The sequence below is a fragment of the Streptomyces sp. NPDC003943 genome (assembly GCF_053605265.1).
Genome location: NZ_JBSGIW010000023.1, coordinates 1 through 54,965 on the forward strand (window position 1 = coordinate 1; position 54,965 = coordinate 54,965).

Consider the following 54,965-nt stretch of genomic DNA (forward strand, 5'->3'; position numbering starts at 1 on the left):
CCGTACGCGCCCGGACCGGGCGGCCCCGGCGGGCCGTACCACCCGGGTCCGGGCGGGCCCGGTGGCCCGGGGGGTCCCTGGGGCCCGCTCCCGCCCGAGCCGCCGAACCGGCGCCGCGGTCTCGTCGCGGGCTGCGCCGTCTGGCTCGGCCTGGCCTGCACCTGCCAGATGTGCTGCGGCACCTTCGAGGACCCGTGGAGCCGGCAGCGCCGCGAGGGCCTGTGCTCCCAGTGCGACTGCTGCGACGCCTGCGAAGGCTGTGGCGAGTGCTGCGACTGCTGCGGCAACTGCTCGTCCTGCTGTGACGGGTGCGACGGCTGTGACGGGTGCGACTGCGGCTGCGACTGCTGACTCACTTCGCCGGCGCCGGGATCTCGGGCGGGGAGATGCGTGACTCGGCGATGCCCGAGGCGGTCACGCCCCATTTCCGCAGGATGCGGTCGTAGCTGCCGTCCGCCTTCAGGCCGTTCACGGCGGCCTGGAAGGCGGGGGCGAGCGGGGTGCCCTTCTTGAAGGCGAAGCCGACGTCGAGACGGCGGTACTCGTTCAGGAACTTCGTGCCCGGCTGCTGCCTCACGGCGTAACGGAGGCCGTTGATGGTGCTCATGACGACGTCGGTGCGGCCCTGCTGGAGGGACATCCAGATCGCGGCCGTGTCGTTGTAGACGTTCACCTCGTACGGCTGCTTGCCGGCCGCCGCGCAGCGGCCCTTGTTCCGTTCCAGGGTCTGCTCGAACGTGGTGCCCGCGCCGGTGCCCACCCGCAGGCCGCAGAGCTGGGTGAGGTCGGTGACGGCGGTCAGCCCGCTGTCGGCGCGGGCGGCGAAGCCCTGGCCGTCGTTGATGTAGGTGACGAAGTCGATGGTCTTGCGGCGCTCCTCCGTGACGCCGAAGTTGCCCGTGCCGACGTCGTACCTGCCGCTGCCGAGCGCCGGCAGGATCGTCTCGAACGCGGCCACCTCGCGCTTCGGCTCCAGGCCGAGCGCCCTGGCGACGGCGCCCGCGATGTCGGCGTCCAGACCGACGACGGTCTTCCCGTCGGGCAGATAGGCGTTGCCGGGCGGGGTGCCGACGGCGGTGGCGAGGGTCAGGGTGCCGCGCTGCCGCACGTCGGCGGGGAGCAGCTTCGCCGCGGCCTCGTTCTTCCGCACGCCCGACACCACGTCCTCGGTCGGCAGCGCGTCCGGAGCGCCGGCCTTCCCGGCGGCGCCGGCCGGGGCGGTCACCGGCTCGCCGGACCCGCAGGCGGTGAGGGCGAGCGCGGCGACGGTGATCAGCGCGAACGCGAGGGAGTTGCGTGAGATGCTCATGGGTTCGGGTTCTCCAGGTGCTTCTCGAACGGCAGCGACCCGAGCGACTCGGGATCGGCGTCGACGTCGAAGAGGGGGCGGTAGCCGGTGGCCAGGTAGAGGGCGCGCGCCTCGGGCTGACGCGGACCGGTGGTCAGATGGATCCGGGTGTAGCCGCGGTCGGCGGCCTCCCTCTCCAGGACGGTCAGGACCCGGCGGGCGAGACCGCGTCTGCGGTGCCCCGAGTCGGTCCAGATCCTCTTGAGTTCGGCGGTGGTGTCGTCGTAACGGCGGTACGCGCCGCCCGCCACCGGCCGTCCCTGCTCCAGGAGCAGCAGGAACGCGCCGCGCGGCGGCACGAACTCCTCGGCCGGATAGCTGTGCAGGTCGTCGGAGGTGCCGTAACGGGTCGTGTACTCGTGCGTCAGCTCGTCGAAGAGCGGACGCGCCAGGGGGTCGGTGGTCGTGGTCCGGTGCACGGACAGCACAGAGCTCATGACGGTCCTTCAGGCGAAGGTGAAAGAAGAGCGCAGGCGGCAGCGAGGGGCTCTGCTCAGGTACTCACGGGTGTGCGCAGGCGAAGGCGCCGCGGAGAAGGGCACGCGGGCAGGGAGGAGCAGGGGGTCGGCTCAACAGGAAGAGGACCACACACGACCGAGGTCGATGTGGGAGCGCGTGACCAGCCACTGCTGCGGATGCATGGCCCAAGTGGAACAGGCATGCGTTTTCCCGTCAACCACGATGAGACGAACGGCTCATCATCCGGACGCACTTGACAGCCCGCCGTCCGCCCGGCGTAGCTTGAGGACGCGGACCGTGCTGAGGGGCTCGGGTCCGCGGCTCACCGTGCACTGAAGGCGCCTCCCGTGTTCGATCCGTCTCTGGAATCCACGGAGCCTTCGCCATGTCCGCGATCCTCGCCAAAGCCCCCGCTCCCGCGCCGGCGCCACCCGAACCGGCGCTCCGCATCGTCCCCGCCCGCCGCGCCGGCCAGTGGACCGCCGCCGGCGCCGTCCTCGTCCTGGCCGCGCTCGCGCTCTGGTCCGTCGCCACCAACCGGGCCTTCCAGTGGGACGTGGTCGGCGACTGGTTCACCTCCACCGCCGTGCTGCGCGGCCTCGGTCTCACCCTGTGGCTGACCGCCCTCGTGATGGCCCTCGGCTTCGTCCTCGGCACCCTGCTCGCCGTCCTCAGACTCTCCGCCAACCCCGTGCTGCGCGCGGTCAGCTGGGCCTACGTCTGGTTCTTCCGCTCCACGCCGATCCTGGTCCAGCTGCTGTTCTGGTTCAACATCGGCGCCCTCTACCCGACCGTCCTCGGCATCCACACGGTCAACCTGCTCGGCCCGGTCTCCGTCGCCGTCATCGGCCTCACCCTCCACGAGGCCGCCTACGCCGCCGAGGTCGTCCGCGGCGGTGTCCTCTCCGTCGACCGCGGCCAGATCGAGGCCGCCCAGTCCCTCGGCCTCGGCCGGTGGCGCCGGCTCACCCGGATCGTGCTGCCGCAGGCCATGAAGTCGATCGTGCCGCCCGCCGGGAACATGCTGATCGGCACCCTCAAGGGCACCTCGATCGTCTCCGTCATCGCCGTCCAGGACCTGCTCTACTCCACCCAGCTCGTCTACCACCGCACCTACCAGGTCATCCCGCTGCTCCTGGTCGCCACCCTCTGGTACGTCCTGGTCACCTCGGTCCTGAGCGTCGGCCAGCACTACGTCGAGAAGCACTACGCACGCGGCACGGGCGGCCCGCGATGAGCGCCGGACGCCGCTCGGTCGTCATCGTCGGCGCCGGCCCCCGCGGCACCGGCTTCCTCGAACGGCTCGCCGCCAACCTGCCCGAGCTGTACGGGGACGAGCCCCTGGACGTCCATCTCGTCGACCCGCACCCGGCCGGCCCCGGCCGGATCTGGCGCACCGCCCAGTCCCCGCTGCTCTGGATGAACTCCCGGGCCGACGACGTCACCATGTTCACCGACGAGACCGTGGAACTCGAAGGCCCGGTACGGCCCGGGCCCACCCTCGCCGACTGGGCCGGCCTCGACGGCGCGACCTTCCCGAGCCGCCCCCAGCAGGGCGCGTATCTGCGCTGGGTCCACGAGCGGGCCCGCGCCGCCCTGCCCGCCACCGTCACCGTGCACGAACACCGCACCACCGCCCAGCGCGTGACCGGGCCGCGCGACGGACGCCAGCGGGTCTGGCTGGCCGGCCGCGCCGCACCGCTCCACGCCGACCTCGTCGTCCTCACCCTCGGCCACCTCGACGCCCGCCCCGACGAACGGCAGCGCGAATTCGCCGCCTTCGCCGCCCGGCACGGCCTGGTCCATCTGCCGCCCGACTTCACCGCCGACGCCGACCTGTCCGCCCTCCCGGCCCGGGAACCGGTCCTGGTCCGCGGCTTCGGACTCGGCTTCGTCGACCTGATGGTGCTGCTCACCGAGGGGCGCGGCGGGCGGTACGAGGAGGCTCCCGGAGACCCGGACCGGCTGGTGTACGTCCCGTCCGGCCAGGAACCCGTGCTGTACGTCGGATCGCGCCGCGGAGTCCCGTACCACTCCAAGATCGGCTACGAGCTCGACGGCGAACGCCCGCCGCTGCCCCGCTTCTTCGGCCCCGCCGAGGTCGACGCGCTCCTGGCGTCCGGCGGACCGCCCGACTTCCGGCGCGACGTGTGGCCGCTCGTCGCCAAGGAGCTGGGCTGGGCCCACTACCACCGGCTCTTCGCCGCCCACCCCGAGCGGACCGCGCTCGCCTGGACCGACTTCGAGGAGAAGTACGCGGCCGCCGCGCCGACCGGCCCGGAACTCGACGCCCTCGTCGTCGCCGCCGTCCCCGACCCGGCCGACCGTCTCGACCTGGACGCCCTCGACCGGCCGCTCGCCGGCGTGCGGTACGCCACGGCCGACGCCCTCCAAGAGGGCCTGCGTCAGTACGTCGCCGACGACCTGGCCCGCCGCCACGACCCCGCGCACAGCACCGACCTGGCCGTCTTCGGCGCCCTGCTCTCCGTCTACGGGCAGCTGGCCCGGCTCGGCGACCTTGGCCCGGGCGGCACCTGGTGGCACGGCTTCTTCAGCTACCTCGCCTCCGGCCCGCCCGGACCCCGGCTGCGGCAGCTCCGCGCGCTCTCCGAAGCCGGGATCGTCCGCTTCCTCGGCGCCGACGTCACCGTCGAGACCGACGAGGAGCGGGGCGTCTTCCGGGCCGCCTCGCCGAGCCTGCCGGGGGAGTGGACCGAGGCCCGCGCCCTCGTCGAGGCCCGGCTCCCCGACCCCACGGTCACCCGGACCGCGAGCCCGCTGCTCCAGGCGCTGCACGAGGACGGGGCCCGGGCCACCGAGGCCGGGCTGCTCGCCGTCGACCCCGACGACGGACGGGTCCTCGGGCGCGACGGACGCCCGCATCCGCGCCGCTTCGCGCTCGGCCCGCACACCACGTCCCGGGCCGGCGCGGCCTTCACCCGGCCCCGTACCGGCGGCCTCGCCTTCCGCCAGAACGACCGGACCGCGCGGACCGCGCTCACGCTCCTGCACGACCTGTCCTCCTGTACGGCGGACGCGTCGGCATACCTCAGCGTCTGAACCCCCTTTCCTCCTCCGCGTCTTCTTGGGGTACCTCCATGTCTCTCACCAGCGATCCACCCGTCGGGCTCGCCCCGGCGAACGTCCCGGCGGCCGACGCGACGGCCGCCCCCGCCCTGCTCAAGGTCGTGCCCGTGCGCCGGCCCTGGCGCTGGCCGGCCGTCGCCGCCACCGCCGTCGTCCTCGCCCAGTTCCTGCACGGACTGGTCACCAACCCCGGCTGGGAATGGGACGTCTTCGCCCGCTACGTCACCGCGGACGCCATCCTCCGGTCCGTGTGGGTCACCCTCCAGCTCACCTTCTACGGCACCGTGCTCGGCTTCGCCCTCGGGATCGTGCTCGCCTTCATGCGCCTGTCGGCCAGCCCGTTCCTGCGGGCCGTCGCCTTCGGCTACATCTGGGCCTTCCGCTCGATCCCGCTCATCGTCCAGCTGCTCTTCTGGTTCAACCTGGCCTATCTCTACAAGGAGCTGAGCCTCGGCGTCCCCTTCGGGCCGCGCCTCTGGTCCTTCGACACGATGGGCCTGGTCGGCGCGATGAGCGCGGCCGTCCTCGGGCTCGCCCTGCACCAGGCGGCGTACGCGGCGGAGATCGTCCGCGGCGGGGTGCTCGCCGTGGACGGCGGCCAGCTGGAGGCGGCGGCCGCGCTCGGCATCCCGCGGCTGCGGCAGCTGCGGCGGATCGTGCTGCCGCAGGCGATGCGCTCGATCCTGCCCAACGCCGCCAACGAGATCATCTCGCTCTTCAAGGGCACCTCGATCGTCTCCGTCATGGCGATCGGCGAGCTCTTCTACCAGGTGCAGGTCGTCTACGGCCGCAACGGGCGGGTCGTCCCGCTCCTGATGGTCGCCACCGCCTGGTACGTCCTCCTGACCACGGCGCTGTCCGTCGTCCAGCACTACGTCGAACGTCACTACGCGAAGGGGAGCACCCGATGAGCACCGCGGTCGCGGACATCACCGAGTCCGACGTCAAGGTCCGCCTCCGGGCCGTGCGCAAGAGCTTCGGCGCCGTCGAGGTGCTGCGCGGCATCGACCTCGACGTGCGCCCCGGCGAGGTCACCGTCGTCCTCGGCCCGTCCGGCTCCGGCAAGTCCACCCTGCTGCGCACCATCAACCATCTGGAGAAGGTCGACAGCGGCACCATCAGCGTCGACGGCACCCTCGTCGGCTACCGGCGTTCCGGCGACAAGCTGTACGAGCTGCGCGAACGGGAGATCCTCCGGCAGCGCACCCGGATCGGCTTCGTCTTCCAGAACTTCCACCTCTTCCCGCACCTCACCGTCCTGGAGAACATCACCGAGGCCCCGGTCTCCGCCCTGAAACGCCCCCGCAAGGAGGCCGAGGCGACCGCCCTCGCCCTGCTCGACCGGGTCGGTCTCGCCGACAAGGCCCGGGCCTATCCGAAGCAGCTGTCCGGCGGGCAGCAGCAGCGGGTGGCCATCGCCCGCGCGCTCGCCCTCGAACCGGGCCTGCTGCTCTTCGACGAACCGACGTCCGCGCTCGACCCGGAGCTGGTCGGCGAGGTCCTCGACGTGATCAAGGACCTGGCCGCCGCCGGCACCACCATGATCGTCGTCACGCACGAGATCGGCTTCGCGCGCGAGGTCGCCGACACGGTCGTCTTCATGGACGGCGGCCTGATCGTCGAGCAGGGCCCGCCCGCCGAGGTGCTGGACAGCCCGCGCCACGAACGCACCCGCGCCTTCCTCTCCAAGGTCCTGTGAACCCTCCCCCTCGAAGGAGTCCCGCCATGCAGACCCGTCGCACCCTCCTCACCGCCCTCGCCTCGCTCACCGCCCTCGGCCTGCTCACCGCATGCGGCGCGAGCGACGCCGCCACCGACGCCGTCGGCGACCAGGTCGCGCCCGACGGGGAGAAGGGCGGCGGCACCACCATCAACCTCGGCCCCGACCAGAAGCGCGTCCACACCGGCAAGGCCGACGCGATCGCCGCCAAGCTGCCGGCGGCCGTCCGCGCCCGCGGCACGCTCCGGATCGGCGTGTCCACCAACAGCTCGCCGCCGCTCTCCTTCTACGCCACCGACGACAGAACCCCGATCGGCGTCGAGCTCGACCTCGCCACGCTGGTCGCCGACACCCTCGGGGTGAAGCCGGAGTTCGACCCGGTCTCCTGGGAGAACCTCTTCGTCGGCCTCGACAGCGGCAAGTTCGACGCCGTCTTCTCCAACGTGACGGTGACGGAGGAGCGCAAGGACAAGTACGACTTCGCCACCTACCGCCTCGACGACCTGGCCTTCGAGGCGAAGAAGGGCTCCGGCTGGAAGGTCGCCGGCCCCGCCGACGTCGCCGGGAGGACCATCGCGGTCGGCTCCGGCACCAACCAGGAGAAGATCCTGGTCGACTGGAGCCGGCAGAACGAGAAGGCCGGCCGCAAGCCCGTGGACATCAAGTACTTCCAGAACCAGACCGACTCCTACTTCGCGATCCAGTCCGGCCGCATCGACGCCTACCTCGGCCCGAACCCGACCGCCGCCTACCACGTCGCCTCCGCCGGCCAGACCGAGGTCGTCGGGAAGTTCTCGGGCGCCGGCGCCCACCTCCAGGGCAAGATCGCCGCCACGACGAAGAAGGACAGCGGCCTCGTCGCCGCCTACCAGGCCGCCCTGAACCACATCATCGAGAACGGCACGTACGCACAGGTCCTGGAGCGGTGGGGGCTCAGCGGCGAGGCGGTGCCCTCGTCCGAGATCAACCCGCCCGGTCTGCCCCGCACCGGGAACTGACCTGTGGAAAGGTGACACACCATGAGTACGGATGCATCCCAGGACTGGCAGCACTGGCACGAACAGCGCGTCGCCGCCGTCGCCTCGTCGTACGGGCCGCTCTCGCTGACCGGCACGTACTGGCTCGCGGACTACCCGGACGGGCGAATTCCGGACGTTCCCGGAGAGTGGCGGGCGGACGGCGCCGAGGTGGTCCTCACGGCGGGCGCGGAGGACGCGGTGACCGTCGACGGCAAGCCGCTGATCGGCACCGTCCGGCTGACCACCGACCATCCGCCGATTCACACGTCACGGGCCGAGTCGGCCGGGCGGCGCCTCGTCGTGCTGCGCCGCGAGGGGGAGTGGGCGGTACGGGACTTCGACCCCGAGTCGGCGGCGCGGCGCGCCTTCCAGGGCATCGAGGCCACCCCGTACGACGAGCAGTGGGTGCGGCCCGGCGTGTTCCGGCCGTACGCGGAGGACCGGCACGTCCGGGTGGAGAACGCGGACGGCAAGGAGCGCGGGCTCGGGCTCGCCGGGGAGCTGGTCTTCGACCTGCACGGCGCCGAGCACAGCCTCCAGGTGGCGGTGGAGGACGACGGCACGCTGTGGGCGGTCTTCGCGGACGCCACCAGCGGACGGGACAGCTACCGCTTCCGCTTCCTGCGGCCGCCGGCGCCGGCCGCGGACGGCACGGTGACGGTGGACTTCAACCGGGCGCTGCTGCCGCCGTGCGCGTTCGTGCCGCACTTCATCTGCCCGTTCCCGCCGCCGGGGAACACGCTGGACACGGCGATCGCGGCGGGGGAGCGGCGGGTCGTCGGGGGCTGATCCGGGGCGGTGCGGGCGGCGCGGCGGTACGGGGGCCGCGCCGCCCGCGCGCGTGCGGCGACGCCGTCGACGGGAGGTGCGGATGGTACAGGCGGTCTTGTGCGCGCCTCCCGGAAGGGCCACTATCACTCGCGGTGCATGTCAGGAACACGTCACCTGACGGTGCCTCATGGGCCCGCCACCCACGGGCCCCTCCGCCGTTTCCCGAAGGAGAACAGTGAGGACCACGCGCATCCGACTGCTCGCCGTCGCCGCCGCCGTCGCGGCCGCCACCGCCCTCGGTCTGCCCGGAGCCCAGGCCGCCCCCACCCCCGGACCGGCGAGCGCCCAGGCGCTCGCCCGCGCCGACGCCGCCGTACTGAAGGCGGACGTCGGCGGCACCGCCTGGTACGTCGACCAGGCCACCGGCAGAGTCGTCGTCACCGCCGACTCCACCGTCTCGCAGGCCGACCTGGCCAAGATCAAGCGCCAGGCCGGCGCCGACGCCGGCGCGCTGCGCATCGAGCGCGCTCCCGGTGTCTTCAAGCCCCTGCTCGGCGCGGGCGACGCCATCTACGGTGGCGGCTACCGCTGTTCGCTCGGCTTCAACGTGGTCAGCGGCAGCACGTACTACTTCCTCACCGCCGGACACTGCGGCAACGTCGCCAAGACCTGGTACACCAACTCGGCCCAGTCCACGCTGATCGGCGCCACCATCGGGTCGAACTTCCCCGGCGACGACTTCGCCCTCGTCCGCTACGACAACACGTCGCTCAGCCACCCCGGCGGCTACAGCGCCGCCGACGCCTACGTCGGCGAGTCCGTCAAGCGCACCGGCTCCACCACCGGTACCCACGGCGGCACGGTCACCGCTCTCAACGCCACCGTCCACTACTCCAGCGGCGGCACCGTGAAGGGCCTCATCCAGACCAACGTCTGCGCCGAGCCCGGCGACTCCGGCGGCCCGCTCTACGACGGCACCAAGGCGCTCGGCATCACCTCGGGCGGCAGCGGCGACTGCCGGACCGGCGGCACCACGTTCTTCCAGCCGGTGCCGGAGGCGCTCGCCAAGTACGGCGTCAGCGTGTACTGAGCGTTCGCACACCTGCCCCACTCGCTTGGCCAACTCGCTTGACTCGCTTGGCAGTTGGAGGGCCGTACGGCCGAAAGGCGCCCTTGCGGCGCGACGCCGTACGGCCCGAGACTCCCCCACAGCGCCGGCCCGGACCGCCCCGGGCTGCGCCTCACGGGCCCGACACCCCACCGCGGGCCCCCGATTCCCCTCTGGAGGAACGAGAAGTGAGGACCACGCGCACCACCCCCACGCGCAACACCCGCAACACCCGGATGCTCGCCATCGCGGCCGGCCTCGCCGCCGCCGCGGCGCTCGCCGTCCCCACCGCGAACGCGACCCCCGCCCCCGTCTTCGGCGCCGAGCAGCTCACCGCCGCCAGCGACGCCGTGCTCACCGCCGACGTGGCCGGCACCGCCTGGCGCGTCGACCCGGCGACGAAGACGGTGATCGTGACCGCCGACGCCACGGTCTCGCAGGCCGACCTCGCCAAGATCAAGCGCCAGGCCGGCGCCAACGCGGGCGCCCTGCGCATCGAGCGCACCGCCGGCAAGTTCAACAAGCTGATCTCCGGCGGCGACGCCATCTACGCCAGCAGCTGGCGCTGCTCGCTCGGCTTCAACGTCAAGGACAGCGCGGGCAACTACTACTTCCTCACCGCAGGTCACTGCACCGACGGCGCGGGCACCTGGTGGGCCGACTCCTCGCACGCCACCGTGCTCGGCAGCACCGCCGGATCGAGCTTCCCGGGCAACGACTACGGCATCGTGCGCTACACCAACAGCTCGGTGACCAAGTCCGGCACGGTCGGCAGCGTCGACATCACCGGCGCCGCCAACGCCACCGTCGGCATGTCCGTCACCCGCCGCGGCTCCACCACCGGCATCCACGGCGGCACGGTCACCGGCCTCAACGCGACCGTGAACTACGGCGGCGGCGACATCGTCTACGGTCTGATCCAGACCAACGTCTGCGCCGAGCCCGGTGACTCCGGCGGCCCGCTCTACTCCGGCTCCAAGGCCATCGGCCTCACCTCGGGCGGCAGCGGCAACTGCAGCTCCGGCGGCACGACGTTCTTCCAGCCGGTGACGGAGGCGCTCAGCGCGTACGGCGTCAGCGTGTACTGACGCTCAGCGGGTACTGACCGCGCACGGCTGAGGCCCCCCGCCGCGGCGGGGGGCCTCAGCCCTGTCCGTACGGGCTACGGGCGGGCCTCGCCGAAGTCGCCTGCCGCGCCCGCCGCGCCGCCCTCTCCGACCTCCCCGGCGATCGGCTCGGCCGCCGTCCTCCGCGTCAGCGAGGACATCACCAGCGTCACGGCCGTGCCGAGGACCGCCCAGGCCGACAGGACCAGCATCGAGGCGGTCATGTCGTTGCCCTTGAAGTACGCGATCGAGCGGGCCGACCAGGTGCCGGCGCCCGGTGGCAGGCCCGGGCCGATCGTCTTCCAGAACGGCGGCAGCATCGGCAGCGGGAAGGCGCCGCCCGCGCTGGGATTGCCGGCGACCACGATGAGCAGGATCGCCAGGCCGATGCCGACGATCCCGAAGACCGACTGCAGGGCCAGGGTGGCCGCGCCGACCGCGAAGACCACGAGCGTGCCGAGCCCCCACAGGGCGGCGACGCTGCCCGGCAGGGCGCCGAGGATCGGGCCGACGATGATCGCGCCGCCGAGGCCGCCGAGCACCGAGTAGAGCGCGAGCACCCCGAGCCGGATGATCGCCCGGTGCGTGTTGGCGGGCCGGGAGCCGGCGCTGATCGCCAGGATCGCGGCGCAGATGTAGCCGCCGACGCACCAGCCGACGACCAGGTAGAAGGCGGAGAGCCCGTCGAAGTCCTGCGGTGAGGCCGGGGCCACGTCGACGGTCCGGACGGCGCGCCGGTTGGCCGCCTCCAGCCGGGTGAACATCTTCTCCAGCGTGGCCGAGAGCACGGTGCCGCCGCCGGAGGCGACGAGCAGGGTGTCGGTGCGGCCCGCCGGGTCGACGATCAGGGCTCCGTCGATGTCCCGGTTCAGGATCTGGTCCCGCGCCGCGTCGGCGCTCGCGACCGGGCGCGGGTCGAGCGGGTCGCCGGGCAGCTTGCTCAGGTCGCCCATGAGGACGGTGGACACCTGATGGGGAGCGACCACGCCGAAGGGCACGTCCGTGGGCTTCGGATTGTGCAGGGCCCCGACGTACGAGGTGATGAACAGGAGCTGGAGGGCGAAGACGCCGACGACCAGCAGGGCTGCTCGGGGGGTGACGGCGCTCTTCAGTTCGTCGACGAGGCTCATGCCCCCCAGGCTCGGGGGAGGCCGGTGCCGACGCAGGCGGGCGGGGGCCGTACGGATGACGTCACACGCTTATCGTACGGGCGTTCGAAAATGAGCTACGCTGGGTGTGAGGGGGTGGGAACGTACGTACGAATTCGAGTGGGACGCGGGAGGTGCGCATGCCGGGGTTCACGCATCTGCACACCGCGTCGGGCTTCTCCATCCGCTACGGCGCCTCCCATCCGGCCCGCCTCGCCGCCCGCGCGGCCGAGCGCGGCATGGACGCCCTCGCCCTGACCGACCGCGACACCCTCGCGGGCGCGGTCCGCTTCGCCAAGGCGTGCGAGAAGGAAGGGGGTCGCCCGCTCTTCGGGGTGGACCTCGGGTACGAGCCGTTCCCGGCCGCCGGCGCGCACGACCCCGACGGTCCGGGCTCCGCGCGGCGCGTGCCCGTGCCCGTGCGCGGCGGCGCCTTCGTCGACGAGTCCGCGCCCCGCGCCGTCTTCCTCGCCCGCTCCCGCACCGGCTGGGCCGAGCTCTGCGCGCTCGTCACCGCCGCCCACGCGCACGCGGGGGAGGGGCGGCCCGTGCTGCCCCGGTCCGCGAACCGCGGCGACGAGCTCTTCGTCCTGCTCGGCCCCGGATCCGACATCGGGCGCGCCCTCGCCGCCGGCCGCCCCGACCGGGCCGCGCGGCTGCTCGCGCCCTGGCGGGAGCGGTACGGGGCCGCGCTGTGCCTGGAGGTCGTGGACCACGGGCGGCCCGGCACCGGGGCCGGTTCGCTGCGGCTCGCCGCCCGCACCCTCGGCTTCGCCGCCGAGCAGGGCGTGCGGCCCGTGCTCGGCAACGAGGTCCGGTACGCCGATCCCGGCCAGGGACCCGTCGCCGACGTCCTCGACGCCGCCCGCCGGCTCGTCCCCGTCGACCCGCGCGGCGGGCTCGACAGCGGGGAGGCGTGGCTCAAGGGCGCCGACGAGATGCTGACCGTCGCCGAGCGGGTCGTGGCGGCCGCGGGCTTCCGGCGGGAGGCCGCGTACCGCCTCCTGGAGCGGACCGCGGAGGTCGCCGCGGCCTGTGTGGTCGACCCCGAGGACGACCTCGGGATGGGCTCCGCGCACTTCCCCGAGCCGTACCTCGTCGGCGCCGCCCACCGCACCGCCCAGCGCGTGCTCGCCTCCCGGGCCGCCGCCGGCATGCTCCTCAAGGGCTACGACCGCCGCCCCGACCGGCGCGTCTACTGGGACCGGATGCACCACGAGCTCGACATCATCGCCCACCACGGATTCGCCAGCTACTTCCTGACGGTCGCTCAAGTCGTCGACGACGTACGGGACATGGGCATCCGGGTGGCCGCCCGCGGCTCCGGCGCCGGCTCCCTCGTCAACCACCTCCTCGGCATCGCCCACGCCGACCCCGTCGAGCACGGCCTGCTGATGGAACGCTTCCTGTCGAAGCGCCGCACCGAACTGCCCGACATCGACATCGACGTCGAGTCCGCCCGCCGCCTGGAGGTCTACCGCGCGATCATCGACCGCTTCGGCACCGAACGGGTCGCCACCGTCGCCATGCCCGAGACCTACCGGGTCCGCCACGCCGTACGGGACGTGGGCGCCGCCCTGTCCATGGACCCGGCCCGGATCGACCGGATCGCCAAGGCGTTCCCGCACATCCGCGCCCGGGACGCCCGCGCCGCCCTCGACGAACTGCCCGAACTGCGCGAGCTCAAGGCCGAACTGGCGGGCGACACCCGCTTCTGGGAGCTGGTCGAGGCCCTCGACGCGCTGCCCCGCGGCACTGCCATGCACCCCTGCGGCGTGCTCCTCTCGGACGCCTCGCTGCTCACCCGTACCCCCGTCGTGCCCACCAGCGGCGAGGGGCTGCCCATGTCGCAGTTCGACAAGGAGGACGTGGAGGACCTCGGCCTGCTCAAGCTCGACGTCCTCGGGGTGCGGATGCAGTCCGCGATGGCGCACGCCGTCGCCGAGGTCGAGCGCGCCACCGGCACCCGGCCGGACGTCGACGCCGTCCCGCCCGGCGACCCCGACACGTACGCGCTCATCCGCTCCACCGAGACCCTCGGCTGCTTCCAGATCGAGTCGCCCGGCCAGCGCGACCTGGTGGGCCGGCTCCAGCCCGAGACCTTCCACGACCTCGTCGTCGACATCTCCCTCTTCCGGCCCGGCCCGGTCGCCGCCGACATGGTCCGCCCGTTCATCGCCGCCCGGCACGGCCGCGCGCCGGTCCGCTACCCGCACCCCGACCTGGCGGACGCCCTGAAGGAGACCTACGGCGTCGTCGTCTTCCACGAGCAGATCATCGAGATCGTCAGCATCATGACCGGCTGCGGCCGCGACGAGGCCGACCAGGTGCGCCGCGGGCTCTCCCACCCCGAGGCGCAGGGCCGGATCAAGGCGTGGTTCGCGCAGCGGGCCGCGGCGCGCGGATACGACGCCGAGACCGCCGCCCGCACCTGGGAGATCGTCGAGGCGTTCGGCTCGTACGGCTTCTGCAAGGCGCACGCGGTGGCCTTCGCCGTGCCGACCTACCAGTCGGCCTGGCTCAAGGCGCACCACCCGGCCGCCTTCTACGCCGGGCTGCTCACCCACGACCCCGGCATGTACCCGAAGCGGCTGCTGCTCGCGGACGCCCGGCGGCGCGGGGTGCCCGTGCTGCCGCTCGACGTGAACCGGTCGGCGGCCGCCCACCGTATCGAACTGGTGTCCGACGGTGGCTCGGAGACCTGGGGCCTCCGGCTCGGCCTCGCCGACGTCCACGGCATCAGCGAGGCCGAGAGCGCCCGGATCGAGGCCGGACAGCCCTACGCCTCCCTGCTCGACTTCTGGGAGCGGGCCCGCCCGCGCAAACCCGTCGCCGAACGCCTCGCCCAGGTCGGCGCGCTCGACGCCTTCGGCGCCAACCGCCGCGACCTGCTCCTGCACCTGACCGAACTCCACCGCGTCCAGCGCGGCGCCGCCTCCTACGGCGGACAGCTCCCGCTCGCCCAGGGCCGCAGGACCGCCCCCGTCGGCCTGCCCGACCTCGACGAGACCGAACGGCTCAGCGCCGAACTCGGCATCCTCGGCATGGACGCCTCCCGCCACCTCATGGGCGACCACCGGGCCTTCCTGCGCGAACTCGGCGTCGTCTCCGCCGAGCGGCTGCGCTCCGCCCGGCACGGCCAGACGGTCCTGGTCGCCGGCGCCAAGGCGGCCACCCAGACCCCGCCCATCCGCTCCGGCAAGCGGGTCATCTTCACCACCCTCGACGACGGCACCGGCCTCGTCGACCTCGCCTTCTTCGACGACTCCCACGAGCGCTGCGCCCACACCGTCTTCCACTCCTGGCTGCTGCTCGTCCGGGGCGTGGTGCAGCGGCGCGGCCCGCGCAGCCTCAGCGTGGTCGGCTCCGCCGCCTGGAACCTCGCCGAGCTGGCCGAACTGCGGGAGAGCGGCGGTCTGACGGCGGTCGGGGAGCGGCTCTCCGAGGAGCCCGTGCCGGACACCTCGCCGGACACCCCCGCCGGGGACGGTGACGGTGGGCGCCGGATCACGATGCCCACCGGTTACGTGATGAACCCCTGGGCCGACCTCCAGCCGGCCGGCGAGGGCGCCGCGACACCGGCGCGGAAGCTCTGGCACAGCAGTCCGGGGAGCGCGGGATGATCCTCTGCGTACGGTTCCGCCTGGAGCCCGCGGGAGAGGTGATGCTCCCGCGACTGCTCGACCTGCTCGGCGAGTTCACGCCGGTCGTCGAGGCCGCGCCGCCCGCCGAGGCGCTCGCCGACGTGCGCGGCGCGCTGCGCTACTTCGGCTGGAGCCCGGCCGAACTCGGCTCGGTGATCCGGGTCCGGGCGCTCGCCCTGTACGGCGTCGACTGCGTCATCGGCGCCGGACCCAACCCGATGCTGGCCCGGATGGCCGCCCGCGAGGCCCGCCCCGGCACCACCCTGGTCGTCGACGACCCGGCGGACTTCCTGCGGGACCGGCCGGTCGTCGCGCTCGACGGCGTCGGCCGCGCCACCGCCCGTACCCTCTGCGGCTACGGCCTCGACTCCGTCGGCCGGGTCGCGGACGCGCCGCTCGCCGTCCTGCAGCGGCTTGTCGGCGCCAAGGTGGGCCGCGAGCTGTGGGAACGGGCCCACGGCATCGACCGCACCCCCGTCGTCCCCGGCGAGGTCTCCCGGTCCCTGGCCGCCGAACGCTCCTTCCCGCACGACGAGTTGTCCCCCGACGCCCACCGCAGGGCGCTGCTCTCGCTCACCGCCGAACTGGGCGCCCGGATGCGGACCGAGCACCAGGTGTGCCGCTCCCTCACGGTGACCGTCCGCTACGCGGACCGCACCACCTCCAGCCGCACCCGCGCCCTGCGCGAACCGACCGCCCACTCCCGCGACCTCACCGCGCTCGCGTACGCGATCCACGACTCCTTCGGCCTCCAGCGCGCCCGCGTCCGCGGCCTCGCCCTGCGCGCCGAGGGCCTCGCCCCCGCCGAACACGCCGCCCACCAGCTGACCTTCGACCCGGTCGACGACAAGGCCCGCCGCATCGAGGCGGTCGCGGACCGGGCCCGGGCCCGGTTCGGCCCGAAGGCGGTGCTGCCGGGCTCGCTGGCGGCCTGAGCGACACGGCTACTTTTTACCGACGCGTAACTTCCCGTCGACGCTACCCGTACGTAACTTGGCTGAAGCGCATCCCCACTTGTGGTCCGGACCGCAGGGCGTAGCACCCCCTCATTCCCTTGAGCCGCAAGGAGATCGCCCGATGCTGCCCAGGACACCCTGGACGAAGCGGGTCGTCAGAGCGCTGTCCGTGCTCGCGCTGACCGCCGCCGCCACCCTCGCCCCCACCGCCGCCGCACAGGCCGACACCGCCCCCAGCCGTGGCTGGAACGACTTCTCCTGCAAGCCCGCCGCCGCCCACCCCCGCCCGGTCGTGCTCGTCCACGGCACCCTGGGCAACTCGATCGACAACTGGCTGGGCCTCGCGCCCTACCTCGTCGAGCGCGGCTACTGCGTCTTCTCCCTCGACTACGGCCAGCTGCCGAACGTGCCGTTCTTCCACGGACTCGGCCCGATCGACAAGTCCGCCGAACAGCTCTCCGCGTACGTCGACCAGGTCCTCGCCGCCACCGGCGCCCCCGAGGCCGACCTCGTCGGCCACTCGCAGGGCGGCATGATGCCGCGCTACTACCTGAAGTTCCTCGGCGGAGCGGCGAAGGTCAACGCGCTCGTCGGCATCGCACCCGACAACCACGGCACCACGCTCAGCGGCCTGACCAAGCTGCTGCCGTACTTCCCCGGCGCCGAGGACCTGCTCACCTCCGCCACTCCCGGGCTCACCGACCAGATGGCCGGCTCCCCGTTCATGACCAGGCTCAACGAGGGCGGCGACACCGTGCCCGGCGTGCGGTACACGGTGATCGCCACCAAGTACGACGAGGTCGTCACGCCCTACCAGTCGGGCTGGCTGACCGGCCCGAACGTCACCAACGTGCTGCTCCAGGACCGGTGCGCGCTCGACCTGTCCGAGCACGTGGCGATCGGCACGGTGGACCGGATCGTCTTCCACGAGGTCGACAACGCCCTCGACCCGGCCCACGCGACGCCGACCACCTGCGCGTCGGTCTTCGGGTGACGCCGACTAACCCTGACGGCGGCGCGCCGTGAGGAAGAGCACGGCCGCGCCGACCGCGAGGACGGCGGCGCCGCCCACCGCCAGATACGGCGTGGCGGCGTCGCCCCCGGTCTCGGCCAGCTCCTCGCCGGAGCCGTCCGGGGCCGGGGCGGGCGCGGGCGGCGCGGTGGCGCTGCCCGGAGCGGCGGGCGCCTGCGTGGGCGAGGACGCGGGCGTGCCGGCGGGCGCCTGCGCCCGCGTGGGCGAGGACGTGGGCGTGTTCGTGTGCGTGTGGGAGGGCGCCTTCGTGGGCGCGCTCGGCGGCGGGACGGAGCCGCTGTCCTGGCCGAACACCACGTCCGAGCAGGTGTAGAAGGCCTCCGGGGAGTCCGACCGCTGCCAGATCGAGTAGATCAGGTGCCGCCCCGACTTCTTCGGCACCGTCCCCGTGAACACGTAGTCGCCGTTCTCCATCCGCGGATCGGTCACCGTCGCGAACGGCTCCGCCTCCAGGTCCGACCACTTCAGCGGCTTCGACGGGTCGTACCCGTCCTTCGTCACGTACAGCTCGAACGACCCCTTGTGCGGCGCCGTCCCCTTGTACCGGAAGGTGTGCGCACCGGAGGCCAGGCGCGTCGCCGGCCAGTCCGGGCGCGCCAGGTCGAGGCCGCGGTACTTGTCGTTCCCGGCGCTGCACAGCTTCCCGTCCGGGATCAGCTCCCGGTGCCGCCCGGCCGCGTTCCCGATGTTCACCCCGTTCCAGTCGTAGAACGCCTGCGTGCCGCTCGCGGCCACCGCCGCCCTGCACGCGTCCGACTTCGGGCTCTCCGGCCCCTCCGCGTAACAGGCCGCGACCCGGCTCACCGGATCGGTCATCGAACCGTGCGCGAGCGCGGGCGCGGCGGCGAGCCCGGACAGCAGCAGGGCGGTGGTGAGGGCGGTGGCGGTACGGCGTGGGGTCATGGGGTGACAACTCCTTCACGAGAGCGGGGTCGCCGAGGAAACTAGCCCCCGGCGGGCGCCGATTCGGCCCTCGAAGCCCCCAACCGCCCATCCTTAGGCTCGCGTTAAGGAGCCTCTAAGCGGCACCACAGACTCGGCCCGTCGTACCGTGTCGGCATGACGAACGCCCTGCCCCGTCCCGCCGTCGCCGCCGACGTGCCCGCCGTGAGAGCCGTCGTCGACGCGGCCTTCCACCACTACATCGAGCGGATCGGCCTCGTGCCGGCCCCCATGGAGGAGGACCACGCGGCGAACGTGGCGGCGGGGCGGATCTTCGTCGTCGGAGAGCCCGTGGCCGGTCTCGTCTTCGTCGTCCCCAAGCCCGGCCATCTCTACCTCGACACCATCGCCGTGCACCCCGACGCGCAGGGCACCGGCCTCGGCCGGATCCTGATGGACTGGGTCGAGCAGCGGGCGCGCGAGCTCGGCCTGCCCGAGGTGCGGCTGTTCACCAACGCGATGATGTGGGAGAACCAGAAGCTGTACGAGCGGTACGGCTACGAGGTCACCGAGCGCCGCCAGGACGGCCCGTACGACCGTATTCATTACCGTAAAGTGCTCAACTCGCCGTCGATGGGGTGAGTTTCGGACGTCCGCTGGCTGGATCCGGTATCCCTTGCGGGCGCGAAGCCCGCGCACTCCCCGCGCGATCCGCGCCCATCCGAAGGGATCCCCTCCAGTCATGCGTGTACGTCTCGCCGTCACCGCCGCAGCCGCCGGCGCCCTGCTCGCCCTCACCGCCACGACCGCCCACGCCGGGCCCGCCGACGGCCTCGCCGTCGACCCGCAGGGGACGGTCGCCGCGGACGGCACGGTCACCCTCTCCGGCTCGTACCGCTGCGACGAGGACGGCGCGGGCCCGGTCTTCGTCGCCTCCACGCTGGTCCAGGGCGACCGCTCCGCCGGCATCGGCGGCACCCAGGCCGTCTGCGACGGCCAGGTGCACACCTGGACCAACAGCGCCGTGGTGAAGGAGCCCGGCTACCACCCGGGCGAGGCGCGCGTCGAGGCCGGCCTGATGCAGCTGGACCCGACCGGGCCGCTGGGACTGCCGCTGCCGGACTTCCGCGTCCAGGAGAGCCAGGACGTGGTGCTGGAGTCCTAGCCGAGCAGGGCCACGAGTCCGTCCCGGCCCAGGGCCGCCAGCTCGTCGAGGGCGCGCACGGCGTGCCCGGCCGCCTCCGGGTCGGAGGCGGCCAGGCCGCTCGCCGCGAACTCGTCCTCGTCGAGCCGCAGCACCTCGCTGCCGTCCGCCGACACCCACAGGTCCAGGTCCAGGTCCTCGACGACCACCTCGGACCCGTCGGCGGCCACGGCGGCCGGCCGGGTCACGTCGCAGTACCAGCCCTTGAGCGTGCCGTCGCCGGAGCGGACCTCCTTCACCGCGTACCACCGGTCGCGCCAGTAGTGCTCGGTGAAGACGTCCCCCGGCTCGAAGCGCACGAAGCCGAAGTCCCGCACCCCGTCGGCCGCCCAGGGCGCGCGGACCGTCAGCCGGGCGCCGTCGTCGGCGAGCAGCTCGGCCGGGTAGCGGATCTTCGTACGCCCCGCCTTGACGAGTGCGATCTCGACCCCGGACGGGGACGGGTGCCGTTCAGCCGAACGTGCGGACATGCCGGACCTCTCTCGCGCAGATCTCGTAGCCGAACCACCGGTTGACGGCCAGCATCGGGTCGTTTCCGGCGTCGTTGCCGGTGAACGCCTCCGTGCAGCCGGCCGCCCGGGCCCGGTGCAGCGAGTCGTTCTTCACCAGCTTGGCGAGCCCCCGGCCCCGGAAGCCGGGCGCGGTGCCGGTCATGCCGGAGCCGTAGCGGCCGAGGCCGTCCGTGCGGGCCGCGGTGAAGGCGACCGGCCGCCCGTCCACCACCGCGACCGTCGACAGCTCGCGGTCGAGCGTCGGGTTCTCCCAGGTGGTGGCCAGCCAGTGCTCGTAGTCGCCGAGTTCGGTCGCCACGTCGCCCGGCTCGTCGGCCGTGGTGAGCGCGTCGAGCTCGAACAGCGGGCGCGGGTCGGCGGCGAAGTCGGCCGCCGTGCGCAGCTCGACGCCGGCCGGGGCCTCCTGGCGCGGCGGCAGCTCGGCCGTGCTCAGGTCGAGCCGCAGGAAGTAGGCGGAGCGGCTGCCGGTGTAACCGCGCCGCTCGGCGAAGGCGCGGTACGCGGGCTCGTCGAGGACCCAGCTGTAGAGCGTGGTCGCCCCGGCCTCGGTCAGGTGCTCCTCGGCGGCGCGCAGCAGCAGCGTCCCGGCGCCGCGCCCGGTGTGGTCCGGGTGGACGAAGACGTTGACGGAGCCGACGCCCGGCTCGGGCGACTCGTGGGCGAGCGACACCTCGGCGGTGCCGACGATCTCCCCGCCGATCTCGGCGACCAGCGGCCGTTCGTGTGCGTCGGGGTGGGCGTGCGCCCAGTCATGGGCCGTCTGGCGGCCGGTGGCGAGCATGTAGGGGAGGGCGGCGCGCCGGACCCGGGCATAGCCGTCGGCGTCCTCGGCGACCCCGGCACGTACATCGCGGACGATCACAGTCATGGTGCCGCACGCTAGGGGGCGGTCGGGGCCGGGCGCCTCCCATTTTCCCGCGGGACGGGTGCAGAATCGGAGGGTGCCGCTTCGAATCAGCGTGGACAACCGTTCCACTACAGCTCCGTACGAACAACTGCGCGCCCAGATCTCGGACCGCGCCCGCTCAGGGGAACTGCCCGTCGGCTTCAAGCTCCCGACGGTGCGCGGCCTCGCGGAGGACCTGGGGCTCGCGGCGAACACGGTCGCCAAGGCGTACAAGGCCCTTGAGGCGGACGGGGTGATCGAGACCCGCGGCCGCAACGGCACCTTCGTCGCCGCCGCCTCCGACGCGGCCTCCCGCCTCGCCGCGACCGCCGCCGCGGGCTATGCGACGGAGGCCCACCGGCTCGGCCTGAGCAGGGAGGAGGCCGAGTCGGCGGTCCGGGACGCGCTGCGGGCGCTGTACGAGGCCTGAGGCCGTAGCGCCCCCGGACGCCGGGGGCGCTACAGGTACAGCCCGGGGCGCGGCGCGCGCTGGTCGGGCAGCTCCGCCGCCGGCGTCCCGCGCCGCAGCGCGAACAGCTCCGCCAGCGTCGCCCCGTCCCGCCCCACGCCCTCCTCGCGGCCGAGCCACGCCACCGCCTCCGGGCGGCTGAGCGGGCCCACCTCGACGCGGGCCAGGCAGCGGCCGGGGCGCACCACGGCCGGGTGGAGGCGCTCCAGGTCCTCGTTGGTGGTGACGGCGACGAGGACGTTGCGGCCCTGGCCGAGCAGACCGTCCGTCAGGTTGAGCAGCCGGGACAGCGCCTGGCCGGCCGAGTGCTTGGCCTCGCCCCGGATCAGCTCGTCGCAGTCCTCCAGGAGCAGCAGCCGCCAGCGGCCCTTCTCCGTGCCCTCGTCCTCGCCGATCGCGATGTCCATGAGGTAGCCGACGTCGCCGAAGAGGCGCTCGGGGTCGAGGACGCAGTCGACCTGGCACCAGTCCCGCCAGGAGCGGGCCAGGGTGCGCAGGGCGGAGGTCTTGCCGGTGCCGGGCGGGCCGTGCAGGAGCAGCAGCCGGCCGGTGATGTCCTCGGGGGTGACGGCCATCAGCCGGTCCATCGCCTGCGCCACGGGAGCCGTGTAGTTGGGCCGGATCTCCTCCCAGGCGCCGGCGCCGATCCGGCGGGTGGTGCGGTGCGGGCCGCGGCGGGGTGACACGTACCAGAAGCCCATGGTCACGTTGTTCGGATGGGGTTCCGGCTCGTCGCGGGCGCCGTCGACGGCCTCCTTGAGGAGGCGTTCGGCGAGCTCCGGGTCGGTCGCGGTGACGGTGACGTCGGCGCCGCGGTTCCAGCGGGAGACGAGCACGGTCCATCCCTCGCCCTCGGCGAGCAGGGCGCTGCGGTCGTCCTCCCGCACCGCCCGCAACACCCGGGCGCCCGCGGGCAGCAGGGTCGCGTCCGGCTTCACCCGGTCCAGGGAGGTGCTGTGGGCGTGCGGCTGCTCGCCGGTGGCGAAGCGGCCGAGGAAGAGGGCGTCGACGGCGTCGGAGAGCGAGTCGTCGCCGCTGAGCCGGAGCCGGACGGGGAGGGAGTTCTCGGGCGGAGTGGCCATGGCGCCATGATCCGCCCCGGAGGCCGTTCGCGCACCGGGATTTGAGCCTCACTCAGGATCGGCTCAACTGGCTTGTTCTCGCCGGTTTCAGAGCGACTGGCGATGTCTGGCCAATCGAGTTTTGACATGGACACTTCCGGCGCGCCGGATCCGCTGCTACCAACTGGTAACGCAGAGATCCTGCTACAGGGAGGTTTCATGAAACCGTCGCGTTTTACGGCCTTTTCGTCCTCGCTCCTCCTCGGCACCGTCCTCGCCCTCACCGGGGCCGGGGCCGCCCAGGCCGCCTCCTCCGCCGCCCTCGACTACGTGGCCCTCGGCGACTCGTACTCCTCCGGCGTCGGAGCCGGCAGCTACGACAGCGCGAGCGGCGACTGCAAGCGCTCGACCAAGGCGTACCCGGTCCTCTGGAAGAACGCCAACGCCCCCTCCTCGTTCGCCTTCACCGCCTGCTCGGGCGCCAAGACCGGCGACGTCACGGCCAATCAGCTCGGACCGCTCTCCACCGCCACCGACCTGGTCTCGATCACCATCGGAGGCAACGACGCCGGATTCTCCGACGTCATGACGACCTGTGTCCTCCAGTCCGAGGCGACCTGTATCAACCGCATCAATCAGGCCAAGGCGTACGTCGACAGCACGCTCCCCGGCAAGCTCGACTCGGTCTACTCGGCGATCCGCTCCAAGGCCCCCAACGCCCACGTCGTCGTGCTCGGCTACCCGCGCTTCTACCAGCTCAACGGCACCTGCATCGCCGGTCTGAGCGAGACCGAGCGCGCCGCCATCAACGACGCCTCCGACTACCTCAACGCGGCCACCGCCAAGCGCGCCGCCAACTTCGGCTACACCTTCGCCAGCGCGGTCCCCGCCTTCACCGGCCACGAGATCTGCTCCAGCTCGTCGTGGCTGCACAGCGTCAACTGGCTCAACATCGGCGAGTCGTACCACCCGACCGCCACCGGACAGGCCAGCGGCTACCTGCCCACCTTCAACGGGGCTGCGTAACGGCGCCCGGGGCGCCACCGGCCGGGGACGCGGTCCCGGGCGCCCCGGAAGTCCCCGCGGTCGTTCCCGCTGTCGTCCCCGTCGTCGGAGTAGTCGGCGGCGGGGACGACGGCGTGACCGTGCCGCTCGCGCTCGCGCAGGTCAGCGAGAACACCACCCAGTCCGACTGCCGCGCCACCGGCTCCCGCACCTCCACCCGGATCCGGTCGTGCACCGTCGCCCCCGGCCCGTACGCCGACTGCTCACGCGTCACCTGCTGCTCGGTGTCCCCGCCCGCCGGGAACTCCAGCGTCCGCCAGACCGTGTCCTGCGCCTCCCCGCTCTCCGTCGTCCAGCGGTACGAGACCGTCGCCGGCGTCCGGTCCACCGTGAACGTCGCCGTGAACTCCGGCCCGGTGCCCTCCGCAGGCGGACAGCTCCCGACGTACGTGTCGCGCACGGCCCGTACCGACACGAGCGCGTTCACCGGGGGAGTCGTCGTCGTGCTCGGCGAGGCGCTCGTGCTCGCCGTGGTCGGCGCGGGCGTCGTCGGCGCCGTCGTCGGCGCGCTCGTCGTCGCCGGCGGCACCGTCGGCGTCCCGTCCTTCCCGGTGTCCCGCAGCACCGCGTACGTCAGCCCGCCCGCCACGAGCAGCAGCGCCACGACCACGGCGATCCACGCCGCCCGGTGGCGGCGCTCCGGCTCCGGCCCGGGCAGCGGCGCCGTCGCACCCACCGGCGCCGGCCCGCCCGTACCGCCGCCGCCCGCGCCCTCCCCGGCGAAGGCCGGATACGGCACCGGTGGCGGCGTCGGCAGCACCCGCGTCGCCTCCGTACGGGGCGTGCCGCCGGCCGCGACCAGCCGCAGCTGCTCCTCGGCGGCCTCCGCCGGGAGCCGCTGCTCCGGGTCCTTGCGCAACAGCCCCTCGATGACCGGCGCCAGCGGCCCCGCGTGCACGGGCGGAGCCGGCTCCTCGTCCACCACCATCCGCAGCGTGTCGAGCGCGGTCTCGCGGCGGAACGGCGACGCGCCCTCGACGGCGGTGTAAAGCAGCACGCCGAGCGACCACAGATCGGCCGCGGGCCCGGGCGTGCGCCCCAGGGCGCGCTCCGGCGCGAGGTACTCGGGGGAGCCGATCAGCTCGCCGGTCATGGTGAGCGGCGAGGTCCCCGCCACGGCCGCGATGCCGAAGTCGGTGAGTACCACCCGGCCGTCGTTGGCCAGCAGCACGTTGGCCGGTTTGACGTCCCGGTGCAGCACCCCGGCCGCGTGCGCGGCGCGCAGCGCGGCGAGCACCCCGGCACCCACCTGCGCGGCCCGCGCGGGCGGCAGCGGGCCCTCGGCCTCCAGGGTCTCGGCCAGGGTGAGCCCGCGGACCAGCTCCATCACGATCCAGGGGCGTTCGTCGTCGATCGCCACGTCGTAGACGGTGACGACATTGCGGTCGGTGATCCGGGCGGCGGAGCGTGCCTCGCGCTCCAGGCGCGCGTACAGCCGCTCGCGGTCCTCGGTGGGCAGGCCGGCCGGGGCGCGGACCTCCTTGACCGCCACCTCCCGCCCCAGAACCTCGTCACGGGCGCGCCAGACGGTGCCCATGCCGCCTTCGCCGAGCACGTCGAGCAGCCGGTAACGACCCGCGATGAGCGTCATCACTCCACGGTAGCCGAGGCCCGCCGGTTTTGGTGGCGGAGATCACACCCGGCCGGGTGCGCGCAGGTGGGGGAGGTGCGTGCAGGATGGTTCGTGACGGTTCGACAGGTGTGCGATCCCTGTCCAACTCTCCCTGGAACCACATGGATTCGGACAGTGATCGTCAACCCCCTTCACTGGACGGTGAATCCTGCGGCCGGAATACACGGGTGTCGTAGTGGAGCGATAGGGTTAACCTGCCCGGGCCGGGTGCCCTTGTTTGGGTGGGGAGTGACATGGAACAGATAGCAATGCGCAGCAGGCCGCGTGTGCCTGCCATCACCTGCGGGAGCAGCGCGACGAGTTCGCGTCTCGACCGCCATCTCGCGGTGCTCGGCGGCCCCGCCATACCGCAGCGCGAGGCGGCCGAGGCGACGCTGCTGATGCGGGAGCTGACGTCGCGTCCGCGCGAGGTGCCGGTGCACGGGCACCGCAGCCGCAGCGCACGGGTCTCGCTCTTCGCCCCGCTGCGCCGACTGCGTCGCTCGCTCTTCGGCAGCCACGGCTGACGGGCCGTCCGGGCCGGGCACCGGCGCACCCCCGACGCGCACCGCTCCCCACACCCGCTCGGCCCGCGGCCCGCTCCTGACCACACGCCGGACGTGTCCCCGCCCGTCCGGCGCTTCTTCCTGTCGGTTTCCCCTGCCCGTGGTCCGTTTCCGGCCACGGCCTCAGGTACGGGCGTAGCGCCTGACCGCCGCCGGCGCGCAGAGCGCGATCAGGGCGAGCGACCACAGCAGCGCCCCGGCCACCGGATGCGCCACCGGCCAGGCCGCGTCCGCCGGCACCTCCGCGTTCCCGAACAGCTCCCGTACGGCCGTCGTCACCGCCGAGATCGGGTTCCACTCCGCGATGGTGCGCAGCCAGCCCGGCATTCCGCCGGTCGGGATGTACGCGTTGGAGATCAGCGGCAGCATGAAGACGGCGCTGCCCAGCTGGCTCGCGGCCTCCTCGCTGCGCGAGGCGAGCCCGAACAGGATCCCCACCCAGGTCATCGCGCAGCGGAAGAGCAGCAGCAGCCCGAAGGCCCCGAGCGCCTCCGGGGCCGTGCCCTCGATCCGCCAGCCCATCGCGAGCCCGACCAGGACCAGCGGGACCATGCCGACCGCGCTGGTGACCAGGTCGGCGAGCGACTGCCCGAGCGGCACCGCCGCCCGGCTCACCGGCATCGCGCGCAGCCGGTCCGTCACGCCCCGGTGGGTGTCCTGGGCGGCCTGGAACATGCCGGTCATCATGCCGTTCGCGGCCGTCGCCACCAGCATTCCCGGTACCAGGTAGGCCCGGTAGTCGGCGCCCGGCATGGCGAGCGCGGAGCCGAAGACGTAACCGAAGAAGAGCAGGAAGACGACCGGCATCGTCTGGGTCATGAGCGGCAGCGCCGGGGCGTGCCGGATCCGCTGGAGGTGCCGGCCGAGGATCGCGGTTCCGTCGTGGACGAGGGCGCTCATGCGGCGGTCTCCTTCTGCTTCTCGTGCCGGTCGTCGTGGGTGGGGGCGGGGCCGGAGACGCGGCCGGTGAGGCGCAGGAACACCTCGTCGAGCGTGGGCGGCCGCAGCGAGGCGTCGACCAGGTGCACGCCGGCCGCGTCGGCCTCGCGCACGATCCGCGGCAGGGTGAGCGTGGTGTCGGTGGTGACCGCGCCCACCGTGCGGGCCTCGGCGTCCAGGGCCGGGGCCGAGCCGGTCAGCCGGTCGAGCACCGCGGCCGCGGCCTCCAGCTGGGCCGGGTCGGCGACGACGACCTCGGCGTAGTGGCCGATCAGCGCCTTGAGTTCGGCCGGGGTGCCCCGGTGCGCGGCCCGGCCCTCGTCGATCACGACGATGTCGTCGGCGAGCCGGTCGGCCTCCTCCAGGTACTGCGTGGTGAGCAGCACGGTCGTGCCCTGGCCCGCCAACCCCCGTACGGCGTCCCAGATCTCGTTCCGGCTGCGCGGGTCGAGCCCGGTGGTGGGCTCGTCGAGGAAGAGCACCCGCGGCCGGACGATCAGGCTCGCGGCCAGGTCGAGCCGGCGGCGCATGCCGCCCGAGTAGGTGCGGGCCGGGCGGTTCGCGGCCTCGGCGAGACCGAAGCGTTCGAGCAGCTCGTCGGCGCGCGAGCGCGGGGCGCGCAGCAGCCGGGCGAAGAGCCGCAGGTTCTCGGCGCCGGTCAGGTCGCCGTCGACGGAGGCGTACTGCCCGGTGACCGCGATCCGCTCGCGCACGCCCGCAGGGTCGCGCACCACGTCGCACCCCGCCACCCGGGCGCTCCCGGAGTCGGGCGAGAGGAGCGTGGTCAGCACCCGCACGGCGGTGGTCTTGCCCGCTCCGTTGGGTCCGAGCACTCCGCAGACCGTGCCTTCGGGCACCGCGAGGTCGAGCCCGCGCAGGGCGCGGACGTCCCCGTACCGCTTCTGCAGACCCTCACTAAGTACAGCGTACGTAGTAGTCATGGCGCGACCATAGCGCACTACGTACGGTGTACGTAACCAGTGTCGTCATTACGATGGGCGCCGAAGGGGCGACAGAGGTGATGAGCGATGGCGGGCCGAGCGGCCGAACCCGAAGTGATCTGGGCGCGGCCCGAGCGCACCGGCCGCGGACCGAAGCCGGCCTACAGCCGGGCCGACATCGTGGCCGCGGCCGTCCGCATCGCCGACGCCGAGGGCATCGACGCCGTCTCCATGCGCCGCATCGCCGCCGACCTCGGCTGCGGCACCATGTCGCTCTACAACTACGTGCCGCGCAAGGAGGACCTGTACGAGCTGATGGTCGACGCGGTCAGCGGCGAGTACGAGCTCGGCGAGCCCAGCGGCGACTGGCGCGCCGACATGACGGGACTCGCCCGGCAGACCCGCGCGATCATGTACCGGCACCCCTGGCTCACCCGGGTCATGACCACCGCCTACGGCTTCAGCCCGAACGCCCTGCGCTATCTGGAGTGGTGCCTGGGCTGCCTGGCACCGCTCGACGTGGCGCCCGGCCTGAAGATGCAGCTCATCGCCCTGGTCAACGGCACCGTCATGGCCACCGTCCGCAACGAGCAGGCCATCGCGGAGCGCGCCCGCGGCCTGCCCTGGAGCGAGGAGGAGGAGCAGGCGGTGCGCGGCGCGTACCTGATGCAGCAGGTGATGACCGGCGCCTACCCGCACCTCGCCGGGCTGCTCGCCGCGTCCCCCGGCCCCATCGACGCCGACGAGATCTTCGAGCAGACCATCGCCCGGCTCCTCGACTCCTTCGAGCCGCGCGACTAGCGGACCGCGGTGCTCAGAGCAGCATGAACTGCCCCTCCGGGCCCTCCTCCTGATGGTCGAGGACGGACGCGGGCCGACGGGCCCCGCCCGGCACGGGCAGCACCCCCGCCGCCCGCAGCGCGCCCTGGCCCACCCCGTCCGCCACCGCGTGCGCCGTGAGCGCCGCGCGCTCCGGCTCGCGCTCCGCGAGCAGCGCGAGCACCGTGATCAGTTCGAGCAGCTCCGAGGTCCACTCCTGCGGCCAGGCCGCCGGCCCGATCGCCTCCAGGCTGCCCGGCTCGGCGGGCGCCGTCCGGTGCGCGAACCACTGCTCGACCATCCGCACCCCGCCGACCTCGAACTCCCACGCCCCGGCCGGCACCGGCGAGATCCGGCCCTCGGCCTTGCCGTCGCCGATGACCAGCACCTCCTCCGCCGGGTCGTACGCGAGCGTCGTCGGCCGGGCCGGAACCGCCGCCCGTACGTACGGCCGGCGCCCGCCCGGCAGCCGTGGCCTGACCCCGCCGCGGGCCCCGCGCAACTGCACCTCCACGAGCGAGCGGCCCAGCGCCACGCCCGCCGCCCACACCTCCGGGTCCGCCGGCAGCGGCACCCGGCACCCGGCGGGGGAGGCGACGCCCGCCGCGACCGCCCAGGCCACGAGGTCCGCGGCGCCGACCCCGTACCCGTACCGCGCGCCCAGCAGCGGCAGCAGTCCGGGCGTCAGATTCGGCTCCAGGCCACCGGGCCGGCGGAACAGCGGACGGATCCGGCCGGGGCGGCCCGAGGGGGAGCGGCCGTCGGGCAGCGCGGCCGTCACCAGGAGCGCGGGACCGGCCGTGCCCGGCACGTACCCCTGCTCCACGGCGAAGAGCTGGTGCTCGTCGGCGACCCGCCACAGCTCCGGCCGCGCGGCGTCGATCAGCCGGTGGTCCGGCAGCAGCCACTGCTCGTCGAACGGCCCGTGCGCGAGGCGTACGGGCTCCGGACAGGGACCGGGTTCCCGGGCGAGCCGCACCGTGCCGGTCCGCTGGCCGGGCAGCGCGGCCACCGAACTCGCCGGGGTGCGCGCCCGGCTGGGCCGGAACAGCGCCTCCCGCTCCGCGCCCCGCGCCGCGGCGAGACGGCCCCAGCGGGCCCGCAGGGTGCGCGGATCGGGGGCGACGATCCAGGAGCGGCCGAGCCGCAGCGGGGCCACGGACCACGGCATGAGGTCGTCGAGCAGGGGCGCGTCGGTCAGCGGCTGGTCCTCCGTCACGCCCCGCATGCTAACGACGCCCCTCCGTGGGCCTCCACCCCGTCTTCGGCCCTCAGTGCGCTTCGACCGTCACCGTGAACGAGAAGCGGTCGCCGCGGTAGCGGATCCGGGCCACGTCGACGACCCGGCCCTCGTCGTCGTAGGTCACGCCCGTGTAGTGCAGGATCGGCGAGAGCAGCGGCACCTGGAGCAGCTGGGCGGTCTCGGGGTCGGCGAGCCGGGCCTCGACCGTGTCGGTGATCCGGCTGATCTTCACCCCGACGACGTCCCGCAGCACCTTCGTCATCGGCCAGCGCTCCAGATCGGCCGGATCGATGCCGGCGGCGATCTCCGGGAGCACCGCGTTCTCCGCCCAGTTGGTGGGCTCGCCGCTCTCGCCGTCGGCGCGCAGCCGCCGGAACACGGCGACCTCGTCGAGCTGCGGGAAGTACTCGGCGAGCTCGCCGGGCACCGGCTCGGTGCCGTGGCCGAGAACGGTGGTCCGCTCACCGGACTGCTGGGCCACGATCGCGTCGATCGAGCCGAGCAGTCGACGCGGGGTGGAGCGCCGGGCGCCCGGTTCGATGAAGGTGCCGCGCCGCCGGTGCCTGCTGATCAGGCCCTCCTCCTCCAGCTCCTTGAGGGCCTGGCGCATGGTCAGCACACTCACGCCGTAGTGCGCGGCGAGCTGCTCCTCGGTGGGCAGCCGCAGCGAGGCGTCGGGGGTGCGGCCCAGTATGGAGGCGCGCAGCGACTGCGAGACCTGGTACCAGAGCGGCAGCTTCCGGTTCAGGACCAGCGAGTCGGGGGCGAAGGCGGTCACGGCTCTCTCCGTACTCCGTACGACGACGATGGGCCCGGGCCTCACGGCCGGAAGTGGCGCTCCAGACCCTGCCATACGTCGTCGTAACCCTGCTGCAGGTGGTCGGCCCCGGCCGCCTGGGCGGTGGCGGTGACCGGCCAGCGGGTCTCGAACATGAAGGCCAGACCGTCGTCGATCTTCTGCGGCTTCAGTTCGGCGGCGCTCGCCCTGTCGAAGGTCTCCCGGTCCGGGCCGTGCGCCGACATCATGTTGTGCAGCGAGCCGCCGCCCGGCACGAAGCCCTCCGCCTTCGCGTCGTAGGCGCCCTCGATCAGGCCCATGTACTCGCTCATCACGTTGCGGTGGAAGTACGGCGGCCGGAAGGTGTCCTCGCCGACCAGCCAGCGCGGGGCGAAGACGACGAAGTCGACGCCCGCGAGGCCGGGAGTGTCGGACGGCGAGGTCAGCACGGTGAAGATCGACGGGTCGGGGTGGTCGTAGGAGATCGTCCCGATGACGTTGAACCGGTGCAGGTCGTAGACGTACGGGGTGTGGTTGCCGTGCCAGGCGACGACGTCCAGCGGCGAGTGGTCGTAGGTCGCGGACCAGAGGTTGCCGCAGTACTTGTTGACGACCTCGACCGGGCCCTCGACGTCCTCGTACGCGGCGACCGGCGCCCGGAAGTCACGGGCGTTGGCCAGGCCGTTGGCGCCGATCGGGCCGAGGTCGGGGAGCTGGAAGGGAGCGCCGTAGTTCTCGCAGACATAGCCGCGGGCCGTGTCGTCGAGCAGCTCGACGCGGAACCGGACCCCGCGCGGGACCAGCGCGACCTCGCCGGGCCGGACCGCGAGCAGGCCCAGCTCGGTGCGGAGCAGCAGACCGCCGCGCTCGGGGACGATCAGCAGCTCGCCGTCGGCGTCGCTGAAGACCCGCTCCATCGGCGCGTTCGCGTGGTACAGGTGCACGGCCATGCCGGCGCGCTGGGCCGCGTCGCCGTTGCCGCCGAGCGTCCACAGGCCCGCCAGCCAGTCCGTACCGGCGGCCGGCTCCGGCAGCGGGTTCCAGCGCAGCCGGTTCGGGTCCGGCACGGTCTCGGTGAAGGGCGCGCTGCGCACGGCGCCGTTGTCGATCCGGACGAACGGCGGATGGGCGGCCGAGGGGCGGATCCGGTAAAGCCACGAGCGCCGGTTGTGCGCCCGGGGCTCGGTGAAGGCACTGCCGCTCAGCTGCTCCGCGTAGAGCCCGAGCGGCGCCCGCTGCGGCGAGTTGCGTCCGTCGGGGAGGGCGCCCGGGACGGCCTCGGTGCTGTGTTCGTTGCCGAATCCCGTGCTGTAGGTCAGTGCGTCGGCCGTCTTGGTGGCCTGTTCCGCGTTCAGCGCGTGCATCGTGTGCTCCTGTCCTGACGCTCACAACAATCCTATGCATGACCGTAGGATTCCGCTCCCGGTCACGTCAACGGTGCCCGGGGGCCCAGTGGCCTCCGGACTGCGTCCGAGCGCCGTCCGCGACCGGCCGTCGCCCGCCCAGGCCTTCAGCGGCATGATGTCCCCGTGCCCCGAACCGACCTGTCCTCCGTGCCCGGGCCCGCCCTCCGCCGCGCCCCCGTGCAGCAGCGCAGCGCCGCCCGTCTCGCCCGGATTCTCGACGCCTGCGCCGAACTCCTCGACGAGACCGGTTACGAGCAGCTGAGCACCCGGGCCGTCGCCGCCCGCGCGGGCGTGCCCATCGGCTCCGTCTACCGCTTCTTCGGCAACAAGCGGGCCATGACCGCCGCCCTCGCCCACCGCAACCTCGACAGCTATGCCGCCCGCATCGGCGCCGGCCTCGCCGCGCTGCCGGCCGTCGACGCGCTGAGCGCCATCGACACCGTCCTCGACGCGTACCTGGAGATGAAGCGGACCGTGCCCGGCTTCGGCCTGGTCGACTTCGGCCCGCCCGGCCCCGACGAGGCCGGCGAGGAGCACCCCAACCACCTCGTCGCCGACCGCATCTGCGCCCTGCTGGCCCCGCCCCTCGGCCGCCCGGCCGACCCGACCCTGCGCCGCAAGATCCTCGTCGGCGTCGAGGCCACCGACGCGCTGCTCCAACGCGCCTTCCTCGTCGACCCCGCCGGCGACCCGGACCTCGTCGCGGAGACCCGCGAACTCCTGCACGCCTATCTGGCACCCGCCCTGCGCTGAGCCCTGTTCCACCTCCCTACCGGTCGGTATGCTCGCGCTCGTCCGCGCGCCGCCGCCCCAGGGAGACCGTCATGTCCACCGCCCTGCGCATCTGCCCCCTGTGTGAAGCGACCTGCGGGCTGACCCTCACCCTCGACGGCGACCGGGTCACGGCCGCCCGCGGTGACCGCGACGACGTCTTCAGCCGGGGCTTCGTCTGCCCCAAGGGCGCCGCCTTCCCCGAGATCGACGCCGATCCCGACCGGCTCACCCGCCCCCTCGTCCGCACCGCCGGCGGCACCCTGCGCGAGGCGGCCTGGGACGAGGCCTTCGACCTCATCGCCGCCCGCATCCGCCCGCTGATCGAGGAGCACGGCCCGAACGCCGTCGGCCTCGTCCTCGGCAACCCCAACGTGCACACCGTGGCCGGCGCCCTCTACCCGCCGCTCCTCATCGGCGCCCTGCGCACCCGCAACCTCTTCACCGCCTCCACGCTCGACCAGATGCCGAAGCACGTCTCCAGCGGACTGCTCTTCGGCGACGCCTTCGCCGTCCCGGTGCCCGACCTCGACCGCACCGACCACCTCCTGATACTCGGCGCCAACCCGCTGGACTCCAACGGCAGTCTCTGCACCGCCCCCGACTTCCCCGGCCGCCTCAAGGCCCTGCGCCGCCGCGGCGGCACCCTCACCGTCGTCGACCCGCGCCGCACCCGCACCGCCCGCCTCGCCGACCGCCACCTCGCCCCGCGCCCCGGCACCGACGCCCTCCTCCTCGCCGCGCTCGTCCACACCCTCTTCGCCGAGGACCTGGTGCGCCTCGGCGCCCTCGCCGACCACGTGCAGGGTGTGGAAGAAGTACGGGACGCGGTAAGGGAGTTCAGCCCCGAAGTCGTCGCCGCGGCCTGCGACCTGGCCGCGGACACCATCCGTGCCACCGCCCGCGAACTGGCCGCCGCGCCGACCGCCGCCGTCTACGGCCGGATGGGCTCCTCCACCGTCGCGTACGGCACCCTCGGCAACTGGCTCGTCGACGTCCTCAACGTCCTCACCGGCAATCTCGACCGGCCCGGCGGCGCCCTCTTCCCGCTCTCCGCCACCGCCGCCGCGCCCCGCCCCGCCGGCCCCGGCAAGGGCTTCGCGCTCGGCCGCTGGACCAGCCGGGTCTCCGGGCACCCCGAGGCCAAGGGCGAACTGCCGCTCGCCGCCCTCGCCGAGGAGATCGACACCCCCGAGCGGACCCCGGGCGAAGGGCGCGTCCGCGCGCTGATCACCGTCGCCGCCAACCCCGTCCTGTCCGCCCCCGACGGACGGCGCCTCGACGCGGCGCTCGACTCCCTCGACTTCATGGTCGCCGTCGACCCGTACCTCAACGAGACGACCCGCCACGCCGACGTCGTCCTGCCCCCGCCGCCGCCCTCGCAGAGCGCGCACTTCGACTTCGCCTTCAACCAGTTCGCCGTCCGCAACCAGGTCCGCTACACGCCCGCGGCCGTCCCGCTCGCCGAGGGCCGCATGGACGAGTGCGAGATCCACGCCCGGCTGATCCTCGCCGTGTCCGGCATGAACGGCGCCCCGCCCTCCGCCGTCGACGACCTCGCCATCGAGACCACCCTCGCCAAGGCCGTCACCCAGGAGCACTCGCCGGTGCACGGCGAGGACCCGAAGGCCGTCGCCGCCCGCCTCACCGGCACCACCGGACCCGAGCGGCGCCTCGACCTGATGCTGCGCCTCGGCCCGTACGCGAGCTCCCACGGCCTCACCCTCGACGTCCTGCGCGCGGCCCCGCACGGCATCGACCTCGGCCCGCTCCAGCCGCGGCTGCCCGGCCTGCTCAAGACCCGCAGCGGCCGGGTCGAGCTGCTGCCCGCGCCGATCGCCGCCGACCTGCCCCGGCTGCGCGCCGCCCTGCACGACGTCCCCGAGGCCGGCACCCTCCGGATCGTCGGACGCCGCCATCTCCGGTCGAACAACAGCTGGCTCCACAACATCCCCGCCCTCACCGGCGGCTCCAACCGCTGCACCCTCCAGGTCCACCCCGAGGACGCCGACCGCCTCGGGCTCACCGCCGGCGCGCCCGCGCGGATCAAGGGCGAGGGCGGCGAGCTGACCGCCGAGGTCGAGATCACCGACGCCGTACGGCCGGGTGTCGTCAGCCTCCCGCACGGCTGGGGCCACGACCGCCCCGGCACCCGGGCGGCGGTCGCCACCGCCCGCCCCGGAGTCAACGTGAACCAGCTCCTCGACGGCTCCCGGCTCGACCCGCTGTCGGGCACCGCCGTCCTCAACGGCTTCCCCGTCCAGGTGGGACCCGACTCATCACCTGTGCTGTGACCTGGGGTTTTGCTCGTATTGCTCACGCGTCAACGTCTTGTTAACGCCTTTACGCGGCACCTACCGTCATGCGCACCGCCGCTCTGGCGGCAGTTCAAGGGTGAACGTGACGTGAGGTGTCCTCCATGCTGACCATCCTCGGCTTCGCCATGATCGCGACCTTCCTGGTCCTGATCATGACGAAGAAGATGTCGCCGATCGCGGCGCTCGTGCTCATACCCGCGCTCTTCTGCGTCGCCGTCGGACAAGGGGCCCAGCTGGGCGACTACGTCATCGAGGGCGTCGGCAAGCTGGCGCCCACGGCCGCGATGCTGATGTTCGCGATCGTCTACTTCGGCGTCATGATCGACGTCGGCCTCTTCGATCCGATCGTCCGGGGCATCCTGCGCTTCTGCAAGGCCGACCCGGTGCGGGTCGTGGTCGGTACGGCGGTGCTCGCCGCGATCGTCTCGCTCGACGGCGACGGCTCCACCACCTTCATGATCACGGTCTCGGCGATGTACCCGCTCTACAAGCGGCTGGGCATGAGCCTCGTCGTGATGACGGGTGTCGCCGCCACCGCCAACGGCGTCATGAACACGCTGCCCTGGGGCGGCCCGACGGCCCGCGCGGCCACCGCGCTCAAGCTGGACGCCGCCGACATCTTCGTCCCGATGATCCCGGCGCTCGGTGTCGGCCTGGTCTTCGTCTTCGTCCTCGCCTACGTCCTCGGCCGCCGCGAGCGCAAGCGCATCGGCTACCTGAGCCTCGACGCGGTGCTGACGCCGCAGACCGAGACGGTCCTGGTCGGCGCGGGCGGCGGCAAGGGCGGGACCAAGGGCGGACGTAAGGGCGAGGGCAAGAACAGCGCCAAGGGCGGCTCTGCCGCGGGCCTGTCCGCCGACGCCGACGCCGAGGCCCAGGGCACCGCGGGCGGTCAGGGAACGCAGGGCGCCCAGGGCGAGGACGGCTTCCAGGGGCTCGACCCGAAGCGCGAGACGCTGCGGCCCAGGCTGTACTGGTTCAACGCCGGCCTCACCGCCGTACTGCTCACCGCGATGATCATGGAGTGGCTGCCCATTCCGGTGCTGTTCCTGCTCGGTGCCGCGCTCGCGCTGACGGTCAACTTCCCGAAGATGGCCGCGCAGAGGGCCCGGCTCGCCGCCCACGCCGACAACGTCCTCAACGTCGCCGGCATGGTCTTCGCCGCCGCCGTCTTCACTGGTGTCCTCACCGGCACCGGCATGGTCAAGCACATGGCCGACTGGCTCGTCGGCGCCATCCCGGACGGCATGGGCCCGCACATGGCCCTGGTCACCGGTCTCCTCAGCCTGCCGCTGACCTATTTCATGTCCAACGACGGCTTCTACTTCGGCGTCCTGCCGGTGCTCGCCGAGGCCGGCGCGGCCCACGGCGTGTCCCCGCTGGAGATCGCCCGCGCCTCCCTCGTCGGCCAGGCGCTGCACATGTCGAGCCCGCTGGTCCCGGCGGTGTACGTGCTCGTCGGCATGGCCAAGGTGGAGTTCGGCGACCACACCCGCTTCACCGTCAAGTGGGCGGCGCTGACCTCGCTGGTGGTGCTCGTCGCGGGCATCCTGTTCGGGATCATCTAGTCGCTGGTTCGTTCGGGTGGATGTCGGAGGGTGGCACGGCCCTGTCGCCACCCTCCGTAGTCATGTGATGACCAATAGTCAGATTATCGGCTCGCATCTCCGAGATCTGTACGACTGGAGGAACCCCACATGACCGTCCCGGCTCTCCGCCCTCTCCTCGCCACCACGGCGACCGCGCTCGCCCTCGGCTCCTTCGCCCTGGCGGGCGCGCCCGCCGCCTTCGCCGCCCCGATCCCGGGCGACAACGGCGACGTCAAGACCCACAACGTGGGCACACCCGTCGACGACGAGCGGGACGAGCCCAAGGTCTGCCGGTTCTACCTCGACGCCTTCGACTTCGACACCCTCCAGGAAGTCGACTGGACGATCGTTCCGCAGCCGCCCAAGGCCGACTCGCCGAGCCTCAGCGGCCACATCACCCTCAACAGCGGCAAGGGCCACACCGGTGAGCTCGGCCTTCCGAACGGCATGTACAAGCTGACCTGGACCTTCGAGGGCGAACACGGCGCCGGCAAGCACAAGGTCTTCAAGGTCGACTGCCCGCCCGGCGGCGGTCCCGGCGGCAACACCAACGGCGGAAGCACCGGTGGCCACGGCCACCACAAGCCGCCGCACGGACCGGTCGGGGCCGGCGGCGGTGGCGCGGCCGACACCACGGCCCCCGCGGACGACAGCGCCGCCTTCGGCGTCGGATCGGCCATCGCCGCGGCTCTCGCGGGCACCGCCGGCCTGATCCTCATCCGCCGCTCGCGCCGCCGCACCGATGGCGCCGCGTAGGTCCGCTCCCCCGCGCGGGACGGCCACCGCCGGCCGGGTCCCGGCCGGCGGGCGCCGCCCCCGCCCGCGCGGCCGCACCACCCGCCGGCAGCGCCGGCTCGTCCGGCTCGCCCGTACCGTCGTCGTGACCATGTCCCTGGTCACCGCCGGTGTCTGGTGGGCCCAGGACGACGGCTCATCGCCCGGCCCCGCGCTCGCCGCGGGGCCCGCCGTGCACGGCGGGGCGGCTCCGGTCCACCGGACCCGGCCCCGCCCGGCCTCCCGCCCCGAGCCCAGGCCGCAGCCGCCGCCCGCGCCTCTGGGCCGCTCCCGGCCCACCACCCTCGCCGTCCCCGCGATCACCATCGAGGCGCCCGTCGTCGGCCTCGACGTCGACGCCTCCGGCCGCCTCGGCACCCCGCCCGTGGACAACCCCCGGGTCGTCGGCTGGTACGCGAACGGCGTCACCCCCGGCGAACGCGGCACCGCGGTCGTCGTCGGCCACCGCGACACCCGCACCGGTCCGGCGATCTTCCTCAACCTCAACTCGCTCAACCCCGGCAACACCGTCCGCGTCGCCCGCGCCGACGGCCGCGTCGCCGTCTTCACGGTCGACCGCGTCCGTACGTACGCCAAGTCGTCCTTCCCCGACTCCGAGGTCTACGGCGCCACCACCCGCCCCGAACTCCGTCTCCTCACCTGTGGCGGGACCTTCAGCCGGAAGGACGGCTACGAGGCGAACATCGTGGTGTTCGCGCATCTGACCGGGGTGGACCGGAAGATCTGAGAGGGAGAGGGGGCCGGGGGTACGGGACGGGGCGGCCGGCGGGGCCGTCCGCGCCCCGAGTACGGCGGTTCCGCCTCGAGCACCCCGCCCTCCCGCCGCCCGTGTCGCCGCGCGCTCCGGCTCTGCGAGCGCCTCGCCCGGCAGCCGTGCCGTCTCCTCCGGCGCCGGTGCCGTGCCGTCACTGCGGAATTACCGGCTCCGGCCCCCGGGCAAGGCGGAACCCGCCAGTTCGCGGGCGGTACGGCTGTCCGGCCGGGCCGTGGACAGGGCGCGGGGCGGAGGCGAGGATCGGTCCGTAGCAGGGAGAGCAGGCGGAGGGGCCTGGCGCCGGAAAACTAACAGCGCTAGTTTGGACGGTCGGTGTCAGCGGCAACGACCTGGCCGGCGCCGGCAGCACACCCCCGAGACCAGAGGAGACACCGCTGATGAAGGCCCACGACGGCATGTACATCGGTGGCGCGTGGCGGCCCGCCGCCTCCGCCGAGACGATCGCCGTGATCGATCCGGCCACCGAAGAGGTCGTCGCCCATGTCCCGGCCGGTAACGCCGAGGACGTCGACGCCGCCGTCCGCGCCGCCCGGGCCGCGCTGGCCGGCTGGGCCGCGACGGCGCCCGCCGAGCGGGCCGCCCGCCTCACCGCGCTGCGGGACGCGCTCGCCGCCCGTGCCGAGGAGATCGCGGCCACCGTCACCACCGAGCTCGGCGCGCCCCCGCAGCTCGCCGCCGCCGTGCACGCCGGGCTGCCGATCGCCGTCGCCGGTTCGTACGCCGAACTCGCCGCGAGCCACCCCTTCGAGGAGAAGGTCGGCAATTCGACGGTCTACTCCGAGCCGGTCGGCGTGGTCGCCGCGATCACGCCCTGGAACTACCCGCTGCACCAGATCGTCGCCAAGGTCGCCCCGGCGCTCGCCGCCGGCTGCACCGTCGTGCTCAAGCCGGCCGAGGACACCCCGCTGACCGCCCAGCTGTTCGCCGAGGCGGTGCACGAGGCCGGCCTCCCGGCCGGTGTCTTCAACCTGGTCACCGGCCTCGGCACGGTCGCGGGGCAGGCGCTCGCCGAGCACCCGGACGTGGACCTCGTCTCCTTCACCGGCTCCACGGCCGTCGGCAGGAAGATCGGCGCCCTCGCGGGCGGCGCGGTCAAGCGGGTCGCCCTGGAACTCGGCGGCAAGTCCGCCAACGTCATCCTGCCCAGCGCCGACCTCGGCAAGGCCGTCGCCGTCGGCGTCGCCAACGTCATGTCCAACTCGGGGCAGACCTGCAGCGCCTGGACCCGGATGCTGGTGCACACCGACCGGTACGAGGAGGCCGTCGCCCTCGCCGCGGCCGCCGTCGCCAAGTACGTGCCGGGCGAGCGCGTCGGCCCGCTCGTGAACGCCAAGCAGCGCGACCGGGTCCGCGGCTACATCGAGCAGGGCCTCGCCGAGGGCGCGCGGCTGGTCGCCGGCGGCCCCGAGGCCCCGCGCGAGACCGGCTACTACGTGGCCCCGACCGTCTTCGCCGACGTCACGCCCGGGATGACGATCGCCCAGGAGGAGATCTTCGGCCCGGTCGTCTCGATCATCCGGTACGAGGACGAGGCGGACGCCCTCGCCATCGCCAACGGCACCGTCTACGGGCTCGCCGGCGCGGTCTGGGGCGAGGAGGCGGAGGCCGTCGCCTTCGCCCGCCGCATGGAGACCGGCCAGGTCGACATCAACGGCGGCCGGTTCAACCCGCTGGCCCCGTTCGGTGGCTGGAAGCAGTCCGGCGTCGGCCGCGAACTCGGCGCGCACGGCCTGGCCGAGTACCTCCAGACCAAGTCCCTGCAGTTCTGAGCGCCGTACCGTCCCGGCCGCAGCCACCCGAAGGAGCCCCACGCGTGATCCGCGCCGCCGTCCTGCCCGCCGTCGGCTCTCCGCTGGAGATCACCGGCATCGAACTGCCCGAGCCCGGCCCCGGCCAGGTCCGGGTCCGCCTCGCCGCCGCCGGGGTCTGCCACTCCGACCTGTCGCTGTCCAACGGCACCATGCGGGTGCCCGTCCCCGCCGTCCTCGGCCACGAGGGCGCGGGCACGGTCGTCTCCGTCGGCGAGGGCGTCACCCACGTGGCACCCGGTGACGGCGTCGTCCTCAACTGGGCGCCGTCCTGCGGCGCCTGCCACCCCTGCTCGCTCGGCGAGGTGTGGCTGTGCGCCAACGCCCTCACCGGCTCCGCGAACGTCTACACCCGCACCGAGGACGGCACCGAGCTCCACCCGGGGCTCAACGTCGCCGCCTTCGCCGAGGAGACCGTCGTCGCCGCGAACTGCGTGCTGCCCGTGCCGGACGGCGTGCCGCTCACCGAGGCCGCGCTGCTCGGCTGCGCCGTGCTCACCGGCTGGGGCGCCGTCCACCACTCCGCCCGGGTCCGCGCGGGCGAGACCGTCGCCGTGTTCGGCGTCGGCGGCGTCGGCCTGGCGACCCTCCAGGCCGCCCGGATCGCCGGGGCGTCCACCATCGTCGCCGTCGACGTGTCGCCCGAGAAGGAGGCGCTGGCCCGGGCCGCCGGCGCCACCGAGTACGTCGTCGCCTCCGACACCACCGCCAAGGACATCCGGAAGCTGACCGGCGGCCACGGCGTCGACGTGGCCGTCGAGTGCGTCGGCCGCGCCGCCACCATCCGTACCGCCTGGGACGCCACCCGGCGCGGCGGCCGCACCACGGTCGTCGGCATCGGCGGCAAGGACCAGCAGGTCACCTTCAACGCCCTGGAGATCTTCCACTGGGGCCGCACCCTGTCCGGCTGCGTCTACGGCAACTCCAACCCGGCCGAGGACCTGCCCGTGCTCGCCGAGCACATCCGGGCCGGCCGCCTCGACCTCGGCGCCATGGTCACCGAACGCATCACCCTGGACGGCATCCCGGGCGCCTTCGAGAACATGCTGGCGGGCAGGGGCGGACGCGCGCTGGTCGTCTTCTAGCCCCGCACGGTCCCGGCCGACGGCACCACGGGGGCCTTCGGCCGGGACCGCGACACCGCCACACCCGCCAGGCACAGCGCGCCGCCGCCCAGCGTGAGCAGCCCCGGCAGCTCGCCGAGGAACAGCCAGGCCATCAGCACCACCAGGGCCGGCACGGCGTACGTCGTCGCGCCCATCCGCCCGGCGGTCGTCCGGGCCAGGGCGTAGGCCCAGGTGGTGAAGGCGAGCGCGGTCGGGAAGACACCGAGGTAGACCATGTTCAGGGTCGCCGACAGCGGGGCCCGGCCCACCTCCTCGACGAGCCGCCCGGCGAACGGCAGACAGGCCACCGCGCCGACCAGGCACCCGAAGGTCGTCACCTGCAGCGCGCTGCCGTGCGCGAGCGCCGGCTTCTGGGCGACGACCCCGCCCGCGTACGCCACCGCCGCGAGCAGACAGAGCACCACGCCGAGGACGGACGCGTGCCCGCCGCCCGACCCGCCCGACATCGACAGGCCCACCGCGACCGCGCCCGCGAAGGACACCCCCATGCCCGCGAGCAGCCGCGGCGGCAGTGCCTCGCCGAGCACCTTGGCGCCGAGCAGCGCGATCAGGATCGGGCCGATGTTCACGACCATCGCGGCCGTGCCCGCGTCGACCTCCTGCTCGCCCCAGTTGAGCACCACCATGTAGGCGCCGAACCAGAGCAGTCCGGAGATCACGATCCCGCGCCAGGCGGCGCGCGGCGGCAGTCCCTCCCGCCGTATGACGAGGACGACCGCGAGCACGAGCGCACCGGCGAGCAGTCGGCCCAGGGCGAGGGCGCCGGGGGAGTAGGCGGCGCCGGCGCTGCGGATGGCGACGAAGGCGGAGGACCACAGGACGACGGTGACACCGGCGGCGGCGAGCGCGAGACGGGAGGTTCGGTTCGGCATGGGACGACCGTAGGGCGCCGATCGTTCGGCGGTCACCGCAATATCGCGCGGGACGGCGCCCGGCCGGGCGCGGCTCACCTCAGCACCGCCGGAGCGATGCCGAGCGCGGCCTCCAGCGCCCGCTCTCCGGCCGCGGTCACCTTCACCGCCCGCTCGGAGCCGATCCGTACGCACCAGCCGGCGTCCATCGCGTGCCGGCAGAGCGCCGCGCCCGCGAGGCCCGCCAGGTGCGGCTTGCGCTCGGTCCAGTCCAGACAGCCGCGGGCGACCGGCCGCCGCCCCTTGCCGCCGGCGGCGGGCACGAGCGGGATGCCCAGGTCCGCGAACCAGGCCAGGCCGCCGTCGGTGAGCGCGAACCCGGTGTCCTGACGGAGCAGCCCGCGCTCGGTCATGGCCTCGGTGATGGCGATGCCCAGCCGGCCGGCGAGATGGTCGTAGCAGGTCCGTCCGCGCGCCATCGCCTGCCCGGCGCTCGCGGCCCGCAGGGTCCGCGGCGGCTCGGGCACGGCCGGCTCGGAGCGGGCGGCCAGGTCCTCGACGAGGTGTGCGATGCCGGGGTCGGCGAGGCGTACGTACCGGTGCCGGCCCTGCCGTTCCTCGGCGAGGACCCCGCCCGCGACCAGCTTGCCCAGGTGCTCGCTGGCGGTCGACGCGGCCACTCCGGCCTGCCGCGCCAGCTCCCCGGCCGTCCAGGCCCGGCCGTCGAGCAGGGCGAGCAGGAAGCCGGCGCGGGTCTCGTCGGCGAAGAGGGCGGCGAGGGCGGCGAGGTCTTTGGGTGCCATGTCCTCAGGATGCCGCGGTCACCCTTCGGCTACTGCCGAAGTGTCGGCGGACGGGTCGGCCGAAGTGTCGGTCGGGGCGTGCGTGCGCTGCCAGTTCCAGTTCCACAGCCCGGACCAGCGGTGGTCGTGCTCCAGCTCCGGGGTGTAGGGCCCGACCTGCTCGTACGCGGCCGCGGTACGCGGGTCGTCGCGCCGCATCAGACCGTACGCGGCGACGACCCGTACCCGCTGGTGCTCCTCGCCGGCCAGCGCGGCGAGCGCGTCGGCCACCTCCGGCGCCCGGTCGTCGGAGTCCGCCAGCCCCACCGCCGCTCCCCACCGCACCTCGTCGTCCTCGTCCCGGGCCAGGGCGAGCAGCGCCGCCCGGACGTCGGCGGACCCGTCGTGGGCCCGGCCGAGGACGCCGCACGCGGTACGGCGCACCTCCGCGGCCCCGTCCCGCGCCAGGACCAGGAGCGCGGCCCGGGCCCGGGGTTCCGCCGGATCCGCTTCCAGGCAGCCCGGCACGGCCGCGCGGACGTCCGGGCTCGGGTGGTCGGCGTACCGCAGCCCGGCCGCGGCCATCTCCGGGTGTTCGTGTTCGGACGCCCACGCGAGCAGCACGGCCGCGAGGACCTCGGGGTCGGTCTCCTCGGCCGCCCAGCCGGCGAGGAGTTCGCTCGTCTCCCGCTCGTACGAAGGCACGGTGCCGTCCTCGAACAGCGTCGTGCACCGAAGGACGTCCGCGGCGAACCGCCGGTGACCGGGGCCGGGATGGTGCCGCAGCGCCGCGACCGCCGACCAGGTCCGCCTGCTGCGCCGCCGGGTGAGCACATAGAGGGTGGCCCACCAGTCCACGTGATCCGGGTCCGGATGAGCCGCGCCCCGGTCGGCCAGCTCCTCCACCGGCGTCAGGATCCGCAGCGCCCATTCCAGCTCGCTCAGGATCGCCCCGTACCCGGCCCGCACCGTGCGTCCGTCCAGGGTGAGTTCGTCGACGTGCCCCCACTCGCCGTCCGGCACCCGGATCCGCTCCCCGGGCGCCGCCAGGGACAGCTCGTACCGGCTCCGCGCCGTGGCGAGCGCCCGGTCCGCGGCGGGCCCGCGCAGCCGCAGGCCCGGGTCGCGGCCCTTGACCGCGGAGAAGACCGCGTACGAGCCGCCCTCGATCGCCCGCAGCAGCGGTGTCGTGCCGTCCGGCAGCACCCGGTCCGGGTCGGCGCCCGCGCCGACCAGCGCGCCGGCGACCGGCGCGTCGTACGCCTCGACCGCCAGGCACAGCACCGGCAGCCCGTCCTCGGCCGGCGCGTTCGGATCGGCGCCCTTGTCGAGCAGACGCACCACGCCGTCCTCGTGGCCCGCCCGTACCGCCGCTACGAGCTCCGCTCCGAGCTCTGCTCCGAGCCCTGTCGTGTCCCCCACTCGTCCCGCACCCCCGTGTCGTACTGCGTCTGCAGACCGTCGAGCAGCGCCCGCAGCCCCGTCGTGAACGCCCCCTCGTCGACCTTCTCGCGCCGCTCCGCGAGCAGGTGGGCCTGCCCCAGGTGAGGGTAGTCGGCCGGGTCGTAGGCGGTCTCGTCGTCGACGAAGCCGCGGGCGAAGGAGCCGAGCGCGGAGCCGGTGACGAAGTAGCGCATGAGCGCGCCGATGTACGTGGCCTGGGCCGGCGGCCAGCCCGCGCGGACCATCGCGCCGAAGACGGCGTCGGCGACCTTCAGGCCGGCCGGGCGGCGGCCGGGGCCCTGGGCGAGCAGCGGGACCAGGTGCGGGTGGTCGGCGAGCGCGGCGCGGTAGGAGACCGCCCAGTCGTGCAGGGCCGTGCGCCAGTCCCGCGGGTCCTCCGGCGCGAACATCGACAGGTCGACCTTGGCGCTCACCGCGTCCGCGACGGCGTCCAGGATCTCGTCCTTGGTGCGGAAGTGGTTGTAGAGCGAGGGCCCGCTGACCCCGAGCTCGGCCGCGAGACGCCGGGTGGAGAGGGCGGCGAGCCCCTCGGCGTCCACGAGCGCGCCCGCCGTGTCGACGATCAGGTCACGGCTGAGGAGGGGCTTGCGCGGTCGGGCCATGGCGCACATAGTAGGCGTGGCCCATAAAACTAGCAGTGGTAATTAACGGGCGGACGGCGAGGCGGAGGGTGGCGCGATGAATCTGGAGCTCAGTGCGGAGCAGGAGGCGGTCCGGCGGCTCGCCGAGGACTTCGTCGCCCGCGAGATCACCCCGCACGTCGTCGAGTGGGACCGCGCCGAGAACGTCGACCGGTCCCTCGTGAAGAAGCTCGGCGCCGTCGGCTTCCTCGGCCTCACCATCCCGGAGGAGTACGGCGGCTCGGGCGGCGACCACCTCTCGTACTGCCTCGTCACCGAGGAGCTCGGCCGTGGCGACTCCTCGGTCCGCGGCATCGTGTCCGTCTCCCTCGGCCTGGTCACCAAGACCATCGCCGCCTGGGGCAGCGAGGAGCAGAAGCGGGAGTGGCTGCCCCGGCTCACCGCCGGCGACGCCCTCGGCTGCTTCGGCCTCACCGAGCCGGGCACCGGCTCCGACGCCGGAAACCTCACCACCCGGGCGGTCCACGACCCCGCCACCGGCACGTACGTCGTCAACGGCGGCAAGATGTTCATCACCAACGGCACCTGGGCCGACGTGGTGCTGCTCTTCGCCCGCACCAACGACACCCCCGGCCACAAGGGCGTCTCCGCCTTCCTCGTCCCCACCGACACCCCGGGCCTCACCCGTCGCACCATCCACGGCAAGCTCGGCCTGCGCGGCCAGGCCACCGCCGAACTGGTCCTCCAGGACGTCCGCGTCCCCGAGAGCGCCTTGCTCGGCCCCGAGGGCAAGGGCTTCGCCGTCGCCATGTCCGCGCTCGCCAAGGGCCGGATGTCGGTCGCCGCCGGCTGCGTCGGCATCGCCCAGGCCGCCCTGGACGCGGCGGTGCGCTATGCCGGGGAGCGCGAGCAGTTCGGCAAGCCCATCGCCTCGTACCAGCTGGTCCAGGAGCTGATCAGCGACATCGCGGTCGACGTGGACGCGGCCCGGCTGCTCACCTGGCGGGTCGCCGATCTGGTCGACCGCGGCGAGGAGTTCGCCACGGCCGCGTCCAAGGCCAAGCTGTACGCCTCCGAGGCCGCCGTCCGCGCGGCCAACAACGCCCTCCAGGTCTTCGGCGGCTATGGCTACATCGACGAGTACCCGGTCGGCAAGCTGCTGCGGGACGCCCGCGTGATGACCCTCTACGAGGGCACCAGCCAGATCCAGAAGCTCATCATCGGGCGGGCGCTGACGGGTGTGTCGGCGTTCTGAGTAGCCGGCGGTGCGCGGCTGAGTAGCCGGGCGGATGCGGCCCCGGCCGCATCCGCCCGATGCTGTCCGTCATGAGCGAATATCCGGTCAAGCCGCAGATGAAGCAGCAGAACACCGCCGCCTACTACATGCAGGCCGTCATCTCCTTCGGGCTCGCCCTGCTGGCCGTGACCGTGGGGATCTACAAGCTGGAGGCCAGCGCCTGGGTCCGTGCCTTCCTCGCCGTCGCGGTCCTCTACCTCACCACGTCCGCGTTCACGCTCTCCAAGGTCGTCCGCGACCGCCAGGAGCAGCTCTGAGCCGCCGAACCCTAAGCGCTTGCTCAGCTTCGTTGTATGGTGTTCGTCCTTGGACGGCCCGAGAAGGAGTGTGCGATGAGCGCGGCGGAGGAGACGCCCGGCGGCGAGCCGGAGATGCCCTGGGGCGAGGTCACGCCCGAGGCCGCCCGGCGCCTGCTGGTCGCGGCCGTCGAGGCGTTCGCCGAGCGCGGCTACCACGCCACCACGACCCGGGACATCGCCGGCCGCGCCGGGATGAGCCCGGCCGCGCTCTACATCCACTACAAGACCAAGGAAGAGCTGCTCCACCGGATCAGCCGGATCGGCCACGACAAGGCCCTGGAGATCCTGCGGGACGCCGCCGACGCCCCGGGCACCGCCGCCGAGCGGCTCGCCGACGCCGTACGGTCCTTCGTCCGCTGGCACGCCGAGCGGCACACCACCGCCCGGGTCGTGCAGTACGAGCTCGACGCCCTCGGCCCCGAGCACCGCGCAGAGATCGTGGCGCTGCGCCGCGAGTCGGACGCCACGGTGCGGCGGATCATCGACGAGGGCGTGGCGAGCGGGGAGTTCGACGTCCCGGACGTGGCCGGCACCACCGTCGCCGTGCTCTCGCTCTGCATCGACGTCTCGCGCTGGTTCAACACGCAGGGCCGGCGCACCGCCGACGAGGTCGGCGCGCTCTACGCCGACCTCGTGCTGCGGATGGTGGGCGCTCAGAAGTAGTAGCGGGAGACCGACTCCGCGACGCACACCGGCTTGTCGCCGCCCTCGCGCTCCACGGTCACCGTCGCCGTCACCTGCACCCCGCCGCCGGCCTCCGTCACCTCGGTGAGCACGGCGGTGGCGCGCAGCCGGGAGCCCACCGGCACCGGGGCGGGGAAACGGACCTTGTTGGTGCCGTAGTTGAGGCCCATCTTCATGCCCTCGACACGCATGATCTGCGGCACCAGGGTGGGCAGGAGCGACAGGGTCAGATAGCCGTGGGCGATGGTCTTCCCGAACGGGCCGCTCGCGGCGCGCTCCGGGTCGACGTGGATCCACTGGTGGTCGCCGGTGGCGTCGGCGAACTGGTCGATCCGCTTCTGTTCGATCTCCAGCCAGTCGCTGTGTCCCAGTTGCTCGCCGACCCCGGCGCGCAGTTCCTCGGCGGAGGTGAAGATCCTCGGCTCGGCCATGTTCCGCTCCCTCTCACGTGATGCCTCTAAGCGACTGCTTAGCATGTTGTGGGGACGGGTGCACTCCTGTCAACGGACAGGACGCCCTCTAGGCTCGGACGAGTGCACCGGATACCGGAGAAGATCCACGAACTCACCGTCGGCCAGCTGTCCGCGCGCAGCGGGGCCGCCGTCTCGGCACTGCACTTCTACGAGACCAAGGGGCTGATCAGCAGCCGCCGCACCAGCGGCAACCAGCGCCGCTACAGCCGCGACACGCTGCGCCGGGTCGCCTTCATCCGCGCCGCCCAGCGCGTCGGCATCCCGCTCGCCACCGTCCGCGACGCACTCGCCCGGCTGCCCGAGGAACGCACCCCGACCCGCGAGGACTGGGCGCGGCTCTCCGGGGCGTGGCGGGCCGAGCTGGACGAGCGGATCAGGCAGCTCGGCCGGCTGCGCGACCATCTGACCGACTGCATCGGCTGCGGCTGCCTCTCCCTGGAGAACTGCGTGCTCTCCAACCCCGACGACGTGTTCGGCGAACGGATGAAGGGCTCCAGGCTGCTGCCCGAACGGAACGAGACGTAGAGAGCGGGGGCCCGCCACCCCCGTGGGCGGGCCCCCGCTCGGTCCCTGCGGCCGGTCGGCCCGCGTCACTCGTACTCGGTGCCGCCCTTGCGGGTCAGGTACGCCGGGCTGACCGCCTTCGCGATCGCCCGCCCGCCGACGACCGGGCTGTACCGCTCGGTCACCGGACGGATCACGACCCCCTCGCGCAGATGCAGCTCACGCCCGGACACCGTCTCCCGGCCGCTCGCCAGCGTCAGGACCGTGTCCAGGTCGTACGGGCCGGTGTACAGGCGCGGTACGAGCGGCAGTTCGCCCGGCTCCAGGACCCCGGCCGGATCCAGCCAGCGCACCTGCCCGTCGATCTCGGCGGCCACGTCGAAGACCGCGTACCCGACCTGGCCCTCCGCCCGGGCGTTCGCCCCGTACGGCAGGTCCTGCACCCCGTCCCCGTACACCTCGCCGAAGAGGCCGACGCGCGTCGCGCCGAGCCGCTCGGCGAGCCGGGCGGCGACGGCGGGCAGACCGTGGTCGCGGACGGCACGCCAGTACAGGTTGCGCGGATCCTCCGTCAGGGCGAGGCCCTTGGCGCCGAAGCCCTTCGACGAGACGAGCGTCCTCCGCTCGTCGGCGAGGTACGTCACGAGGCAGGCCGTGCCGTGCAGCTTCTCGGTCAGGACGACCGGCTCGCCGGGCGCGAAGACGTCCGGGAAACGGTGCAGGTTCTCGATCTCCACCCACGGCAGCAGCTCGGGCGCCGCCGCCACGTCCCCGCTCATCGTCGGCGGGACCGGCGGCGCCCACTTGTCGATGCCGAGCAGCTCCGCGAAGTCCGTCCCGTCCTGCGCCGCCTGCTTCAGGTCCACTCCGTCGAGCGCCTGCGGCCGGCACACGAGCCCCTGCGACAACTCCCCGCGCAGCCGCACCGCCTTGACCCGGTCGCCCGCCTTCCCGGCCAGCCGCCCGGTCAGCCCCAGCTCGTCGACGAGCGCGGCGGGCAGCACCGCCTGTTCCGGGATGTAGATCGCCACGTCACCGGTCCGGTACCGGCCCTTCGCGACGACCGCCCGGTAGAGGCCGACCTGCGCGAGTTCGAGCGCGTCGGCGTTGGGGTGGTCGTGGACGGTCAGGGTCTCGGCGGTGACGCGCAGCGTCGACATCTTCAGTGCTCCGGATGCTCGGTGGGTTTCGGTGACGTGGTCATCGCCGCCCACTCTGCCGGGCGTGCCCGCCGCCCCGCGACCGGATTTCCCGGCCGCCCCAGCGGTGACTCCGCCCCGAACCCCGGGCCCGCCCTCCCCCGTTGAGACGGGCCGGCGGCGTCACGCCACCGAAGCGAGCCTCGGCGCGCCCTCACCCCGCGTCCGGGCCAGCGCCCGGGGCGTCAGCACCGCCCGCGGTATCAGCACCCCGCACTCCGCGCACACCGGCCCGAACCACGGCTCGTCCCGCAGCTCGGCCCGCCACTCGATCCGCTGCCCGGCACACACCGGACAGTCCTCGCCCGGTCCCCGCTTCAGCGCGGCCACGAGGCGCCCCACCACCTCCGGCAGCGGCGCCGACGGGTGGTGCCCGGGATCGTCGCACCGGGCCACCCCGTTGCCGCCCCAGATCCGCCGATGCCACTCGTCCAGCGCACCCGGCCTGCGCAGCCCCCCGTGTTTCTCCCGCCGGCGCCGCTCCGCGAACTCCCGCTCGTACGCGAGCCACACCGCCCGCGCCGCCTCCAGCTCCTCCAGCGCCGCCACCAGCCGTCCCGGATCCGCCTCCCGGTCCTCCGGTCCGAACCCGTGCCGCCGGCACAGGTGGTCCCAGGTCGCCCGGTGACCGTAGGGCGCGAACCGCTCCAGGCACTTGCGCAGCGAATAGCGTCTGAGCGCCGTGTCGCTGCCTGGATCGCGCACCTGTCTCGCGAGACTCCGGAACCCGGCCATCGGACGCCACCTCCGTCGCTTGTCCTTCGGCGATATGAGATGGACGAACGAGCCGCGCTTCGTGTTCCATCGAACCGCACTTGGCGCACGTCCGGCCGAATCGCCGCAGGTGGGCGCGGCGGGCGCAGACGGGCGCGAGGGGCGCGGACCGCCGGGGCCGCGCGCCCTCCGTCAGCCGAAGCGGCCCGCCCGCGCCACCACGGCCGCCAGTTGCTCGTGACAGATGTCGCTGTGCTCCGACACCACCTCCGCCGCGTCCACGCTCACGCAGCCCGAGCCGGGCAGGCCGTCGCGCAGGGCCGAGGCGAGCGTGCGGACCGAGGTGCCCGGGACGGCCTGGATGCCGTCGAGGCCGACGGCCTGCCAGCGGGGGTCGTCCTCGCCGAGGAGCGAGTCGTCGTCGCGGGAGACGCGGGAGGCGAGCGGATAGAAGACCCGCAGGGCGGTGTCGTGCCGGGAGTGGCAGGCGACCAGCGGGCCGTCGACGCGGGACTGCGCGCCCGGCAGGGAGCCCGGGTGGTCCGGGGAGTGCGGGAGACGGGCGGCGAAGGCGTAGTGGGAGAAGGCGCCCTGGAGGAGCGTCACCGACTTCACGGTCCGGGTGCCGGCGGGCAGCGCGGGCAGCGCGTGGGCGACGAGCCGGGCGCCGAAGCTGTGGCCGACCAGATGGACGCGCAACGCCGGTGCCAGGTGGGCGAGTTCGCCGAGCAGGGGGCCGAGGCCGCGCTCGCCGACGACGCCCGCGCGGTGCTTCATCGTGAAGTACGTGGTCTGCCGCAGCGCCTCCTTGGCGCCCTTCCACAGCCGCTTCAGCGGATCGCCGCCGAACAGCGGCTCCCCGCCGGCCGTGCCCGCCGCCTCGTCGAGGGCGTCCGCGAACATCGCGTACACCCGCCGCGGGTCCGAGGCCAGGAACCCCGGCAGCTCCGTCGCGCCCGCGTCCCCGGCCGCCCCGGCCAACTCCCGCAGCAGGGCCGCGAACTCCTGGAACGCCGCCTCGTCCGCCGGTTCCGTCTCCGCGAGCACCGCGAGCCGGGCCACCACCGGCGTCCGCTCCGGGACCGCGGCGGCCACCGCCGGGTAGTCGGGGACCGGCTCGTCGCTGAACATCATCGACGGCCATATCAGCCCCGCGTAGCCGAGCCGCGCCGCCGGCCCCGCGACCCGCGGGAACGGCGCGAAGAAGCGGTCGAAGAGCCCGGTCGCGACGGACGGCGAGTTGTTCCAGCCGTGCGTGAAGACCACCAGGTCCGTGCACCCCTGCCGACCGAGCGCCGCGAGTGCGGCCGCCTGGCCCGCCGGGCCGTCACCGTCCTTGTCGAAGACGATCTCGCGGTACGGCTCGACACTCGTCACCGTCATGGCCCGTCCCTCCGCCTGCGCCGGGAGATGCGGATGGATTCTTCCCGCGCGGAGGGACGGGCAGTCGTCGCACCGCGGCCTCAGTGCCGCAGGCGTGCCGGTGATATCTCCGGGAAGTGCACGACCGCGTCGAACGCCGTGCCGAGCCGCACGTCCGCCACTTCGCCGGGCCAGGGATACGTGGTGCCGATCGACCGCGTCGGCCGCGCCACCTCCAGCCACTTCCGCGCCGCCGGTGTCGCCGTGCGCAGGTCGAGCAGGAACGGCCGGCCCGCGAACCGGTCCGCGACCCGGTCCAGGACATGGGCGTTGCTGTCCGGGCCGAGCGGTCCGACGGTGAAGACGCGCACCGGCTCCCCGGCCACCCGCGAGTCGTGCGCGTTGAACGAGCCGCGCCCGAAGCTCGCGCCGATCGTCACGTAGTCCCTGCCGAGCGCGTCGCGCATGAAGGAGCCCTGGGTGCGCGGGTACTGGTCCGGTTCGGTCGTCTCGTAGCCGACGTGCCCGTTGTGCGCGGACAGCACCATCCGGTCGCCGGTCTGCCGCTGCCACCACACGGTGTTCTCGGCCATGATCCGGTCGCGGTAGAGCATCGCCCCGGCCAGCCCCTGCTCGGTGCCGAAGTCGTAGGCGTACTCCGTGCCGACCTGGGCGACGGCCCGGGCGTCCTGCACCGCCCAGGCGTACGCCTCGCGCGCCCCGCGGTCCTGGCCGGCCGGCTTCTGCCGTTCGAGCAGGGCCAGGGCCTCGTTCACGTCGGCCGCCCGCGTCGTGCGCTCGGCGAGCGGCGCGCCGATGTGCTCGCTGATCCACTTGCCGACGTCGTCGCCGCTCGGCCGTGAGGACGCGTACAGCTCACGGAAGCGGGGCAGCAGCTCCGGCCGGTTCCGGGCGACGTAGTCGGTGACCCGGTCGAAGAGGTTCGGGCCCGCGTAGCCGAGGTCGTTGCCCATGAAGCGGACCGGGTGCTCGGGGTGGCGTATGTTGTGCTGCCGCATCCAGGTGAACAGGTCGAGGTACTCGTCGGTGTTCCAGAAGGCGTACGACTCCTGGAACTCGTCCCGCATGATCTTGCGGATGTCGCCCTTGCCGTCCCGCACGTAGGCGTCGACGAGCAGGCCCGTGCTCCAGGGGGCCTCCAGGGCGAAGGTGGTGAACCCCCGGTTCTCCACCAGCTCCTCGAAGATCCGGTGCTTGGCGCGGAAGAACTCGCCGGAGCTGTGCGTGGCCTCGCCGACGCCGACCACCTTCGCCGAGCCGACGATCCGATCCAGGGCGCGGAGATCGGTCAGCGGCCGGGCGGTCGTCGCGAGTTCACGGGCCGGATCGGGGGCCGGGGCCGGGGCCGGGCCGTCGGCGGGCGCGGGCGTGCGGGCCACGGCGGTGGCCGGGGCCGGCAGGCCCACGCACAGCGCGGCCAGGAGCGCCGCGACGGGGCGGCGGCGACGTCGTAAGCGGATGTCCATGCTCCCAGCCTCGCCCCGGCGGCCGGGCGGGACCATCCGGGATCCACCCGACATCACCCGGGGGTCAGCCCCCCCGTACCCCTAGGGTTCGACCCGGATCCGCCGGCCGTCCCCGCACGCAGACCGGCGGAGGCTAGTGGTACAGCAGGTACTCCTTCCGCACCGCCCGGAACGCCGCCAGGTCCGCCTCCCACGCGCCCACGACCTCGTCCACGCCCGCGCCCGCGTCGATCATCGTGCGCACCCGCGCCGACCCCGTCAGCTTGTCGATCCAGTTGTCCGGCCGCCACGCGAATCCGCTCCACACCCGCCGCGCGGTGACGAGCAGCGCGATGCCCGTCCGCACCGGGTCGAAGACCTCGCGGTCGTGCACCATCAGCTGCACGCCGCCCACCGTCCTCCCCTGGAACTTCGAGAAGGTCGGCGCGAAGTACGCCTCGCGCAGCCGCACCCCGGGCAGGCCGAGCGCGTTCGCCGCCGCCGCCCACCGGCCGTCGATCCCCTCCGCGCCGAGCAGCTCGAACGGGCGGGTGGTGCCGCGCCCCTCGGAGAGGTTGGTGCCCTCGAAGAGGCAGCTGCCGGAGTAGACGAGCGCGGTGTCGGGCGTCGGCATGTTGGGGCTCGGCGGGACCCACGGCAGCCCGGTCGCGTCGAAGAAGTCGGCGCGCCGCCAGCCGGTCACCGGCACCGTCTGCAGCTCCACCGGCTTCGCGAGGAACTCCCCGTTGAAGAGCCGCGCCAGCTCCGCGACCGTCATCCCGTGCGCCTGCGCGATCGGCTCGCGGCCCACGAAGGTCGCGTACGCCCGGTCGAGCACCGGCCCGAGCGCGGCCCGCCCGGTGACCGGGTTCGGCCGGTCGAGGACCACGAAGCGCTTCCCGGCGAGCGCGGCCGCGGCCATGCAGTCGTACAGCGTCCAGATGTACGTGTAGAAGCGTGCGCCCACGTCCTGGATGTCGAAGACGACCGTGTCGACGCCGGAGGCCGTGAAGACGTCCGCGAGCGGCTGACCGCTCTTCAGATACGTGTCGTAGACGGGCAGTCCGGTGGCCGGGTCGTCGTAGCGCCCCTCCGAGCCGCCCGCCTGCGCGGTGCCCCGGAAGCCGTGCTCCGGGCCGAAGACGGCGACCAGGTCCACCCGCTCGTCGGCGTGCATCACGTCCACGAGGTGCCGCGCCTCGGCCGTGATGCCGGTCGGGTTGGTGACGACGCCGACGCGTTCGCCGGCGAGCAGCGCGTATCCGTCGGCGGCGAGCCGGTCGAAGCCGGTACGGACCCGGCGGCCGGGGTCGCCGTCGTGCGCCCGGCCCGGCGGCGCGTCGGCGGCCGCGGGAGCGGCCGAGGCGGCCACCAGCGCACCGCCCGCGGCCAGCAGCCCCCGTCTGGACAGGGGGGACAGGTTCGACAAACTCACGAGGAGACCTCCTTGATCGCCTTCCCTGGCATGGCCACGCACGCTAGCGCCGGACCGCGCCGCGCGGAACGAGGCGTACCGGACGAGGTCTTCCCCGGCTCCATACCGACCGGTTAGTCTGCCCGGACTCGGATCGTCGCAACGGAGAGTGGGTCCCGATGAGTACGGTGCAGGGCGCGGGAGTCGTCGTCACGGGCGCGGCGGGCGGCATCGGCGCCGCCCTCGCCCGCCGCTTCGCGGCCGAGGGCGCCCGGGTCGTCGTCAACGACCTGGACCCCGGCCGCACCAAGGCCGTCGCCGAGGAGATCGGCGCCGTCGCCGTCCCCGGAGACGCGTCCGCCGTCCTCGACGAGGCCCGGGAGGCGCTCGGCGGCAGCGTGGACGTCTGGTGCGCCAACGCCGGACTCGCCTCGCCCGGCGACGCCTTCGCCGACGAGGAGGTGTGGGCCGCCGCCTGGGACGTCAACGTCATGGCCCACGTCCGGGCGGCCCGCGCGCTGCTGCCCGACTGGCTGGAGCGCGGCAGCGGCCGCTTCGTCTCCACCGTCTCGGCCGCCGGACTGCTCACCATGGTCGGCGCCGCCCCGTACAGCGTCTCCAAGCACGGCGCCTACGCCTTCGCCGAATGGCTCTCGCTCACCTACCGCCACCGCGGCCTCAAGGTGCACGCCATCTGCCCGCAGGGCGTCCGCACCGACATGCTCACGGCCGCCGGATCGGCCGGCGAACTCGTCCTCGCGCCCACCGCCATCGAGCCCGGGGCCGTCGCCGACGCCCTCTTCGACGCCATGGCCGCCGACCGCTTCCTCGTCCTGCCGCACCCCGAGGTCGCCGACTACTACCGCGCCCGGGCCACCGACCCCGAGCGGTGGCTGGGCAACATGAACCA

The 54,965-nt window shown here is 73.6% G+C and carries 51 protein-coding genes and 2 pseudogenes (1 of these 53 running past the window's edge); 30 read left to right on the top strand and 23 right to left on the bottom strand.

Annotation, left to right across the window (positions count from 1 at the left end):
- Window positions 1-351, top strand: a pseudogene (locus ACWEV0_RS12550) (hypothetical protein); the annotation flags it as partial.
- A gap of 1 nt (window position 352) precedes the next feature.
- On the opposite strand, the gene ACWEV0_RS12555 reads toward ACWEV0_RS12550, so the two are convergent.
- On the bottom strand, window positions 353-1,309 hold the full coding sequence (locus ACWEV0_RS12555; protein WP_453148946.1) for an ABC transporter substrate-binding protein: 957 nt from the start codon (window positions 1,307-1,309) through the stop codon (window positions 353-355).
- Complete coding sequence (locus ACWEV0_RS12560; RefSeq protein ID WP_453148948.1) at window positions 1,306-1,785, bottom strand: GNAT family N-acetyltransferase; 480 nt, start codon at window positions 1,783-1,785, stop codon at window positions 1,306-1,308. The genes ACWEV0_RS12555 and ACWEV0_RS12560 overlap by 4 nt, the downstream gene beginning before the upstream one ends.
- Window positions 1,786-2,192: 407 nt before the next feature.
- On the opposite strand from ACWEV0_RS12560, the gene ACWEV0_RS12565 reads away from it, so the two are divergent.
- The 8 genes from ACWEV0_RS12565 (at window position 2,193) to ACWEV0_RS12600 (ending at window position 10,600) form a co-directional block, all read left to right on the top strand.
- Entirely contained in the window at window positions 2,193-3,044 is an 852-nt protein-coding gene (locus ACWEV0_RS12565; protein WP_453148949.1) for an amino acid ABC transporter permease, read from the top strand.
- The gene (locus tag ACWEV0_RS12570; RefSeq protein WP_453148951.1) at window positions 3,041-4,867 is read left to right on the top strand and encodes an FAD/NAD(P)-binding protein; all 1,827 of its coding nucleotides are present in this window, start codon (window positions 3,041-3,043) and stop codon (window positions 4,865-4,867) included. Before ACWEV0_RS12565 ends, ACWEV0_RS12570 begins: the two co-directional genes overlap by 4 nt.
- A 38-nt stretch (window positions 4,868-4,905) precedes the next feature.
- Complete coding sequence (locus ACWEV0_RS12575; RefSeq protein WP_453148953.1) at window positions 4,906-5,805, top strand: amino acid ABC transporter permease; 900 nt, start codon at window positions 4,906-4,908, stop codon at window positions 5,803-5,805.
- Entirely contained in the window at window positions 5,802-6,593 is a 792-nt protein-coding gene (locus ACWEV0_RS12580; RefSeq protein ID WP_453148955.1) for an amino acid ABC transporter ATP-binding protein, read from the top strand. The genes ACWEV0_RS12575 and ACWEV0_RS12580 overlap by 4 nt, the downstream gene beginning before the upstream one ends.
- 26 nt (window positions 6,594-6,619) lie before the next feature.
- Entirely contained in the window at window positions 6,620-7,612 is a 993-nt protein-coding gene (locus tag ACWEV0_RS12585) for an ABC transporter substrate-binding protein (protein ID WP_453148957.1), read from the top strand.
- Between the two features lie 21 nt (window positions 7,613-7,633).
- Window positions 7,634-8,422 carry a DUF1684 domain-containing protein gene (locus tag ACWEV0_RS12590; protein ID WP_453148959.1) on the top strand — a complete coding sequence of 263 codons (789 nt, stop codon included), beginning with the start codon at window positions 7,634-7,636 and terminating at the stop codon, window positions 8,420-8,422.
- A 169-nt stretch (window positions 8,423-8,591) separates the two neighbouring features.
- A complete protein-coding gene (locus ACWEV0_RS12595; protein ID WP_453148961.1) occupies window positions 8,592-9,494 on the top strand; it encodes a S1 family peptidase in 903 nt (300 codons plus the stop codon).
- Between the two features lie 206 nt (window positions 9,495-9,700).
- Window positions 9,701-10,600 (top strand): S1 family peptidase, encoded by a 900-nt coding sequence (locus ACWEV0_RS12600; protein ID WP_453148962.1) that lies wholly within the window; start codon window positions 9,701-9,703, stop codon window positions 10,598-10,600.
- A 74-nt stretch (window positions 10,601-10,674) separates the two neighbouring features.
- Here the strand turns inward: ACWEV0_RS12600 and ACWEV0_RS12605 are convergent, their stop codons facing one another.
- Window positions 10,675-11,748, bottom strand: a complete 1,074-nt coding sequence (locus ACWEV0_RS12605) for a DUF3533 domain-containing protein (RefSeq protein WP_453148964.1) — start codon at window positions 11,746-11,748, stop codon at window positions 10,675-10,677.
- A 158-nt stretch (window positions 11,749-11,906) separates the two neighbouring features.
- Between ACWEV0_RS12605 and ACWEV0_RS12610 the strand changes: the two genes are divergently transcribed.
- The 3 genes from ACWEV0_RS12610 to ACWEV0_RS12620 all read left to right on the top strand — a co-directional run bounded on the left by ACWEV0_RS12610 (window position 11,907) and on the right by ACWEV0_RS12620 (window position 17,360).
- On the top strand, window positions 11,907-15,389 hold the full coding sequence (locus ACWEV0_RS12610; RefSeq protein ID WP_453148965.1) for a DNA polymerase III subunit alpha: 3,483 nt from the start codon (window positions 11,907-11,909) through the stop codon (window positions 15,387-15,389).
- Window positions 15,386-16,345 (top strand): DNA polymerase Y family protein, encoded by a 960-nt coding sequence (locus ACWEV0_RS12615; protein ID WP_453148967.1) that lies wholly within the window; start codon window positions 15,386-15,388, stop codon window positions 16,343-16,345. The genes ACWEV0_RS12610 and ACWEV0_RS12615 overlap by 4 nt, the downstream gene beginning before the upstream one ends.
- 142 nt (window positions 16,346-16,487) lie before the next feature.
- Complete coding sequence (locus tag ACWEV0_RS12620) at window positions 16,488-17,360, top strand: esterase/lipase family protein (protein WP_453148969.1); 873 nt, start codon at window positions 16,488-16,490, stop codon at window positions 17,358-17,360.
- A gap of 6 nt (window positions 17,361-17,366) precedes the next feature.
- Here the strand turns inward: ACWEV0_RS12620 and ACWEV0_RS12625 are convergent, their stop codons facing one another.
- The gene (locus ACWEV0_RS12625) at window positions 17,367-18,302 is read right to left on the bottom strand and encodes a lytic polysaccharide monooxygenase auxiliary activity family 9 protein (protein WP_453148971.1); all 936 of its coding nucleotides are present in this window, start codon (window positions 18,300-18,302) and stop codon (window positions 17,367-17,369) included.
- Window positions 18,303-18,458: 156 nt separating this feature from the next.
- Here ACWEV0_RS12625 and ACWEV0_RS12630 point away from each other — a divergent pair, with 156 nt between their 5' ends.
- Window positions 18,459-18,923 carry a GNAT family N-acetyltransferase gene (locus ACWEV0_RS12630; protein ID WP_453148973.1) on the top strand — a complete coding sequence of 155 codons (465 nt, stop codon included), beginning with the start codon at window positions 18,459-18,461 and terminating at the stop codon, window positions 18,921-18,923.
- A gap of 100 nt (window positions 18,924-19,023) precedes the next feature.
- Window positions 19,024-19,446 (top strand): DUF6299 family protein, encoded by a 423-nt coding sequence (locus ACWEV0_RS12635; RefSeq protein ID WP_453148974.1) that lies wholly within the window; start codon window positions 19,024-19,026, stop codon window positions 19,444-19,446.
- Here ACWEV0_RS12635 and ACWEV0_RS12640 read toward each other — a convergent pair.
- Together ACWEV0_RS12640 and ACWEV0_RS12645 are read right to left on the bottom strand one after the other, a co-directional pair.
- The gene (locus tag ACWEV0_RS12640) at window positions 19,443-19,955 is read right to left on the bottom strand and encodes a DUF402 domain-containing protein (RefSeq protein WP_453148976.1); all 513 of its coding nucleotides are present in this window, start codon (window positions 19,953-19,955) and stop codon (window positions 19,443-19,445) included. The two genes, ACWEV0_RS12635 and ACWEV0_RS12640, sit on opposite strands and share 4 nt — an antisense overlap.
- Window positions 19,936-20,865, bottom strand: coding sequence for an N-acetyltransferase family protein (locus ACWEV0_RS12645; RefSeq protein ID WP_453148978.1), 930 nt, complete (start codon window positions 20,863-20,865; stop codon window positions 19,936-19,938). The genes ACWEV0_RS12640 and ACWEV0_RS12645 overlap by 20 nt, the downstream gene beginning before the upstream one ends.
- 73 nt (window positions 20,866-20,938) lie before the next feature.
- Here ACWEV0_RS12645 and ACWEV0_RS12650 point away from each other — a divergent pair, with 73 nt between their 5' ends.
- Window positions 20,939-21,313 (top strand): GntR family transcriptional regulator, encoded by a 375-nt coding sequence (locus ACWEV0_RS12650; protein WP_403797319.1) that lies wholly within the window; start codon window positions 20,939-20,941, stop codon window positions 21,311-21,313.
- Between the two features lie 29 nt (window positions 21,314-21,342).
- Here the strand turns inward: ACWEV0_RS12650 and ACWEV0_RS12655 are convergent, their stop codons facing one another.
- Window positions 21,343-22,434, bottom strand: coding sequence for a DUF5925 domain-containing protein (locus tag ACWEV0_RS12655; protein WP_453148980.1), 1,092 nt, complete (start codon window positions 22,432-22,434; stop codon window positions 21,343-21,345).
- Window positions 22,435-22,632: 198 nt separating this feature from the next.
- Here ACWEV0_RS12655 and ACWEV0_RS12660 point away from each other — a divergent pair, with 198 nt between their 5' ends.
- A complete protein-coding gene (locus tag ACWEV0_RS12660) occupies window positions 22,633-23,439 on the top strand; it encodes an SGNH/GDSL hydrolase family protein (protein ID WP_453148982.1) in 807 nt (268 codons plus the stop codon).
- On the opposite strand, the gene ACWEV0_RS12665 is transcribed toward ACWEV0_RS12660, so the two are convergent.
- Complete coding sequence (locus tag ACWEV0_RS12665) at window positions 23,423-25,069, bottom strand: serine/threonine-protein kinase (RefSeq protein ID WP_453148983.1); 1,647 nt, start codon at window positions 25,067-25,069, stop codon at window positions 23,423-23,425. The two genes, ACWEV0_RS12660 and ACWEV0_RS12665, sit on opposite strands and share 17 nt — an antisense overlap.
- A gap of 275 nt (window positions 25,070-25,344) precedes the next feature.
- On the opposite strand from ACWEV0_RS12665, the gene ACWEV0_RS12670 reads away from it, so the two are divergent.
- Window positions 25,345-25,617 (top strand): hypothetical protein, encoded by a 273-nt coding sequence (locus ACWEV0_RS12670; protein ID WP_403797307.1) that lies wholly within the window; start codon window positions 25,345-25,347, stop codon window positions 25,615-25,617.
- A 162-nt stretch (window positions 25,618-25,779) separates the two neighbouring features.
- Here ACWEV0_RS12670 and ACWEV0_RS12675 read toward each other — a convergent pair whose 3' ends face one another.
- A complete protein-coding gene (locus ACWEV0_RS12675; RefSeq protein WP_453148985.1) occupies window positions 25,780-26,556 on the bottom strand; it encodes an ABC transporter permease in 777 nt (258 codons plus the stop codon).
- Entirely contained in the window at window positions 26,553-27,536 is a 984-nt protein-coding gene (locus ACWEV0_RS12680; protein WP_453148986.1) for an ATP-binding cassette domain-containing protein, read from the bottom strand. The genes ACWEV0_RS12675 and ACWEV0_RS12680 overlap by 4 nt, the downstream gene beginning before the upstream one ends.
- 87 nt (window positions 27,537-27,623) lie before the next feature.
- Between ACWEV0_RS12680 and ACWEV0_RS12685 the strand changes: the two genes are divergently transcribed.
- Entirely contained in the window at window positions 27,624-28,337 is a 714-nt protein-coding gene (locus ACWEV0_RS12685; protein WP_453148988.1) for a TetR/AcrR family transcriptional regulator, read from the top strand.
- 13 nt (window positions 28,338-28,350) lie between these two features.
- On the opposite strand, the gene ACWEV0_RS12690 is transcribed toward ACWEV0_RS12685, so the two are convergent.
- The 3 genes from ACWEV0_RS12690 to hmgA are packed head-to-tail and all read right to left on the bottom strand — an operon-like array spanning window position 28,351 to window position 31,740.
- Window positions 28,351-29,583 carry a type ISP restriction/modification enzyme gene (locus ACWEV0_RS12690; RefSeq protein ID WP_453148989.1) on the bottom strand — a complete coding sequence of 411 codons (1,233 nt, stop codon included), beginning with the start codon at window positions 29,581-29,583 and terminating at the stop codon, window positions 28,351-28,353.
- Between the two features lie 43 nt (window positions 29,584-29,626).
- The gene (locus ACWEV0_RS12695; protein ID WP_453148991.1) at window positions 29,627-30,376 is read right to left on the bottom strand and encodes a GntR family transcriptional regulator; all 750 of its coding nucleotides are present in this window, start codon (window positions 30,374-30,376) and stop codon (window positions 29,627-29,629) included.
- 41 nt (window positions 30,377-30,417) lie between these two features.
- On the bottom strand, window positions 30,418-31,740 hold the full coding sequence (gene hmgA / locus ACWEV0_RS12700) for a homogentisate 1,2-dioxygenase (protein WP_453148992.1): 1,323 nt from the start codon (window positions 31,738-31,740) through the stop codon (window positions 30,418-30,420).
- Between the two features lie 165 nt (window positions 31,741-31,905).
- Between hmgA and ACWEV0_RS12705 the strand changes: the two genes are divergently transcribed.
- The 7 genes from ACWEV0_RS12705 to ACWEV0_RS12735 all read left to right on the top strand — a co-directional run bounded on the left by ACWEV0_RS12705 (window position 31,906) and on the right by ACWEV0_RS12735 (window position 40,923).
- Window positions 31,906-32,535 (top strand): TetR/AcrR family transcriptional regulator, encoded by a 630-nt coding sequence (locus ACWEV0_RS12705; protein WP_453148994.1) that lies wholly within the window; start codon window positions 31,906-31,908, stop codon window positions 32,533-32,535.
- Window positions 32,536-32,606: 71 nt separating this feature from the next.
- Window positions 32,607-34,847, top strand: a complete 2,241-nt coding sequence (locus ACWEV0_RS12710; protein WP_453148996.1) for a molybdopterin oxidoreductase family protein — start codon at window positions 32,607-32,609, stop codon at window positions 34,845-34,847.
- Window positions 34,848-34,972: 125 nt separating this feature from the next.
- Window positions 34,973-36,439, top strand: a complete 1,467-nt coding sequence (locus ACWEV0_RS12715; protein ID WP_453148997.1) for a CitMHS family transporter — start codon at window positions 34,973-34,975, stop codon at window positions 36,437-36,439.
- A gap of 129 nt (window positions 36,440-36,568) precedes the next feature.
- On the top strand, window positions 36,569-37,216 hold the full coding sequence (locus ACWEV0_RS12720) for a hypothetical protein (RefSeq protein WP_453148999.1): 648 nt from the start codon (window positions 36,569-36,571) through the stop codon (window positions 37,214-37,216).
- On the top strand, window positions 37,203-37,982 hold the full coding sequence (locus ACWEV0_RS12725) for a class F sortase (RefSeq protein WP_453149001.1): 780 nt from the start codon (window positions 37,203-37,205) through the stop codon (window positions 37,980-37,982). Before ACWEV0_RS12720 ends, ACWEV0_RS12725 begins: the two co-directional genes overlap by 14 nt.
- Window positions 37,983-38,407: 425 nt before the next feature.
- Complete coding sequence (locus ACWEV0_RS12730) at window positions 38,408-39,799, top strand: aldehyde dehydrogenase family protein (RefSeq protein WP_453149003.1); 1,392 nt, start codon at window positions 38,408-38,410, stop codon at window positions 39,797-39,799.
- A gap of 44 nt (window positions 39,800-39,843) precedes the next feature.
- Complete coding sequence (locus ACWEV0_RS12735) at window positions 39,844-40,923, top strand: Zn-dependent alcohol dehydrogenase (RefSeq protein WP_453149005.1); 1,080 nt, start codon at window positions 39,844-39,846, stop codon at window positions 40,921-40,923.
- On the opposite strand, the gene ACWEV0_RS12740 is transcribed toward ACWEV0_RS12735, so the two are convergent.
- From ACWEV0_RS12740 to ACWEV0_RS12755, 4 genes are all read right to left on the bottom strand, one after another.
- Complete coding sequence (locus ACWEV0_RS12740; RefSeq protein ID WP_453149007.1) at window positions 40,920-41,837, bottom strand: DMT family transporter; 918 nt, start codon at window positions 41,835-41,837, stop codon at window positions 40,920-40,922. The two genes, ACWEV0_RS12735 and ACWEV0_RS12740, sit on opposite strands and share 4 nt — an antisense overlap.
- 74 nt (window positions 41,838-41,911) lie before the next feature.
- Window positions 41,912-42,619, bottom strand: coding sequence for an ArsR/SmtB family transcription factor (locus tag ACWEV0_RS12745; RefSeq protein WP_453149009.1), 708 nt, complete (start codon window positions 42,617-42,619; stop codon window positions 41,912-41,914).
- A gap of 18 nt (window positions 42,620-42,637) precedes the next feature.
- Window positions 42,638-44,020, bottom strand: coding sequence for a HEAT repeat domain-containing protein (locus ACWEV0_RS12750; protein WP_453149011.1), 1,383 nt, complete (start codon window positions 44,018-44,020; stop codon window positions 42,638-42,640).
- Window positions 43,972-44,664 (bottom strand): TetR/AcrR family transcriptional regulator, encoded by a 693-nt coding sequence (locus tag ACWEV0_RS12755; protein ID WP_453149013.1) that lies wholly within the window; start codon window positions 44,662-44,664, stop codon window positions 43,972-43,974. Before ACWEV0_RS12755 ends, ACWEV0_RS12750 begins: the two co-directional genes overlap by 49 nt.
- 76 nt (window positions 44,665-44,740) lie before the next feature.
- Between ACWEV0_RS12755 and ACWEV0_RS12760 the strand changes: the two genes are divergently transcribed.
- The 3 genes and pseudogenes from ACWEV0_RS12760 to ACWEV0_RS12770 all read left to right on the top strand — a co-directional run bounded on the left by ACWEV0_RS12760 (window position 44,741) and on the right by ACWEV0_RS12770 (window position 46,902).
- Window positions 44,741-45,898: an acyl-CoA dehydrogenase family protein gene (locus tag ACWEV0_RS12760; RefSeq protein WP_453149015.1), complete on the top strand. Its 1,158-nt coding sequence runs from the start codon at window positions 44,741-44,743 to the stop codon at window positions 45,896-45,898.
- A gap of 71 nt (window positions 45,899-45,969) precedes the next feature.
- A pseudogene (locus ACWEV0_RS12765) lies at window positions 45,970-46,188 on the top strand (YiaA/YiaB family inner membrane protein); the annotation flags it as partial.
- 84 nt (window positions 46,189-46,272) lie between these two features.
- The gene (locus tag ACWEV0_RS12770; protein WP_453149017.1) at window positions 46,273-46,902 is read left to right on the top strand and encodes a TetR/AcrR family transcriptional regulator; all 630 of its coding nucleotides are present in this window, start codon (window positions 46,273-46,275) and stop codon (window positions 46,900-46,902) included.
- On the opposite strand, the gene ACWEV0_RS12775 is transcribed toward ACWEV0_RS12770, so the two are convergent.
- Complete coding sequence (locus ACWEV0_RS12775) at window positions 46,893-47,354, bottom strand: MaoC family dehydratase (RefSeq protein WP_403797248.1); 462 nt, start codon at window positions 47,352-47,354, stop codon at window positions 46,893-46,895. The two genes, ACWEV0_RS12770 and ACWEV0_RS12775, sit on opposite strands and share 10 nt — an antisense overlap.
- Window positions 47,355-47,456: 102 nt before the next feature.
- Here ACWEV0_RS12775 and soxR point away from each other — a divergent pair, with 102 nt between their 5' ends.
- Window positions 47,457-47,921 (top strand): redox-sensitive transcriptional activator SoxR, encoded by a 465-nt coding sequence (soxR, locus tag ACWEV0_RS12780; RefSeq protein WP_453149019.1) that lies wholly within the window; start codon window positions 47,457-47,459, stop codon window positions 47,919-47,921.
- 65 nt (window positions 47,922-47,986) lie between these two features.
- Here the strand turns inward: soxR and ACWEV0_RS12785 are convergent, their stop codons facing one another.
- The 5 genes from ACWEV0_RS12785 to ACWEV0_RS12805 form a co-directional block, all read right to left on the bottom strand.
- Window positions 47,987-49,060 carry an RNA ligase (ATP) gene (locus ACWEV0_RS12785; protein WP_453149021.1) on the bottom strand — a complete coding sequence of 358 codons (1,074 nt, stop codon included), beginning with the start codon at window positions 49,058-49,060 and terminating at the stop codon, window positions 47,987-47,989.
- A 162-nt stretch (window positions 49,061-49,222) separates the two neighbouring features.
- On the bottom strand, window positions 49,223-49,834 hold the full coding sequence (locus ACWEV0_RS12790; protein WP_453149023.1) for a hypothetical protein: 612 nt from the start codon (window positions 49,832-49,834) through the stop codon (window positions 49,223-49,225).
- Window positions 49,835-50,005: 171 nt separating this feature from the next.
- The gene (locus ACWEV0_RS12795) at window positions 50,006-51,196 is read right to left on the bottom strand and encodes a serine-threonine protein kinase (protein ID WP_453149025.1); all 1,191 of its coding nucleotides are present in this window, start codon (window positions 51,194-51,196) and stop codon (window positions 50,006-50,008) included.
- Window positions 51,197-51,276: 80 nt separating this feature from the next.
- The gene (locus ACWEV0_RS12800; protein ID WP_453149027.1) at window positions 51,277-52,662 is read right to left on the bottom strand and encodes an erythromycin esterase family protein; all 1,386 of its coding nucleotides are present in this window, start codon (window positions 52,660-52,662) and stop codon (window positions 51,277-51,279) included.
- A 133-nt stretch (window positions 52,663-52,795) separates the two neighbouring features.
- Window positions 52,796-54,076, bottom strand: coding sequence for an exo-beta-N-acetylmuramidase NamZ family protein (locus tag ACWEV0_RS12805; RefSeq protein ID WP_453149028.1), 1,281 nt, complete (start codon window positions 54,074-54,076; stop codon window positions 52,796-52,798).
- A 158-nt stretch (window positions 54,077-54,234) separates the two neighbouring features.
- Between ACWEV0_RS12805 and ACWEV0_RS12810 the strand changes: the two genes are divergently transcribed.
- A protein-coding gene (locus ACWEV0_RS12810) for an SDR family oxidoreductase (protein WP_453149030.1) crosses the window boundary here: on the top strand, window positions 54,235-54,965 show its 5' portion. Its footprint extends 37 nt past the window's final position; the window shows 731 of its 768 coding nt (coding positions 1-731); the start codon lies at window positions 54,235-54,237; its stop codon lies beyond the right edge, outside the window.

Bases quoted from the DNA above. Each gene is read 5' to 3' on its own strand.
- ACWEV0_RS12615 (WP_453148967.1), top strand. From the start codon at position 15,386: ATGATCCTCTGCGTACGGTTCCGCCTGGAGCCCGCGGGAGAGGTGATG.
- ACWEV0_RS12740 (WP_453149007.1), bottom strand. From the start codon at position 41,837: ATGCCGAACCGAACCTCCCGTCTCGCGCTCGCCGCCGCCGGTGTCACC.
- ACWEV0_RS12625 (WP_453148971.1), bottom strand. From the start codon at position 18,302: ATGACCCCACGCCGTACCGCCACCGCCCTCACCACCGCCCTGCTGCTG.
- ACWEV0_RS12665 (WP_453148983.1), bottom strand. From the start codon at position 25,069: ATGACGCTCATCGCGGGTCGTTACCGGCTGCTCGACGTGCTCGGCGAA.
- ACWEV0_RS12680 (WP_453148986.1), bottom strand. From the start codon at position 27,536: ATGACTACTACGTACGCTGTACTTAGTGAGGGTCTGCAGAAGCGGTAC.
- ACWEV0_RS12555 (WP_453148946.1), bottom strand. From the start codon at position 1,309: ATGAGCATCTCACGCAACTCCCTCGCGTTCGCGCTGATCACCGTCGCC.
- ACWEV0_RS12760 (WP_453149015.1), top strand. From the start codon at position 44,741: ATGAATCTGGAGCTCAGTGCGGAGCAGGAGGCGGTCCGGCGGCTCGCC.
- ACWEV0_RS12725 (WP_453149001.1), top strand. From the start codon at position 37,203: ATGGCGCCGCGTAGGTCCGCTCCCCCGCGCGGGACGGCCACCGCCGGC.
- ACWEV0_RS12560 (WP_453148948.1), bottom strand. From the start codon at position 1,785: ATGAGCTCTGTGCTGTCCGTGCACCGGACCACGACCACCGACCCCCTG.
- ACWEV0_RS12575 (WP_453148953.1), top strand. From the start codon at position 4,906: ATGTCTCTCACCAGCGATCCACCCGTCGGGCTCGCCCCGGCGAACGTC.
- ACWEV0_RS12590 (WP_453148959.1), top strand. From the start codon at position 7,634: ATGAGTACGGATGCATCCCAGGACTGGCAGCACTGGCACGAACAGCGC.
- ACWEV0_RS12580 (WP_453148955.1), top strand. From the start codon at position 5,802: ATGAGCACCGCGGTCGCGGACATCACCGAGTCCGACGTCAAGGTCCGC.
- ACWEV0_RS12605 (WP_453148964.1), bottom strand. From the start codon at position 11,748: ATGAGCCTCGTCGACGAACTGAAGAGCGCCGTCACCCCCCGAGCAGCC.
- ACWEV0_RS12745 (WP_453149009.1), bottom strand. From the start codon at position 42,619: ATGGCACCCAAAGACCTCGCCGCCCTCGCCGCCCTCTTCGCCGACGAG.
- ACWEV0_RS12610 (WP_453148965.1), top strand. From the start codon at position 11,907: ATGCCGGGGTTCACGCATCTGCACACCGCGTCGGGCTTCTCCATCCGC.
- ACWEV0_RS12720 (WP_453148999.1), top strand. From the start codon at position 36,569: ATGACCGTCCCGGCTCTCCGCCCTCTCCTCGCCACCACGGCGACCGCG.
- ACWEV0_RS12795 (WP_453149025.1), bottom strand. From the start codon at position 51,196: ATGACGGTGACGAGTGTCGAGCCGTACCGCGAGATCGTCTTCGACAAG.
- ACWEV0_RS12620 (WP_453148969.1), top strand. From the start codon at position 16,488: ATGCTGCCCAGGACACCCTGGACGAAGCGGGTCGTCAGAGCGCTGTCC.
- ACWEV0_RS12690 (WP_453148989.1), bottom strand. From the start codon at position 29,583: ATGCGGGGCGTGACGGAGGACCAGCCGCTGACCGACGCGCCCCTGCTC.
- ACWEV0_RS12585 (WP_453148957.1), top strand. From the start codon at position 6,620: ATGCAGACCCGTCGCACCCTCCTCACCGCCCTCGCCTCGCTCACCGCC.
- ACWEV0_RS12800 (WP_453149027.1), bottom strand. From the start codon at position 52,662: ATGGACATCCGCTTACGACGTCGCCGCCGCCCCGTCGCGGCGCTCCTG.
- ACWEV0_RS12570 (WP_453148951.1), top strand. From the start codon at position 3,041: ATGAGCGCCGGACGCCGCTCGGTCGTCATCGTCGGCGCCGGCCCCCGC.
- ACWEV0_RS12755 (WP_453149013.1), bottom strand. From the start codon at position 44,664: ATGGCCCGACCGCGCAAGCCCCTCCTCAGCCGTGACCTGATCGTCGAC.
- ACWEV0_RS12640 (WP_453148976.1), bottom strand. From the start codon at position 19,955: ATGTCCGCACGTTCGGCTGAACGGCACCCGTCCCCGTCCGGGGTCGAG.
- ACWEV0_RS12630 (WP_453148973.1), top strand. From the start codon at position 18,459: ATGACGAACGCCCTGCCCCGTCCCGCCGTCGCCGCCGACGTGCCCGCC.
- ACWEV0_RS12685 (WP_453148988.1), top strand. From the start codon at position 27,624: ATGGCGGGCCGAGCGGCCGAACCCGAAGTGATCTGGGCGCGGCCCGAG.
- ACWEV0_RS12715 (WP_453148997.1), top strand. From the start codon at position 34,973: ATGCTGACCATCCTCGGCTTCGCCATGATCGCGACCTTCCTGGTCCTG.
- ACWEV0_RS12770 (WP_453149017.1), top strand. From the start codon at position 46,273: ATGAGCGCGGCGGAGGAGACGCCCGGCGGCGAGCCGGAGATGCCCTGG.
- ACWEV0_RS12670 (WP_403797307.1), top strand. From the start codon at position 25,345: ATGGAACAGATAGCAATGCGCAGCAGGCCGCGTGTGCCTGCCATCACC.
- ACWEV0_RS12655 (WP_453148980.1), bottom strand. From the start codon at position 22,434: ATGGCCACTCCGCCCGAGAACTCCCTCCCCGTCCGGCTCCGGCTCAGC.
- ACWEV0_RS12775 (WP_403797248.1), bottom strand. From the start codon at position 47,354: ATGGCCGAGCCGAGGATCTTCACCTCCGCCGAGGAACTGCGCGCCGGG.
- ACWEV0_RS12635 (WP_453148974.1), top strand. From the start codon at position 19,024: ATGCGTGTACGTCTCGCCGTCACCGCCGCAGCCGCCGGCGCCCTGCTC.
- hmgA (WP_453148992.1), bottom strand. From the start codon at position 31,740: ATGCACGCGCTGAACGCGGAACAGGCCACCAAGACGGCCGACGCACTG.
- ACWEV0_RS12710 (WP_453148996.1), top strand. From the start codon at position 32,607: ATGTCCACCGCCCTGCGCATCTGCCCCCTGTGTGAAGCGACCTGCGGG.
- ACWEV0_RS12730 (WP_453149003.1), top strand. From the start codon at position 38,408: ATGAAGGCCCACGACGGCATGTACATCGGTGGCGCGTGGCGGCCCGCC.
- ACWEV0_RS12595 (WP_453148961.1), top strand. From the start codon at position 8,592: ATGGGCCCGCCACCCACGGGCCCCTCCGCCGTTTCCCGAAGGAGAACA.
- ACWEV0_RS12645 (WP_453148978.1), bottom strand. From the start codon at position 20,865: ATGACTGTGATCGTCCGCGATGTACGTGCCGGGGTCGCCGAGGACGCC.
- ACWEV0_RS12660 (WP_453148982.1), top strand. From the start codon at position 22,633: ATGAAACCGTCGCGTTTTACGGCCTTTTCGTCCTCGCTCCTCCTCGGC.
- ACWEV0_RS12785 (WP_453149021.1), bottom strand. From the start codon at position 49,060: ATGTCGACGCTGCGCGTCACCGCCGAGACCCTGACCGTCCACGACCAC.
- ACWEV0_RS12565 (WP_453148949.1), top strand. From the start codon at position 2,193: ATGTCCGCGATCCTCGCCAAAGCCCCCGCTCCCGCGCCGGCGCCACCC.
- ACWEV0_RS12675 (WP_453148985.1), bottom strand. From the start codon at position 26,556: ATGAGCGCCCTCGTCCACGACGGAACCGCGATCCTCGGCCGGCACCTC.
- ACWEV0_RS12790 (WP_453149023.1), bottom strand. From the start codon at position 49,834: ATGGCCGGGTTCCGGAGTCTCGCGAGACAGGTGCGCGATCCAGGCAGC.